The sequence below is a fragment of the Nocardia sp. 348MFTsu5.1 genome, assembly GCF_000383535.1.
In the GTDB taxonomy this organism is placed as follows: Bacteria; Actinomycetota; Actinomycetes; order Mycobacteriales; family Mycobacteriaceae; genus Williamsia; species Williamsia faeni.
Genome location: NZ_KB911510.1, coordinates 458,326 through 515,996 on the forward strand (window position 1 = coordinate 458,326; position 57,671 = coordinate 515,996).

General features: G+C 65.4%; 51 protein-coding genes (2 of these 51 only partly in view). 40 read left to right on the top strand and 11 right to left on the bottom strand.

What is annotated here, in order from left to right:
- A protein-coding gene (locus tag H290_RS31575; protein WP_020105765.1) for an alpha-(1->6)-mannopyranosyltransferase A crosses the window boundary here: on the bottom strand, positions 1–1,109 show its beginning. It extends 2,101 nt beyond the left edge of the window; 1,109 of the gene's 3,210 nt are visible here — the first part of the coding sequence; it begins with the start codon at positions 1,107–1,109; its stop codon lies beyond the left edge, outside the window.
- Positions 1,109–2,194 carry a polyprenyl synthetase family protein gene (locus H290_RS0105470; protein WP_020105766.1) on the bottom strand — a complete coding sequence of 362 codons (1,086 nt, stop codon included), beginning with the start codon at positions 2,192–2,194 and terminating at the stop codon, positions 1,109–1,111. The genes H290_RS31575 and H290_RS0105470 overlap by 1 nt, the downstream gene beginning before the upstream one ends.
- Before the next feature lie 88 nt (positions 2,195–2,282).
- On the opposite strand from H290_RS0105470, the gene H290_RS0105475 reads away from it, so the two are divergent.
- Positions 2,283–3,206 (top strand): methylenetetrahydrofolate reductase, encoded by a 924-nt coding sequence (locus H290_RS0105475; protein WP_051121878.1) that lies wholly within the window; start codon positions 2,283–2,285, stop codon positions 3,204–3,206.
- A 177-nt stretch (positions 3,207–3,383) separates the two neighbouring features.
- Here the strand turns inward: H290_RS0105475 and H290_RS0105485 are convergent, their stop codons facing one another.
- The 5 genes from H290_RS0105485 to H290_RS0105505 all read right to left on the bottom strand — a co-directional run bounded on the left by H290_RS0105485 (position 3,384) and on the right by H290_RS0105505 (position 8,393).
- Positions 3,384–4,511, bottom strand: a complete 1,128-nt coding sequence (locus H290_RS0105485; RefSeq protein ID WP_196809501.1) for a glycosyltransferase — start codon at positions 4,509–4,511, stop codon at positions 3,384–3,386.
- A gap of 26 nt (positions 4,512–4,537) precedes the next feature.
- Complete coding sequence (locus H290_RS30085) at positions 4,538–5,296, bottom strand: hypothetical protein (protein ID WP_020105770.1); 759 nt, start codon at positions 5,294–5,296, stop codon at positions 4,538–4,540.
- A gap of 94 nt (positions 5,297–5,390) precedes the next feature.
- Entirely contained in the window at positions 5,391–6,200 is an 810-nt protein-coding gene (locus H290_RS0105495; RefSeq protein ID WP_020105771.1) for a carotenoid biosynthesis protein, read from the bottom strand.
- Complete coding sequence (locus H290_RS0105500) at positions 6,197–7,792, bottom strand: NAD(P)/FAD-dependent oxidoreductase (protein WP_020105772.1); 1,596 nt, start codon at positions 7,790–7,792, stop codon at positions 6,197–6,199. The genes H290_RS0105495 and H290_RS0105500 overlap by 4 nt, the downstream gene beginning before the upstream one ends.
- Before the next feature lie 22 nt (positions 7,793–7,814).
- Positions 7,815–8,393, bottom strand: coding sequence for an N-acetyltransferase (locus H290_RS0105505; protein ID WP_020105773.1), 579 nt, complete (start codon positions 8,391–8,393; stop codon positions 7,815–7,817).
- A 212-nt stretch (positions 8,394–8,605) separates the two neighbouring features.
- Between H290_RS0105505 and H290_RS27855 the strand changes: the two genes are divergently transcribed.
- From H290_RS27855 to ileS, 22 genes are all read left to right on the top strand, one after another.
- The gene (locus H290_RS27855) at positions 8,606–9,106 is read left to right on the top strand and encodes an SAV_6107 family HEPN domain-containing protein (RefSeq protein ID WP_155976696.1); all 501 of its coding nucleotides are present in this window, start codon (positions 8,606–8,608) and stop codon (positions 9,104–9,106) included.
- A gap of 172 nt (positions 9,107–9,278) precedes the next feature.
- On the top strand, positions 9,279–9,683 hold the full coding sequence (locus tag H290_RS0105515) for a DUF3040 domain-containing protein (RefSeq protein WP_020105775.1): 405 nt from the start codon (positions 9,279–9,281) through the stop codon (positions 9,681–9,683).
- Between the two features lie 381 nt (positions 9,684–10,064).
- Positions 10,065–10,493 (top strand): division/cell wall cluster transcriptional repressor MraZ, encoded by a 429-nt coding sequence (gene mraZ, locus H290_RS0105525; protein ID WP_028462825.1) that lies wholly within the window; start codon positions 10,065–10,067, stop codon positions 10,491–10,493.
- Between the two features lie 200 nt (positions 10,494–10,693).
- A complete protein-coding gene (gene rsmH / locus H290_RS0105530; RefSeq protein WP_020105778.1) occupies positions 10,694–11,677 on the top strand; it encodes a 16S rRNA (cytosine(1402)-N(4))-methyltransferase RsmH in 984 nt (327 codons plus the stop codon).
- The gene (locus tag H290_RS27860) at positions 11,674–12,522 is read left to right on the top strand and encodes a hypothetical protein (RefSeq protein WP_020105779.1); all 849 of its coding nucleotides are present in this window, start codon (positions 11,674–11,676) and stop codon (positions 12,520–12,522) included. Before rsmH ends, H290_RS27860 begins: the two co-directional genes overlap by 4 nt.
- A gap of 83 nt (positions 12,523–12,605) precedes the next feature.
- Positions 12,606–14,621: a penicillin-binding protein 2 gene (locus H290_RS0105540; RefSeq protein WP_020105780.1), complete on the top strand. Its 2,016-nt coding sequence runs from the start codon at positions 12,606–12,608 to the stop codon at positions 14,619–14,621.
- A gap of 23 nt (positions 14,622–14,644) precedes the next feature.
- The gene (locus tag H290_RS0105545; protein ID WP_028462826.1) at positions 14,645–16,258 is read left to right on the top strand and encodes a UDP-N-acetylmuramoyl-L-alanyl-D-glutamate--2,6-diaminopimelate ligase; all 1,614 of its coding nucleotides are present in this window, start codon (positions 14,645–14,647) and stop codon (positions 16,256–16,258) included.
- Entirely contained in the window at positions 16,255–16,734 is a 480-nt protein-coding gene (locus H290_RS0105550) for a hypothetical protein (protein ID WP_020105782.1), read from the top strand. Before H290_RS0105545 ends, H290_RS0105550 begins: the two co-directional genes overlap by 4 nt.
- A 46-nt stretch (positions 16,735–16,780) precedes the next feature.
- Positions 16,781–17,869, top strand: a complete 1,089-nt coding sequence (gene mraY / locus H290_RS0105555; protein WP_020105783.1) for a phospho-N-acetylmuramoyl-pentapeptide-transferase — start codon at positions 16,781–16,783, stop codon at positions 17,867–17,869.
- A gap of 33 nt (positions 17,870–17,902) precedes the next feature.
- Complete coding sequence (gene murD / locus H290_RS0105560; protein WP_020105784.1) at positions 17,903–19,417, top strand: UDP-N-acetylmuramoyl-L-alanine--D-glutamate ligase; 1,515 nt, start codon at positions 17,903–17,905, stop codon at positions 19,415–19,417.
- Positions 19,417–21,207, top strand: a complete 1,791-nt coding sequence (ftsW, locus tag H290_RS27865; RefSeq protein WP_020105785.1) for a putative lipid II flippase FtsW — start codon at positions 19,417–19,419, stop codon at positions 21,205–21,207. Before murD ends, ftsW begins: the two co-directional genes overlap by 1 nt.
- A 54-nt stretch (positions 21,208–21,261) precedes the next feature.
- A complete protein-coding gene (gene murG, locus H290_RS0105570; protein ID WP_020105786.1) occupies positions 21,262–22,389 on the top strand; it encodes an undecaprenyldiphospho-muramoylpentapeptide beta-N-acetylglucosaminyltransferase in 1,128 nt (375 codons plus the stop codon).
- Positions 22,386–23,906 (top strand): UDP-N-acetylmuramate--L-alanine ligase, encoded by a 1,521-nt coding sequence (gene murC, locus H290_RS0105575; RefSeq protein WP_020105787.1) that lies wholly within the window; start codon positions 22,386–22,388, stop codon positions 23,904–23,906. Before murG ends, murC begins: the two co-directional genes overlap by 4 nt.
- The gene (locus tag H290_RS0105580) at positions 23,903–24,715 is read left to right on the top strand and encodes a cell division protein FtsQ/DivIB (protein ID WP_231373505.1); all 813 of its coding nucleotides are present in this window, start codon (positions 23,903–23,905) and stop codon (positions 24,713–24,715) included. Before murC ends, H290_RS0105580 begins: the two co-directional genes overlap by 4 nt.
- A gap of 204 nt (positions 24,716–24,919) precedes the next feature.
- Positions 24,920–26,107, top strand: coding sequence for a cell division protein FtsZ (ftsZ, locus tag H290_RS0105585; protein ID WP_020105788.1), 1,188 nt, complete (start codon positions 24,920–24,922; stop codon positions 26,105–26,107).
- Between the two features lie 8 nt (positions 26,108–26,115).
- Positions 26,116–26,835 (top strand): peptidoglycan editing factor PgeF, encoded by a 720-nt coding sequence (gene pgeF / locus H290_RS0105590; protein WP_020105789.1) that lies wholly within the window; start codon positions 26,116–26,118, stop codon positions 26,833–26,835.
- Positions 26,828–27,583, top strand: a complete 756-nt coding sequence (locus H290_RS0105595; RefSeq protein WP_020105790.1) for a YggS family pyridoxal phosphate-dependent enzyme — start codon at positions 26,828–26,830, stop codon at positions 27,581–27,583. The genes pgeF and H290_RS0105595 overlap by 8 nt, the downstream gene beginning before the upstream one ends.
- An 80-nt stretch (positions 27,584–27,663) precedes the next feature.
- The gene (locus tag H290_RS0105600; protein WP_020105791.1) at positions 27,664–28,413 is read left to right on the top strand and encodes a cell division protein SepF; all 750 of its coding nucleotides are present in this window, start codon (positions 27,664–27,666) and stop codon (positions 28,411–28,413) included.
- A 66-nt stretch (positions 28,414–28,479) separates the two neighbouring features.
- The gene (locus H290_RS27870) at positions 28,480–28,761 is read left to right on the top strand and encodes a YggT family protein (RefSeq protein ID WP_020105792.1); all 282 of its coding nucleotides are present in this window, start codon (positions 28,480–28,482) and stop codon (positions 28,759–28,761) included.
- A gap of 407 nt (positions 28,762–29,168) precedes the next feature.
- The gene (locus tag H290_RS0105610) at positions 29,169–29,990 is read left to right on the top strand and encodes a DivIVA domain-containing protein (RefSeq protein ID WP_020105793.1); all 822 of its coding nucleotides are present in this window, start codon (positions 29,169–29,171) and stop codon (positions 29,988–29,990) included.
- A 26-nt stretch (positions 29,991–30,016) separates the two neighbouring features.
- Positions 30,017–30,475 (top strand): hypothetical protein, encoded by a 459-nt coding sequence (locus H290_RS30090; protein ID WP_020105794.1) that lies wholly within the window; start codon positions 30,017–30,019, stop codon positions 30,473–30,475.
- A 132-nt stretch (positions 30,476–30,607) separates the two neighbouring features.
- Positions 30,608–33,937, top strand: a complete 3,330-nt coding sequence (ileS, locus tag H290_RS0105620) for an isoleucine--tRNA ligase (protein ID WP_020105795.1) — start codon at positions 30,608–30,610, stop codon at positions 33,935–33,937.
- An 8-nt stretch (positions 33,938–33,945) separates the two neighbouring features.
- On the opposite strand, the gene H290_RS0105625 is transcribed toward ileS, so the two are convergent.
- The gene (locus H290_RS0105625; RefSeq protein ID WP_020105796.1) at positions 33,946–34,647 is read right to left on the bottom strand and encodes a TetR/AcrR family transcriptional regulator; all 702 of its coding nucleotides are present in this window, start codon (positions 34,645–34,647) and stop codon (positions 33,946–33,948) included.
- Positions 34,648–34,758: 111 nt separating this feature from the next.
- On the opposite strand from H290_RS0105625, the gene H290_RS0105630 reads away from it, so the two are divergent.
- Positions 34,759–35,220, top strand: coding sequence for a hypothetical protein (locus tag H290_RS0105630; RefSeq protein WP_028462830.1), 462 nt, complete (start codon positions 34,759–34,761; stop codon positions 35,218–35,220).
- Positions 35,221–35,306: 86 nt separating this feature from the next.
- On the top strand, positions 35,307–36,668 hold the full coding sequence (locus tag H290_RS27880; protein WP_036518004.1) for a DNA polymerase IV: 1,362 nt from the start codon (positions 35,307–35,309) through the stop codon (positions 36,666–36,668).
- 215 nt (positions 36,669–36,883) lie between these two features.
- Here the strand turns inward: H290_RS27880 and H290_RS0105640 are convergent, their stop codons facing one another.
- Positions 36,884–37,816: an asparaginase gene (locus tag H290_RS0105640; RefSeq protein WP_020105799.1), complete on the bottom strand. Its 933-nt coding sequence runs from the start codon at positions 37,814–37,816 to the stop codon at positions 36,884–36,886.
- A 143-nt stretch (positions 37,817–37,959) separates the two neighbouring features.
- On the opposite strand from H290_RS0105640, the gene H290_RS0105645 reads away from it, so the two are divergent.
- Positions 37,960–38,481: a hypothetical protein gene (locus tag H290_RS0105645; RefSeq protein WP_028462831.1), complete on the top strand. Its 522-nt coding sequence runs from the start codon at positions 37,960–37,962 to the stop codon at positions 38,479–38,481.
- A gap of 137 nt (positions 38,482–38,618) precedes the next feature.
- Here H290_RS0105645 and H290_RS0105650 read toward each other — a convergent pair whose 3' ends face one another.
- The gene (locus H290_RS0105650) at positions 38,619–39,611 is read right to left on the bottom strand and encodes a hypothetical protein (protein WP_020105801.1); all 993 of its coding nucleotides are present in this window, start codon (positions 39,609–39,611) and stop codon (positions 38,619–38,621) included.
- Between the two features lie 24 nt (positions 39,612–39,635).
- On the opposite strand from H290_RS0105650, the gene lspA reads away from it, so the two are divergent.
- From lspA to ilvA, 7 genes are all read left to right on the top strand, one after another.
- Positions 39,636–40,307: a signal peptidase II gene (gene lspA, locus H290_RS27885; RefSeq protein WP_020105802.1), complete on the top strand. Its 672-nt coding sequence runs from the start codon at positions 39,636–39,638 to the stop codon at positions 40,305–40,307.
- Positions 40,304–41,233 (top strand): RluA family pseudouridine synthase, encoded by a 930-nt coding sequence (locus tag H290_RS0105660; RefSeq protein WP_020105803.1) that lies wholly within the window; start codon positions 40,304–40,306, stop codon positions 41,231–41,233. Before lspA ends, H290_RS0105660 begins: the two co-directional genes overlap by 4 nt.
- 3 nt (positions 41,234–41,236) lie before the next feature.
- Positions 41,237–41,905: a hypothetical protein gene (locus H290_RS0105665; protein WP_028462833.1), complete on the top strand. Its 669-nt coding sequence runs from the start codon at positions 41,237–41,239 to the stop codon at positions 41,903–41,905.
- A gap of 50 nt (positions 41,906–41,955) precedes the next feature.
- Positions 41,956–43,224 carry a serine/threonine protein kinase gene (locus tag H290_RS0105670; RefSeq protein ID WP_020105805.1) on the top strand — a complete coding sequence of 423 codons (1,269 nt, stop codon included), beginning with the start codon at positions 41,956–41,958 and terminating at the stop codon, positions 43,222–43,224.
- Positions 43,225–43,406: 182 nt separating this feature from the next.
- Positions 43,407–46,958 carry a DNA polymerase III subunit alpha gene (dnaE, locus tag H290_RS0105675; protein WP_020105806.1) on the top strand — a complete coding sequence of 1,184 codons (3,552 nt, stop codon included), beginning with the start codon at positions 43,407–43,409 and terminating at the stop codon, positions 46,956–46,958.
- A 101-nt stretch (positions 46,959–47,059) separates the two neighbouring features.
- Entirely contained in the window at positions 47,060–47,494 is a 435-nt protein-coding gene (locus H290_RS0105680) for a nitroreductase family deazaflavin-dependent oxidoreductase (protein WP_020105807.1), read from the top strand.
- 57 nt (positions 47,495–47,551) lie between these two features.
- The gene (gene ilvA / locus H290_RS0105685) at positions 47,552–48,907 is read left to right on the top strand and encodes a threonine ammonia-lyase IlvA (protein WP_020105808.1); all 1,356 of its coding nucleotides are present in this window, start codon (positions 47,552–47,554) and stop codon (positions 48,905–48,907) included.
- A gap of 99 nt (positions 48,908–49,006) precedes the next feature.
- Here ilvA and treZ read toward each other — a convergent pair whose 3' ends face one another.
- Positions 49,007–50,722, bottom strand: coding sequence for a malto-oligosyltrehalose trehalohydrolase (treZ, locus tag H290_RS0105690; protein WP_028462835.1), 1,716 nt, complete (start codon positions 50,720–50,722; stop codon positions 49,007–49,009).
- 308 nt (positions 50,723–51,030) lie between these two features.
- Between treZ and H290_RS0105695 the strand changes: the two genes are divergently transcribed.
- The 7 genes in view from H290_RS0105695 to H290_RS0105725 are tightly spaced (at most 4 nt apart) and all read left to right on the top strand, a layout consistent with a single transcriptional unit that may run on beyond the window.
- Complete coding sequence (locus tag H290_RS0105695) at positions 51,031–51,894, top strand: ABC transporter permease (protein WP_028462836.1); 864 nt, start codon at positions 51,031–51,033, stop codon at positions 51,892–51,894.
- Position 51,895: 1 nt separating this feature from the next.
- Positions 51,896–52,762, top strand: a complete 867-nt coding sequence (locus H290_RS0105700; protein WP_020105811.1) for an ABC transporter permease — start codon at positions 51,896–51,898, stop codon at positions 52,760–52,762.
- A 4-nt stretch (positions 52,763–52,766) separates the two neighbouring features.
- Entirely contained in the window at positions 52,767–54,059 is a 1,293-nt protein-coding gene (locus H290_RS0105705) for an MlaD family protein (protein WP_020105812.1), read from the top strand.
- On the top strand, positions 54,056–55,078 hold the full coding sequence (locus H290_RS0105710) for an MCE family protein (protein ID WP_020105813.1): 1,023 nt from the start codon (positions 54,056–54,058) through the stop codon (positions 55,076–55,078). Before H290_RS0105705 ends, H290_RS0105710 begins: the two co-directional genes overlap by 4 nt.
- Complete coding sequence (locus tag H290_RS0105715) at positions 55,075–56,079, top strand: MCE family protein (protein ID WP_231373506.1); 1,005 nt, start codon at positions 55,075–55,077, stop codon at positions 56,077–56,079. Before H290_RS0105710 ends, H290_RS0105715 begins: the two co-directional genes overlap by 4 nt.
- Positions 56,073–57,182, top strand: coding sequence for an MCE family protein (locus H290_RS0105720; protein WP_020105815.1), 1,110 nt, complete (start codon positions 56,073–56,075; stop codon positions 57,180–57,182). Before H290_RS0105715 ends, H290_RS0105720 begins: the two co-directional genes overlap by 7 nt.
- A protein-coding gene (locus H290_RS0105725) for an MlaD family protein (RefSeq protein ID WP_020105816.1) crosses the window boundary here: on the top strand, positions 57,179–57,671 show its beginning. The gene runs 626 nt beyond the window's last position; only the first 493 of its 1,119 coding nucleotides appear in the window; its start codon is at positions 57,179–57,181; its stop codon lies off the right edge, out of view. The genes H290_RS0105720 and H290_RS0105725 overlap by 4 nt, the downstream gene beginning before the upstream one ends.

The window sequence follows — 57,671 nt, forward strand, 5'->3', positions numbered from 1 at the left end:
ATGAGCAGCGACGGATCACTCATGAGTCGGCCGCGGCCGCCCCGGGCGGTCAGCTCTCGAAAGGTCTGTGACCAGGCCGCGCCGAAGTCCAGCGTGTGATGCCCGCCCGGCCAGTGCGCGGTCACCGACGTCGGGACCACACCATGTGCGACCACTGCGCTCGGTGAGTAGACGATCTTGCGGGATCGTCCGGTCGGTTTGTCCCCGAGCAGTCGCCGGGTGACGGGGGTGTCGGTGGTGAAGACAACCGCGTCGCAGGGCCAGCGCCGGCCGTCGGAGGTCCCGATCGCCTGCACCCGGTTGCCGTCCCATTCGACCCGGTCCGCGGCGGTTCCGAGTTCGCAGCGACCGCCGGCCCCGGTCAGCGCGGTGACCATCTCTTCGGCGACCCGGCCCATCCCGCCGCGCGGGTAATAGACGCCCATGCTGATGTCCATGTGTGCGATGACCGCGTACACGGCACGGGCGCGCTCGGGTGGCACCCCGGCGTAGAGGGCCTGAAAGGTGAAGGCGCGCAACAGTCGTTCGTCGGTGATGTGGCGACCGACCGTCGACGACAGTTTGCCGAGTGCACCGAGACGCACCAATTGTGCTGCCGCCGTGCGGGTTTTCCGGTCCCTGGCGATCGAGATGGCCGAATCGAAATTCCGGTTGATGAACCGGTCGAACTCGGCTTCGTACAACCGGGCCAGCCAGTCGGTGAGGTTGCGGTAGCCGTCGGAGGCATCATTGCCGAAGGTGTCGGCGATGGCGGCGGCCAGGTCGTCGATGTCGCGGTGCAGGTTCAGTGTGGTGCCGTCGGCGTATCGCATGTGATAGGTCGGGTCGACGTCGATCAGGTCCAGTCGCCGCGCCGCCTCGTCGGCGTTGATGCCGACTGCGGACATGGGTGCGTGAACGAGCTCGGGCATCGTGAGAATTGTTGCGCCGGTGTCGAATCGGTTGGTCCCGACGGTCTCGGTGGCGACGCGTCCACCGGGTGTCTCGGCTGCCTCGAGGACGGTCACCTCACGGCCCGCACCGCGCAGATACAGGGCTGCGGTCAGTCCCGACAACCCGCCGCCGACGACAACGATCCGGTTGCTGGGGCCGATGGTGGTGCGTTGCATCAGTATTGCCGGCGGGTCATCGCAGTGGCCAGGTCGGTCAGATCGGCCTTGGCGGACGGGGTCGCGCTGCTCGAGGTCAAGGTGGCCAGCGCACTGGTCACCAGATCGTCGATCTGCTGTTCCACGTCGATGACGGCTCCGCTGTCGGTGATGATCGCCAAGGTGTGTGCGAGTTCGTCGGCTGTGAGTGCACGGCCGACCCGCCCGCGCAGCACGTCGGCCGCGTTCTGGTCGTGGGCATCGAGCTTGCCCAGCGCCGCAGACAGCAGTGCGGTCCGCTTTCCGGCGATGATGTCGTCCCCGGCGGGCTTGCCGGTGATCGACGGATCGCCGAAGACCCCGAGCAGGTCGTCGCGCAGCTGGAAGGCGATCCCGATGTCGGTGCCGAACGAACGCAACGACTCGATGAGGTCGGGTTCGGCGCCGCCGATGGCAGCACCGAGGTGCAGCGGGCGTTCGACTGTATAGGCGGCGGTCTTGAACCGCATCACGCGGTAGGCGGCCGCCGATGTCTCATCACCGGAGGCCTCGGTGGCGATGTCGAGGAACTGCCCACCGAGAACTTCGGTGCGCATACCTCGCCAGATCGCCGACACGCAGCGGTGCATCGCGGGGTCGAATCCGGCTTCGGTCACCAGGTCGTCGGCCCAGGCCAGCGCCAGGTCGCCGAGCAGGATCGCCACGCCTTCGCCGTAGTCGGCGGCGTCACCGCGCCAGCCGGCCTCGCGATGACGGGCCTCGAACTCGCGGTGGATCGTCGGGAATCCGCGCCGGGTGTCGGAGCGATCGATGATGTCGTCGTGGATCAGTGCGCAGGCCTGCACCAGTTCCAGGGCGGCGCAGACCGAGAGCAGCCGATCGGGATCGCTGCGGATCGGCCCGGCGGCCCGATAGCCGGCCCAGGCAAATGTCGGTCTGACCCTTTTGCCGCCGCGGAGGACAAATGCGGACATCGCGCTCACCGCATCTTCGAACCCCGGACCGATGTCGGCAGCCGTGGATGCGCGTTCTGCAAAAACGCTCTGCAACAGGTCGGTGGTCGCGGCGGGAACGTCGGTCAGGGACTGGATTGCCACGTCACCCACCCTACGGCGGGACGCAGCGGCTGCCGGGGGCGGTCAACGGTTATGCACCGCTTCGCCGTCACCCTATAATTGCCGGGTGAGTTCGCAGATGACGCAATCGTCGATCGTGAAGCGGCTGACCGAACCCCACGCGGGTCCGGTGCCGTTCTCGGTCGAGTTCTTTCCGCCCCGAGACGAGCAGGCCGAGGAACGCCTGTGGCGCACCGTGCGGATCTTCGAGCGAATGAACCCGGCGTTTGTCTCCATGACCTACGGTGCCGGCGGCACCACCCGTGATCGCACACTGCGCATCACCGGGCAGCTGGCTCGCGAGACCACGCTGCTGCCGGTGGCGCATCTGACGGCCGTCGGCCACAGCATCGAAGAGTTGCGGTCCATGGCGGGCGGCTATGCCGATCAGGGCATCACCAACATCCTCGCGCTGCGTGGCGACCCTCCGGGCGATCCGTTGGGTGATTGGGTCAAGCATCCCGAGGGGCTGGAGTACGCGGAACAACTCGTGCGTCTCCTGCAGGATCTCGGCGACTTCAACATCGGTGTCGCATCGTTCCCGGAAGGTCATCACCGGGCACCGGACCTCGATCACGACACCAAGTACCTGGTGTCGAAATTGCGTGCCGGAGCACAGTACTCGATCACTCAGATGTTCTTCGACGTCGAACATTTCCTGCGACTGCGGGACCGTGTCAACGCTGCCGATCCGGAACAGGGTGCCAAGCCGCTGATCCCCGGCATCATGCCGATCACCTCACTCGCCTCGGTTCGCCGCATGGTCGAGCTCTCCGGTTCGGTGCTCCCGGCCGATGTCGAGAAGCGACTGTCCGACGCTGCCGGCGACGGCCCGGATGAGAACCGGGAATCGGTGCGCGCCGTGGGTATCGATCTGGCGACCGAGATGGCACAACGTCTGATCGACGAGGGTGTGCCGTGCCTGCACTTCTGCAGCCTCAACTTCGCGAAGGCGACCAGCGAGGTCCTCGAACGACTCGGAATGAACTCGATCGCCGCCTGACTGCCATCGACCGTGCCGAACGGGCCGTCGACCGTGCCAAACGGGCCGCCGACCGAACCGTCGACCGTGCCGAACGGACCGTCGACCGTGCCGAAACTGTAAGTGCGCGAACACTATTGGCACGCTGGGCGGTATTTACGGCACGCTCGGCGGCCCGTTCGGCACGGTCGGCGGTGGTTACTCACCGGTGGTGAGTGTTCGCCCTTTCCAGGCGAGGGTACCGCGGCGACGTGATCGCAGAGAGTCCGCGAGTGCGGTGATGCCCACCGACACCGCGACCGGATGTGCGAGCGCCGACAACACGTCGGCTGCGGTGGTCGTACCGGTCTCGGCCCGCCGGGCCACCAGTCGTGAGGTTGTCGCCGCGGCCACCGCAACGGCCGCTCGCGCGCGGCGACGACCGGTGATCAGTTGCCACCAGGGGAGTAGATAGGCCGTCCCCATCACCGCAGCGACAACCACCGCTCCGGCCGGTCCGCCGAATTCGGTGCCCAGCCAGCGGCGATAGCCCTGCCAGGTGTCGGCGGTGCCCTCGTACATCCGGCAACTCGCAACGTCCGACCCGGCGCGGACCGACGACGACAGTCCGGCATCGCGGTAGCGGCGGGCGAGTGCGAGGTCTTCGGTGATATCGGCACGGACCGCCCGGTGACCGCCGGCGCGGCGGTAGTCGGCGACCGAACTGACCAGGAACTGCCCGTTGGCCACCGCCATCGACCGCGGTCGCAGCTTTTCCGAGACCGCCAGCGGGACCGATCCCAGAAACGACCAGCACAGCAAGGGCTGGACCAGTTGTTCGAGTGGGGATTGCGCGACCTGGGCGGGCCAGACGGTGAGAAGTCCACCTACCCGGCCACTCGTCTGGGCCGCGCGGGCGACGGCGTGCGGTCGCAGCCGGACATCGGCGTCGACAAACATCACCGTTATGTTTTCGGCGGTGGCGTCTGAGCCGGTGTGATCCCCAATGGTGTCGATGTCGGCGGTGAGCAGATCGAGAACGTGGGTTTTGCCGGTCCAACCCGGAGGCGGGGATTGCCGGTTGGTCAACAGCTCGAATCGGGGATCGCCCGCGATCGCGGCCGTGGCCACCGCGCCGGTTCCGTCGGTGGAGTCGTCGTCGCAGATCCGGACCCGCAGGTCGTCGACCCCGATCTGGGCGCGCAGATCTCCGATGATCGCGGCGATGCGGGTCGCCTCGTCACGAGCCGGCACCAGAACCCACACGGGCCGGTCGATGGGACCCGCGGTCTGGAGCAGCGAGCGAAACCGCCGGTAGTTCGCCAGGGCCAGGGCCGTGTTGGTCAACGACACCACCGGCGGCAGCCAGCCGATCAGTGTGGGGTCCCGCTGCCGTCGGTCCCGCTACCCCGGTTGTTCGTCCCACCGACGGATTGCCGCGGGGCGTCATGGGAACGCTTCTGCGGGGCACCAGGGCGAGGTGACTGATCGCGGCTGACCCAGGCCAGGGCGACCACCACGACGGCGACAGCAAGGGCGATGCCGGCCATCAGGCCCGTCCAGCCGGCGAAGGCGGCGGATCCCGGTTCGGGGTAGTGGGCTTCTGCGGTCATCGGGGTGGCCTTGCCGATCTCCGGTTTCCAGGAGGCCGCGTCCTCGCCGTCCTGCTGACCGTTGGTGGCGGTGATCGGTCCGGCGAACTGAATCGAGAACTCGACGTAATCGTTGTCGGGATCCAGCCCTTTCAGGTCGGCGGTTCCGCGGAAGGTCACGGCGTCGCCGCGTCGCTGTGCCAGCAGGTCCATGGTGACCGGTGCATCCGGGTAGGCGTTGTCGACGAGCTCGCCGAGCTGCGCGAACTGGCCGAGGGTGGCTTCGGTGTACGTTGCCCGGGTACCGATCAGTCCGTCGCGCTTGAACTCGGTGGCGCTGACCACCGACTCGAGTGACGGCGGGACCGTGATCTGCGGGCCTTTTTCCTGGCCGATGTCCTTTTCGGCAAGGACGATCGCACCCCACACCCGGTCGCCGTACTGGGCGGGCGCATCAGAACAGGCGGCAAGTGCGGGTCCACAGAACAGAGCCAGCACGAGCAACACCAAACTGACGGGTCCGCGTCCGCGGCGGCTCACGGGTCCGCGTCTGCGGCTATGTCGGGTGATCTCAGGCACGGAGCTATCGTGCCACTAGCCGGGCCGGCGCGTGAGGAGGGCCGTGCTGATCGGGTCAGTTGATACCTGATCGGATCCGGCGAGCCAGTGCCATCGCGGCCGGAACTCCCAGGATCCCCATCCCGAACAACCCGTACGGGACTGCCGCATGCAGGGCCGGATCGTCGAGGAACACCAGAAATGCCAGCGCCGAGCCCAGCCAGGTCCAGGTGAACCAGCCCACCGGTGCCACCGACGTCAACGGTGTCACCGTGACAGGTTTCGGGTCGATGAGGGAGAGCAGCACGAACATGACACACGCGACGCCGGCCCAGCCGATGAAGTTGGTGACCGGGATCTGGTCGATGCCGGGCAGCCCGGCATCCTCGGTGGACCAGGTCCACAATCGCGCACTGACCATCTGGGGATCGAGATAGAGATCCCAGCCGACCATCCCGACGGTGGCCAGCGCGATCCGGATCGGGCGACGGCGACTGACCAGCGCGCTGATCCACCACATGCTGTAACCGCCTGCGGTCCAGGCCAGTCCGATGATCACCGGGACCTCGGCAACCGATGGCCCGATCCGGTCGGTGGCGTAGGCGTAGGCGCCGAACGGAAATCCGGTGGCGACACCGACGATTTCCGCGGTCCATCCGACACCGGCCGTTGCCGCGAAGACCGCGACCGCCCGCGGTGGACCGAGCCGGAATGTGGCATGGGCGAGCATCGCGGCGGCCGCGGCGACAACCACGACCACGGTGGCCCGATCGCGGGCGACCCCGTCGACCAGGGGATAGACGATCTGTGCGGCGATCGATCCGGCCAGCAGGATCGCCGAGGCCCACAGCAATGTGGGCCGCTGGGATGTGAGTGTGGTGGTCATCCCCATCGGCCGCGGGTGATCCTGGCCAAAGGGGATCTCCGGTCGGACAGGACCGCACTTGCCGCGATGCGCCCGCTGGCGCCACTGACACCACCGCCGGGGTGGGTCGAGGCGCCGGCGAGCACGATTCCGGGAGCACCGGGCACCCGGTGCCTGGCCAGTTCGGGATGGGGACGCCACATCAGCATCTGATCCAGCGACATCTCCACGTGCATGATGTTGCCGCCGGTCATCCCGAGTTCGGATTCCAGATCGGCGGGCGTCTGGACGTAGGTGTGTTCGATCGACTCGGCGAATCCCGGTGCATGCCGGTCCAATTCGTTGATGATCTCCTGGCCGGCGGTGGCCGCGAGGTCGGTCCAGCTGCGGCCACCCGAGAGTTGGTAGGGGTGCCATTGCGCCCAGAGGCTGGTCTGGTGCCGTCCGGGTGGTGCCAGGGTCGGGTCGATGGCGGAGAAGCTCATCGCGATCAGTGCCGGACGACGCGGGAGGTCTCCTGCGGTGGCGTCGGCGTACGCCCGGGCCAGATGTCCACGATCGGTCACCAGCAGACCCAGCCCGCCGTGCACCGACGTGTCGTCGGGCAGCCCGGGGTACTGCGGCAATGCGGTGCCCCCGAGGCGGACCGCCATGCCGATACCGCCACCGATCCGGATCTGTGCCCGCCACCGATCGGCGGTGGTGCGATCGAATCCACCCGCCCGCAACAGGTCCAACGTGGTCAGGATGTGGCAGGCGCTGATCACCGATCGGGCGCGATGCACGTCACCGTCGGCGGTCCGGACCAGCCAGCCGTCGCCCTCCTTCTCGATGGCTGTCGCGGCGGCCGACAAAGCGAGTTCACCGCCGTCGTCGTGAAGCTTGCGGATCAGGGCCTCGGTGAGTGCGCCACTGCCGCCGACGGCCCGGCCCGGGGGAATGGTGTGCATCGCCGCGGCGAAGCCGACCATCGGTGCGGTTCCGGGCTCGTTCATCGGTGGACCGGACTGCGCACCGAACCAAGCCAGCGCCGTCTTGAGGTGTTCGGATTCGAACCAGCTGTCGAGGAGCGCATTTCCCGACATCAGGAACTCTTGCGAGAGAGCGGCGCCGGCCGTTGCGCCTTTAGCGGGGACACGTGCGGGAAGCCCCCAGAACGCCTTGCCGAGAGCCAGAGGTGACGGAGAAGAGGTGAAGGCCGACATCATCGCGGCCGACCGCCGCGCCCACACCTCGACAAATCCGCGGTAGGCGTGAGCATCTCCGGCTCCGCAGGCCGCCTCGATCGACGCGCACGTCTTCTCGAGGTCGTGGTGGAAGACGATCGGGGGAGCGTTGTCGGTCGCGGGGCAGAACGCCCAGGGATCGCAGTCGATGTAGCGCAGGCCGTGATCGGCCAGCGATAGTTCTTCGAGGATCGGGGTGTGCCGGATCATCAGGTGGGCCGAGGAGCCACGGTCGACGCGATAGCCCGGGAACCGCTCGACCGTGGACACCGCGCCGCCGGCGACGCTGTCCCGTTCGAGCACCCTCACCCGCTGACCCGCCGCCGCCAGGTAGCAGGCAGCCACCAGGCCGTTGTGTCCGGAACCGATGACAAGTGTGTCGATCATGACGACCTATCTGAGAGGGAGGCTATCTGAGTGGGAGGGCCCGGCCGAGCACCGCAAAGGGCCGGGGGTCACCGGCGAAGCTGAAGCCGCGCAAGACGTCTGCGAAACCCAGTCGTCGGTATAGACGCCAGGCCCGGTTGTTCTCCGCATCCACCTCGGGTGTCGAGAGCAGAACCTGGGGTTCGTCACGGCCGTCGAGCAGACGCGTCAGGATCGCCTCGCCGATCTGCTGACCCTGGGCGGACGGATGCACGTGCAGTTCGGTCAACTCGAAGTAGCTGTCGGTGATGGCACTGACCCGCTCGCGGCTGCTGCCTGCGCGAACCAGTCCGCTGCGCACCTGCTGGTTCCACCACTGGTCGTTCGCGCCGCTGTATCCGTACGCGATCCCCACCAGGGTTTCCCGGCCGGAGGCCGGACCGAGGGAGTCGAACGCGCCGACGGCCTGCCACCCGGGTCGCTGAATGTGTTCGTGCCACAGGGGAGCCCGTTGCACTTCGGTGCCCAGTGGGTAGTTCATCGCGGTCACGTAGACGCTCAACGCGTCGGGCAGCCAGCTCTGTGCATCGTGTGCCGTGAGGTCGGCGATCCGGATGGGCACAGAAGTTTCCGCCTTTTTCGCTTGAGGGTTGTCGGGGTCGTTAGGTATATTGAATCTGTCGAACGGGTGTTCGAGGCTTCAACCTCCGCAAAGGCGCAAGCCGCATCGGTACCCGCTTACGACGTGAGGGCGGCTCGGTGGCCGACGAGGGAAGCGTAGGCCACCGAGCCGACCCCGCACAGACACAGACGATCCGGCGAAGGAGGACCGAGATGGCGCCGATGTCACGAACCCCCACACGTGTCTCTCGAAACGGCGCAGCGGCCTCGACGGGACGGGCCACCCGGGTGGCCAGGCTGCCGGAACCGACTCAGATCATCGCCTCCCATGAGTTGTTGGGTCGCGCGGAATCGCGTCTGCGAGAGTCGGATATCGTCACCGATTCGGCCGAGGCGTTCAGTGCTCTGTATCAATCGGCACTGCGGGCGGCCGGCGCCGTCCTTGCCGTCTCCGAGCATCCCACCCGACGCCGTGGATCGCGCAGTGCATGGGCGCGGCTGCCGCAGGCGATGCCCGATCTCTCGGGGTGGGCCACCTACTTTGCCGGGCTCTCTCGTCTCCGTGCCGACACCGAGGCCGGAATTCGGTCGGTGACCGATGAACAGATCGCCCAGTTGCGGCCCAAGGTCGACGAGTTCTTGCACGTGGTCGAGATGGAAATCCTGCGGATCGAGCGAGGGAAACCGTCGAATATGCCTGCCGGTGCTGCCTGAAGGCTCTGAAATTACTGCTATCGGACCAAATTTCACCAACTTGTCGCAGGGAATGGTGGTTGGAAGTTCCAACACCTCGTATCATCAGAGGTGGGTCCACCGTTGTGGGTCCGGGCAGCCGGAATGTCTCCTCCGGAAGCTCTACCGAAACCATGTGCTGAAGGAGGGGCGGGTGCCACTCTCAGAGCACGAGCAGCGCATGCTCGAACAGATCGAAAACGCTCTGTACGCCGAAGACCCCAAGTTTGCGTCGAACGTACGGTCGCGTCGCTATCGCGGCTCCACTGCGCGCCGTCGACTGCAGGCTGCCGTGTTGTTCCTTGTCGGACTGGTCCTCCTTGTCGGGGGAGTTGTCATCGAGGTACAGATCGGCGGATTCCCCATCGTCAGCCTCATCGGCTTCCTGGTGATGTTCGGTGCCGGGCTGATGGCGTTGTGGGGTACGCGTAGCGGACCGACTCCCGGAGGTTCTTCGGGGTCGTCGCGAGGCGGGTCGTCGGGCCGCGAACACAAGCAAGGCCGCAAGTTTTCTGAGCGCATGGAAGAGCGGTTCAACCGCCGCTTCGAGCAGGAGTAGAACTCCACCGCACGTTTGACATAGAAGGCCGTGTATCGCATCGCGATACACGGCCTTTTTGTGGTGTTCAGGGCAATCGCCCCACATTCCACCCAAATCCCCACTTTCTCCCACAGCCTCGGCTCGATCGCCGAAACGGGGCTGGAGTGACCCCTGAGGCTCCAAAAACCTGTCCAAAACGCCCGTGGACTCGCCGATCCAGGATCTACGCCCCACCGACTACATGGTCTCTACCTGCGGAAGCTGGGCGCACACGGCCGCGGCGGGGTGATTTGGGGTGGAAAGTGGTGGATTGTGGGGTACAGTGGTGCTCGTTGTTGGGAAAGAACCGGATTTTCCCATCAACCATGGGGTTGGAGGTGACGGCACATGGCCAGCGCTATGTTCTTCGGCACCTACACACCCAAGTTGGACGACAAGGGGCGGCTCACGCTTCCCGCAAAGTTCCGAGACGCACTTGCAGGAGGGGTGATGATCACAAAAGGTCAGGACCGCAGCCTTGCAGTGCACATCCGGGATGACTTCCTCGAGTTGGCTCAACGAGTGTTGAGTTCACCCAAGGACGATCCTGCTGCTCGGGCCTTTCGGCGTCAATTGAGCTCGGGTTCCGACGAGCAGCGGCCAGACGGTCAGGGGCGCATAACACTGTCCCCGGATCATCGCCGCTATGCGGGCCTGGCCAAAGAATGTGTGGTTATCGGCAATATCAGCCACTTGGAGATCTGGGACGCGCAGACATGGCGCGATTACCAGGATGAGCACGAGGAGAACTTCTCGAGCGTGGGCTTCGACGTCCTGGACACGGTCTGAGACCGAGGACCAGGAGACCCACGTGGGTGAATCGAGGCCTTTGCCCGATCCGGCCCTGACGCACTTCCCCAGCGCCAGGTTCGACAACCCGCCCCTGACGCACTTCCCCAGCGCCAGGTGCGGAGATCGGGCAGGGACCAGGATCCACCCACACACCTGCCGGCCAATTGGCGCACCCGGACCGCACGAGAGGTAGCACAGTGGAGCTCGCCGATGGCCCCTTCGGGCACGTCCCGGTGATGGCCGAGCGGATGATCGAACTCCTCACGCCGGCGATCACCCGGCAGAGTCCCGACGGATCCGGCGCAATCTATGTCGACGGCACGCTCGGCGCCGGCGGCCACACCGAACTCATCGCCCAGAGGTTTCCCGGAGTCGCGATCATCGGTATCGACCGGGACATCAACGCTTTGGATCTCGCGCGTGAGCGACTGTCTCCGTTCGGCGACAGGATCACCTTTGTCCACACGCGGTACGACGCGGTGGACGACGCCCTCGAGCAGGCCGGTGTCAAGAAGTTCGACGCCGCACTCTACGACCTCGGCGTCTCCTCGATGCAACTCGATCAGCCCGACCGCGGGTTCGCCTATGCGGTTGATGCGCCACTGGACATGCGGATGAATGCCGACGATCCGCTGACCGCCGCTGACGTTCTCAACACCTACGGTCATGGCGAATTGGCCCGTGTCCTATCGGAGTACGGTGACGAACGGTTTGCGGGCAAGATCGCCTCCGCGGTCCTGCGTGAGCGTGAGATCGAGCCGTTCACCACCAGTGGCCGATTGGTCGAACTGCTGTATCGCACCATTCCGGCCGCCACCCGACGTACCGGTGGGCATCCGGCCAAACGCACATTCCAGGCCCTGCGAATAGAGGTCAACGGCGAACTGACCTCGCTCAAGGCCGCTCTGCCCGCGGCGCTTTCGGTGCTGAACGTGGGTGGTCGCCTGGCGATCATGTCCTACCAGTCGTTGGAGGACCGGATCGTCAAGCGTGAGTTCGTCGAACGGACCAAGTCGAGGACCCCGCCGGGCCTCCCGGTCGACCTGCCCGGAACCGCACCGGATTTCGCGCTGGTGACCAGGGGAGCGGAACAGGCTTCGGATGAGGAAATCGAGTACAACCCGCGATCCGCATCGGTGCGGGTCCGGGTCATCGAGCGGATAGCGGGGGGGAAGAAATGACGGTTACCGACGACCAGCTCACCACTGCGCGACGCCGCGATTCCGGTGCGCAAGGGAGCCGTACCCCGGGTGGGACCAGGCAGCGTTCGGCCGCCGCGGAGAAGGCGCTCGAGCGCCGCCGCAAACGCCTTGGTGCCGAGGCTGTCTCGTCCACATCGCGCCACTGGCAACGGACCGACAAGCCGGACGCTCCGGTCGCGAAACCGACGTTGTTGACGCGCGTGCGGACCGCGCCCGCCGCGGCGATGCGCCGGGTCCCGTTCGCGGTTGTCGTCGTCGGCATGTTGCTGGCCGGACTGGCACTCACGCTGTGGCTGTCCACCATGTCTGCCCAGGACTCATATCAGCTCGGGGTGGAACGTGCCTACAACGAACAGTTGTCCGACCGTCGTGACGCTCTCAAGAAGGAATACGAGTCGGGGGACTCCGCGCCTGAATTATCCGAAAAGGCAGGCGAACTGGGAATGATCCCCGGCAATGACAAAGCTCGCCTGGTGGTCGGAGCCGATGGGCGCGCCACGGTTGTCGGGGAGATCAAGCCCGCCGAGGGTGTCAAAGCTCCATCGATGAACAACGGGCCGAAACCGACGGCCGCCAAGCCTGCCGATGATGCCGCAGCCACTCCGACAACACCTGGGGCTCAAGGCATTCCGGTCCAGGGTATTCCCGTTCAGGGAACACCGGTCACCCCCGACGCAGGCACCGCCACGCCCGCACAATCCGCACCGACGACCACAGCACCCACGGCCGCACCGCCGGCCGATGCGACGACGCCGCCGGCATACTCCAATGTTCTTCCGTCAAATGGCGGCGCGCCGGGCGCAAATTCGGGCGAAGAGCGTTAGCGCAGTACAGAATTGACAACCATGGAGGTCTCATTTGCGATAGTCATCGCGGCGAATGGATCTGCTGACGACCGGTGCTGCCGATGACGCGGCAGACACCTGCCGGCGACCGCCGTACTCGGCAGCGCGCCACGGGCCGCGAGCGGGTCGGTCCGTCCCGGCGTCCGCGGGGACGTCAGGGAACGGGACCTACCGGTTACCGCGACGGTGACAATCCGGACACCGCCCCTCGTACGGCCACCGGCCGCACCGGTTTTCCCGCCGGTGGTCCCCACCGCGGAAACGACGACATGATCCGGGCCGGTCGGCAGTTCCTGCGACGTCACCGGGTGGTGACGGTTGTCATCCTGCTGGTGGTCCTGGCGGTCACGGTGAAAATGACGATGCTGCAGGTCGTCGACGGTCCGGCACTGTCGGCAGAAGCGGCGAGTCAGCGCGCGGTCACCGAAGTGCTGCCCGCGAAACGTGGTGCCATCGAAGACCGTAACGGCAAGGCAATCGCATACACCGACGACGCTCGCGCACTGACGTTCCAGCCGGTCAAGGTGCGTAAGGAGATCGAAGAGGCTCATCAGAAGAATCCGGAGCTGCCCGATCTGGACACCCGCATCGACGAGATCGCCGCCGGGATCCGTGCCGAACTCGGCAACGAATTCGACGAGTCATCACTGCGTGAACTATTGAGCAGCGACGAAACTTTCGTGTACCTGGCACGGGCGGTGAGCCCGGAGTCGGCGAACAAGATCATCGAGGAGTTCCCCGAGGTCGGGTCCGAACGGCAAGACGTCCGGCTGTACCCCGGTGGTGAGTTGGCTGCGAACATCGTCGGCGATGTGGACTTCGACGGGAACGGCCTGATCGGGCTGGAATCATCCCTGGATTCAGTGCTTTCGGGAGCCGACGGGTCGCGCACCTACGACCGCGGGTCGGACGGCGCGGTGATCCCGGGAAGTCCTCGCAACCTGCATCCGGCGGTGAACGGCGCCACCGTGGAACTGACCATCGACTCAGACATCCAGTGGTACGTCCAGAACCAGGTTCAGCTCGCCAAGGAGAAGTCCGGTGCGGCGAACGCGTCGGTGGTCGTCATGGACGTCAAGACCGGTGAGGTCCTCGCCATGGCCAACGACGGCACCTTCAATCCGGCCAAACCCCTTGACGAACAAAAGGATGCACAGCTCGGTGACCTCCCGGTCACCTCTCCGTTCGAGCCCGGTTCGGTCAACAAGCTCGTCACCGCGGCGGCCGCCATCGAATACGGCGTCACCACGCCGGACGAGGTGCACCAGGTCCCGGGGTCGATCACCATGTCCGACGCCACCGTGAAAGATGCCTGGGCGCATGACGTTGTGCCCTACACGACCACCGGCATCTTCGGTAAGTCCTCCAACGTCGGAACGCTCATGCTCGCCGAGAAGGTCGGCGAGGACCGATATGCCGACATGCTCAAGCGTTTTGGTCTCGGGCAGAGCACCGATGTGGGTCTGCCCGGCGAGAGCGGTGGGGTTGTCCCGGCCCGCACGCAGTGGTCGGGCGGTACGTTCGCCAACCTCCCGATCGGCCAGGGCCTGACGATGACCCTGCTGCAGATGACCGCCATGTATCAGGCGATCGCCAACGACGGCGTGCGCATCCCACCGCGGATCATCAAGGCGGTCAACGGCGATGGACAGCCAGGTGTGACCGAACCGCCCCCAGGGGTGCGTGTGGTCAGCCCGGCGGCGGCCAAAACGGTCCGTGACATGTTCCGTGCGGTGATCCAGAGCGATCCGATGGGCGTCCAGAACGGCACCGGTACGAAGGCGGCTGTGCCCGGGTACCAGATCAGCGGTAAGACCGGCACCGCGCAGCAGGTGAACCCGAAATGTGGTTGCTACTCCAACGAGGCCTACAACATCACGTTCGCCGGTATCGCGCCCGCGGACAACCCGCGGTACGTGATCGGGATCATGCTGGACAACCCGAAGCGAAGCAGCGACGGCTCCGGTGGGCAGAGTGCCGCTCCGCTGTTCCAGACCATCGCGTCCTGGATGCTGCAGCGTGAGCGGGTACCACTGTCGTCGGGCCCGACGCCACCACTGGTGCTGCAAGCCGGGTGACCCTGCGACGGTATGTTGAGCACGTGTCTGCTCCCGATAGTTCGGTGTTGCGTCCTGCCCTGGTCACCCCGACCTCGGTCGAGGCTCTCGCAGCAACCGGCAACGCCCGGATAGATCTGATCGGCTCGGCCACGGCACAGACAGAAGTCGGTGGTGTCACCCTGCGGGCACAGGACGTGAGGCCCGGGGATCTGTTCGCCGCGCTTCCCGGCAGCCGGTTTCACGGCGCGCAATTCGCTGCCGACGCTCTGGCCGCCGGTGCGTCCGCGGTTCTGACGAATCAGGCCGGACGTGACGTCATCGCCGGCCTGGATCCGACGCCGAACTGTGTGGTGCTGGTGCATCCGGAACCGAGGGCCGTCCTCGGCGACCTCAGTTCACAGGTCTACGGTCACCCATCACGAAGCTTGACCCTGATCGGTATCACCGGGACGTCGGGCAAGACCACCACGAGCTATCTCACCGAGGCGGCGCTGATGGCGGCCGGCCATTCGGTCGGCCTGATCGGCACGGTCGAGACCCGGATCGCCGGGATCCGCCAGCCCAGCGCGCTGACGACCCCCGAGGCCCCCCAACTGCAAGGGTTGCTGGCCGCGATGCTCGAGCAGGGTGTGGACTCGGTGGTGATGGAGGTCTCGAGCCATGCCCTGTATCTCGGCCGGGTCGACGGCACCAGGTTCGCGCTGGGCGCGTTCACCAACCTCTCGCAGGACCACCTGGATTTCCATCCCACGATGCGCGACTACTTCAACACCAAAGCGCTTCTGTTCCAGCCGGATTCGGCGGTTCACGCCGGCGCGTCGGTGATCTGCGTCGATGACGACTGGGGGCGCGAGATGTTCGGCATCGCCGGACCCGGTGCCGTCAGTGTGTCGACGTCCGGGTCGGCAGATGGTGTGGATTGGCATGCCGGTCCGTCCGAGGTCGCCCGGGACGGCGCGCAGCGCGTGACGGTGACCGGTCCGACCGGGCAGTCGTACGAGATGACTGTCCCGATGCCGGGCCGATTCAATGTCGCCAATGCGCTGACCGCCGTTGCCCTCGCGTCCGGCGCGGGTGTGCCGGTCGAGACCGCGATCGCGTCGGTCGGAGACGTCGCGGTACCCGGTCGGGTCGAACGGGTGGTCCGCGGTCAGCCGTTCCTCGCAGTGGTCGACTACGCCCACAAACCCGCCGCGCTCGAGGCCGTCATCGCCACACTTCGGGGCCAGACACAGGGCCGGATCGCCGTGGTTGTCGGGGCCGGCGGTGATCGGGACACCGGAAAGCGTCCCATGATGGGCGAGGCCGCCGCGCGCGGCGCCGAATTCGTTGTCGTCACCGACGACAATCCACGGTCCGAAGTGCCCGCCGACATCCGGGCGCAGGTGATTGCCGGGGCGGCGGCGGTACCGCTCGCCGAGCGACCTTCGGGAGCCGAGCCTGTTCAGCAGATCGGTGACCGCGCCGGCGCGATCGCGGCCGCAGTCCGGTGGGCCCGGGCCGGTGACGTGGTGCTGGTGGCCGGCAAAGGTCACGAGGCCGGACAGGAGATCCACGGCATCAAGCATCCGTTCGACGATCGGGTTGTCTTGGGCCAGGCGATCGATGAGATTGGGACGCAACAGAATCCAACTGACACGGAGTCATCGCAGTGAGCAATCCGGATAGTGACAGGGCCGACGCGGTGGCCTTGGTCGACACCAGGGCGGTACGTGGCGCCTTGCGTGACCTCGCCGACGCGGTGCATGCCGCGCCGCAGCGACGCAGCTGGGCCGTACTGGGGGAGATGGATGTCCCGGCCGATCTCGATGCCGGTGACCGGGCCGCGATGACGGGCTGGGTGGTGTCGCACGACGAACTCGGAAGACTGGCCGTGCGCCTGGACATCGGGCAGGTCGTCTGTGTGGGGACCTCGCGCGCCGTCCACGGACTACACCAAGGTGCTGTCATGGAGGGTTCGTGGGGTTCGGAGGCGGTCCTGGTGTCCACGCCGCAGGCGGCTGCAGAGATACTGGACGCAGAACTCGGCGAGCACGATGTGGTGCTGGTGATGGGTGGGCGTGAGCTCGGTTTGACCGACTTCTTGGAGAGCAGGGTCGGTCACCGGTCTCCGGGTGGCGATCCTGCGTGAGCGCCATCGATCACTGCATTGATACTCGACAGATAGGGATGTTCAGGTGAGGCAGATCCTGATTGCGGGCGTGCTCTCGCTGGCGGTGGCGATCTTGCTGACGCCGGTGCTGATCAAGGTTTTTTCGCGTCAAGGTTTCGGTCAGGAGATCAGGGTCGAGGGGCCGGCGAGTCATCAGACCAAGCGCGGCACGCCCTCGATGGGCGGCGTGGCGATCGTGGCCGCGTTGTGGGCCGGTTACTGGGGATCGCACCTGTTCGGGTTGCTGACAGACGGCAGCGGACCTACCGCCTCGGGCGTTCTGGTGCTGTCGCTCGCGACCACGCTGGCCGTGGTCGGTTTCCTCGATGACTTCATCAAGATCCGCAAGCAGCGCAACCTCGGTCTGAACAAAACCGCGAAGTCGGTGGGTCAGCTGATCGCGGCATTGTTGTTCGGCTTCCTGGTACTGCAATTCCGCAATGAGGCCGGATACCGGCCGGCCAGCTCCCAGTTGTCCTACGTCCGCGAGATCGACGCCATCGCGATGGGTTCGGTGGTGTTCATCATCTTCGTGTGGCTGGTCGTGTCGGCCTGGTCGAACGCGGTCAACTTCACCGACGGACTCGACGGGCTCGCCGCCGGCTCGATGGCGATGGTGCTCGGCTCCTATGTGCTGATCACCTTCTGGCAGTACCGCAACGCCTGCGTCGGTGGGCCCAAGACCGCCGAGCCCGGCTGTTACACCGTGCGGGACCCGCTCGATCTGGCATTGATCGCGGTGGCCGGCGGTGGCGCCTGCCTGGGCTTCCTGTGGTGGAACGCCGCGCCGGCCAAGATATTCATGGGCGATACCGGTTCACTGGCCCTCGGTGGACTCCTCGCCGGCCTGTCGATCACCACCAGCACCGAGTTGCTCGCGGTTGTCGTCGGTGCGCTCTTCGTCGCAGAGATCATCTCGGTTGTCATCCAGATCGCGGTCTTCCGGACCACGGGTCGACGGGTGTTCCGAATGGCACCGTTCCATCACCACTTCGAACTGTCGGGGTGGGCGGAAACAACGGTGATCATCAGGTTCTGGCTGCTCACGGCCATCGCCTGTGCGCTGGGTTTGTCGCTGTTCTACAGCGAGTTCCTCAGTGCCAGTGGGGGATAGACGAGTGGAGAATTGGCCAGTGAGGAATGGTCGATGATGTCGGCGACTTCGGAGCGACCCTGGGGTGAGCGGGTTCTGGTGGCCGGTGCCGGCGTGGCCGGAGCGTCGGCCGCCCGGTTCCTGCTGAACCAGGGTGTCTCGGTCACCGTGTGCGACAACCGCGCAGCGGCGCTCGAACCGCTCGTTGCCGCCGGTGCTGCGAAAGTGTCCCCGGACACGCTGATCGCTAGACCCGGCTGGACCGCAGACTTCGACCTCGTCGTCGCGTCACCGGGTTTTCGGCCCGACAACCCACTGGTGGTCGCTGCGGCGGATGCCGGACTGCCGGTCTGGGGTGAAGTCGAACTGGCGTGGCAGGTGGACCGCTCGGGGGTGACCGGAGCGCCACGCCAATGGCTGGTGGTCACGGGCACCAACGGCAAGACCACCACCACCGGGATGATCGAGTCGATCATGGCCGCAGCGGGGGTGTCGGTTCTGGCCTGCGGCAACATCGGCCTGCCGGTGCTCGACGCGCTGGTCGCCGAGCCGCGTATCGATGTGCTGGCCGTGGAACTGTCGTCCTTCCAGCTCTTCTGGGCGCCGTCGGTACGTCCCACTGCGGGTGTGGTGCTCAACATCGCCGAAGATCACCTCGACTGGCACGGCTCGATGGCCGCCTATGTCGAGGCCAAGGCGATCGCCCTGTCGGGGCCGATTGCAGTGGTCGGTCTCGACGATCCGGTCGCCGCAGGCCTGCGCGGATCCGATCCCGATGGCCGAACCATCGGCTTCCGGCTAGGCGCGCCCGGGCCCGGCGAGCTAGGTGTCGTCGACGGTCGACTGGTCGACCGGGTCGACTGGGAGGCGAGCGAGGACTTGTCCTCCGTCGTGCCGATCGACCCCGTTCCTCTGTTCGATGCAGACCGGGTGCGGCCGCAGGGTCCGTCCGGTGTGCTCGATGCGCTGGCCGCGGCAGCCCTGTGCCGGGCGGTGGGCGTGAGCGCGCCGGCCGTGGCCGAAGGCCTCGACACATTCACCGTCGGCGGGCATCGCAGTGCGCCGGTCGCCATCGTCGGTACCACCACCTTCATCAACGACTCGAAAGCGACCAACCCCCATGCCGCGCAGGCCTCGATCCTGGGACACCGCCGGGTGGTCTGGGTGGCCGGCGGCTTGCTTAAGGGCGCATCGGTCGACGAACTCGTCATCGCCATCCGCGATCGGCTCGCCGGGGTGGTGATCATCGGAGCCGATCGCGACATCATCAAAGATGCAATGACCCGACACGCCCCTTTGGTCCCAACAGTCACACGAGTAACAGGAGAAGATGGGGCGGTGAACATCGCCCCGGCTTCTGCAGATCCGGCGTCCGCCGACGCGGTCATGGACAGCGCGGTGCGGGCCGCCTGGGATCTGTGCACTGCCGACCCCGATACCCCTGATGCAGTGGTGCTGGCTCCGGCCGCAGCATCCCTGGACATGTTCTCCGGTTATGGAGCCCGCGGCGACAGCTTCGCCGCCAGTGCCCGCGCCCTTCCGGGCGCGCAGGTGCTGGGGGCGTCCTGATGCGCAAGAAGCAGATCACCGACACCGACGATTCTGCCTCCGATGTCGACCTCGATACCGACGCCGCGGAAGACACCGGCGAAGACACCGACCTGGACGGAGTCGACGTCGGCCCCGAGTCCGACACGGAAGCCGAAGATTCCGGCGCGGTGGGTGGCCGTGGCAGCGGCACATCCAAACCAGTCGCCGAACGCCGGATCATCACTTTGGGTGAGGGGATCGGGTCGATACTTGCCCGGATCGCGGGGGTACTGAGCCGGCCGTTGGCGTCGTTCCACCTGATCCTGACCCTCGCCGTGCTGCTCACCGCGTTCGGATTGGTCATGGTGCTCTCGGCGTCGTCGGTCGAGGGCTACTCGAAGACCGGTTCGTCGTACGGCATGTTCACCACACAGCTGGTGTTCGCCGCCCTCGGCGTGGTGCTGTTCTTCTTCGCCGTGCGGATGCCGGTGCGGATCATGCGCCGACTTGCCGCGCCCGCGATCATCGTGACCACGATCATGCTCATGCTGGTCCTCGTGCCCGGGATCGGCACGATGGCCCAGGGTGCGCGACGCTGGTTCACGGTTGCCGGTTTCTCGGTGCAGCCCTCCGAGCTGACGAAGGTGGCGCTGTGCGTGTGGGGAGCCCACCTGCTCGCCTCCCGCCGCCGGGACAACGCGCAACTGCGTGAACTACTGGTCCCGCTCATCCCCGTGAGTTTCTTGATCTGTCTGCTGATCATTCTGGAACCCAACCTGAGCACCACCGTCACGATCGCGATCATCGTCGGAGCGTTGCTCTGGTTCGCTGGTCTGCCGATGAAGGTGTTCGGATTCTTCGCGCTCACCGGTGTGGCACTGGCGGCCGTGCTCGCCATGACGGCCGGTTACCGCAGCCAGCGTGTGCTCAGCTTCTTCGGCCAGGTCGATGATCCACAGGGTGCCGGCTACCAGGCGAGACAGGCCCGATATGCACTCGCCAACGGTGGTCCGTTCGGTGAAGGTCTCGGTCAGAGCCGCGCCAAGTGGAACTATCTGCCCAACGCCCACAACGACTTCATCTTCGCCATCATCGGCGAAGAACTCGGACTCGTCGGTGGCGTCATCGTGCTGCTGCTGTTCGGTCTGTTCGCCTTTGTCGGCCTGCGGATCGCGGCCCGCTCGGTGGATCCCTTCCTACGGCTGCTCACCGCGACGATCACGATCCTGGTGACCGCGCAGGCACTGATCAACATCAGCTACGTTGTCGGCCTGCTGCCGGTGACCGGTATCCAGCTGCCGTTGTTGTCGGCCGGTGGCACCTCGACGCTGACCACACTGGTCATGTTCGGCTTGCTGGCAAACGCCGCGCGTCACGAACCGGAAGCGGTGGCGGCACTGGCCTCCGGCGGTGACGGACGCTTCGGCCGGATGCTTCGGCTGCCCCACCCGGTCCCGTATTCACAGACCCGTGCCGAGGTCCTGCGCGACCGCCTGGACCAGCGGCGGGTACACCGCGCACCGAGTCCGGTGGGACGGGCGCGGCGGACGGCGGCCACCGAACCGGTTCGGCGCCCGTCGCAGAAACGGCAGCCACCGCGCAGCTACGCACCGCGCGACGACATCCGCCGGGTGCGGACGGCGCGGCCCCAGGATTGGGGATATGGCGGCACCGCGAGCCCACCGCAGCGGCGACCGCAGCCACTGCGTAACAATGACAGCTATGCCCATGATCGTCAGCCGCGAGATATCCGTCGCGGCAGCAATCCATCCGCCCGGCCGGTCTACGGCGAGGACAACCGATACCGCGATCCGCGGCCGCGTCGGTGACCGTACCGCCCGTTGTGGATCTGGACGGGACGCAAGGGGATGGGGTACGGAGCAATGAGTGATCCGACGCGTCCGCTGTCGATCGTGGTGGCCGGCGGCGGCACGGCCGGTCACATCGAGCCGGCGATGGCCGTCGCGGACGCATTGGTCGAGATCGATCCGACGATCAAGGTCACCGCGCTGGGTACGGCCCGTGGGCTGGAAACCACTCTGGTACCGGAGCGCGGGTATCGGCTGGAGCTGATCCCGCCGGTGCCCCTGCCGCGTAAGCCCAACGCCGATCTGGCCAAACTTCCACTGCGGCTGCGTAAGTCGGTGGCGGAAACCCGTCGGGTCCTCGACGAGGTCGACGCCGACGTGGTCATCGGATTCGGTGGATACGTGGCATTGCCCGCATATCTGGCAGCGCGCCTCCGTCGGCGTTCGGGTGCCCGGATACCCGTGGTCATCCACGAGGCCAACGCGCGTGCCGGTGTGGCGAACAAGGTGGGCGCCCGGCTGGCGCAGCGGGTGCTGGCCGCGGTGCCCGATTCCGGGCTCGACGCGGAAGTTGTCGGGATCCCGGTGCGCGCTGCCATCTCCGACCTCGATCGTGGCGCACTGCGGTCACAGGCTCGTGAGTTCTTCGGACTCGATCCCGATGCCCCGACGTTGTTGGTGTTCGGTGGATCGCAGGGTGCCGGGAGCCTCAACACCGCGGTCCGTGGTGCCGCACAAGCATTGTGCGACAGCGGTATCGGTGTCCTGCACGCCTACGGGAAGAAGAACTCCCTGGAGCCGTTCGATGCGACACCGGCGTATGTCGGCCTGCCGTACATCTCGCGGATGGACCTGGCCTATGCGGCCGCCGACCTGGCCGTCTGTCGTTCGGGTGCGATGACTGTCGCCGAGGTCTCGGCCACCGGGCTGCCCGCGGTCTATGTCCCGCTGCCACACGGCAACGGCGAGCAACGCCTCAACGCCGCCGCACTCGTCGCGGCCGGCGGTGGGCTGCTGGTCGACGATGCCGACCTGACACCGGACTATGTGGCACAGGCCATCCCACCGCTCTTGACCGATCCGCAAAGACTTGCGGCGATGGCTGCCGCTGCCGCCGGATCCGGCGCCAGGGGTGCCGCGCAGGCTGTCGCCGCGGCGGGCATCGAACTCGCGCGGGCCCATCGCACGGCGGCGAGCCGATGAACGAACCGATCGCGGGTGCCATGAAACAGCAGTTGCCGCAACAGCTCTCACGTGTCCACATGGTCGGGATCGGTGGGGCCGGTATGTCCGGTCTCGCCCGTATCCTGTTGGCGCGCGGAGGTCAGGTCTCGGGAAGCGACGCCAAGGAGTCGCGCGGGGTCGTAGATCTGCGCACCCGTGGCGCCCAGATCCACATCGGACACGACAGCGCGGCGCTCGACCTGCTCGACGGCGGCCCGACGGTGGTGGTCACCACCCTGGCCGCCATCCCGAAGACCAACCCCGAACTGGTCGCTGCCCGCGAACGCGGCATCCCGATCCTGCTGCGACCGGGCGTGCTGGCGACGCTGATGGAGGGCCACCGCAATCTGCTGATCGCGGGTACCCACGGCAAGACATCCACCACCTCGATGGCCGTCGTGGCGCTGCAGCACTGTGGTCTCAACCCGTCGTTCGCCGTCGGCGGGGCGCTGAACGAATCCGGGACCAACGCACACCACGGCTCGGGCGAACTGTTTGTGGCCGAGGCCGACGAGAGCGACGGATCGCTCCTCGAATACACGCCGAACGTGGCCGTGGTGACGAACGTCGAATCCGATCACCTCGACTTCTTCGGGACCGAAGCTGCCTACGTGCAGGTCTTCGACGACTTCGCCGACCGCATCGTCGACGGTGGATCCCTGGTGGTCTGCCTCGACGATCCGGGGTCGGCGGCGTTTGCCGGCCGGGTGTCCGACCGGTTGTCGGAGCGTGGGATCTCGGTGCGCGGCTACGGCGAAGGTCTGCACCGCGACCTGGCGCCGGGCGTCGAACCGGCAGCCGAACTGTTGTCCTGGCAGAGCCGGGCCGGCGGCGGACTCGCCCGGGTGCGGTTCACCGATCACGCCGGCGTCGTGACCGAGCGCGAGGTGAAGTTGCCCGTGCCCGGCAAACACATGGCGCTCAACGCGATGGCGGCAGTGCTCGCCGGCGTGGCCGCGGGAGCGGAGATCTCCGACCTGATCGAAGGAGTCGAAGGTTTTGCGGGTGTACACCGCAGATTCCAGCTGCGTGGAACTGTCGGCGGCATCCGGGTATTCGATGACTACGCACACCATCCCACCGAGGTCCGGGCCGTGCTGACCGCGGCGCGCGACATGGTCACCGCGGACGGCGGTCGCGTCGTGGCGATCTTCCAGCCTCATCTGTACTCGCGCACCGAAACGTTCGCGACGGAATTCGCCGGCTCACTCGATCTCGCCGATCAGGTCATCGTGCTCGATGTCTACGGTGCCCGGGAAGAACCGATTCCGGGGATCAGCGGTGTGACGATCGCCGAACAGATCACCAAACCCGTTGCCTTCCAGCCTGATGTCTCGGCGCTCCCGCGTCAGGTGATCGAACTGGCCCGGCCACAGGACGTGATCCTGACCATCGGTGCCGGTGATGTGACCATGCAGGCCGGGGAAATCGTCGAGGCGCTGCGTGATATCGGTCGGGTGAATCAGGGCGACCGCGCCGTACGGGGCGAAAAGTGAGCGACGACGATCTCGACCCAGAGGCGTTCGACGCCGACTTCGATGACGCCGACGCCGGGAAAGAAGATGCCGGGAGCAAAGTCGACAAGAACCGGCGTCGCGGATTCGCGCGGCGCAGCCGTCGTCGCGGGCCGGCCCGTCCGGCGATCAGTGGTATGCGCGTTCTGGTCGGCACCGTCGTCACCACCGTTGTTGTCATCGGACTGTTCCTGGTTGCGTACTTCACCCCGTTGATGTCGGTGCGGACGGTCGACGTGACGGGGAACTCGGTGGTGGCGGCGGAGGAGATCACCTCCGCGGCAGCGATTCCCGAGGGTGAGCCTCTCCTTCAGGTTGATGCTGCGGCAGCGGCACAACGGGTGTCGCGGATCCCGCGCGTCGCATCGGCCCGGGTCAAGCGTGAGTACCCGTCGACCATCAGTATCGCCATCGAGGAACGCGTCCCGGTCGTCTTCACCGAACGTGACGGACAGAAGTATCTGATGGACAAGCTGGGATTTGAGTTCGCGCAACAGGATCCGCCTCCCGGCCTGGCGCAGCTGCGGACCCCGAACCCCGGTTCGGGTGATCCGTCGACGCGGGCCGCGCTCACCGTGATGGCCGAAGTGCCGCCATATGTGGCCGAACAGATCGCGGCCGTCGAGGTCAGTTCTCCGGTCAATATCGTGTTGGTACTCAAGGACAACCGCACCGTCGTATGGGGTGACGACAGTCGTAACGCGGAGAAATCGGAGACCCTGCGCCACGTGCTGACGCAGGAGGGGACCGAATACAATGTGTCCAGTCCGTCGAATCCGACGTTCAAATAGCCGTTCTGGTGCAATTCGCAGAGTTCTTTCCCGACACGCCGCACCGCTTGCTGGCTCCGGTGTCCGAAGGTGCCTAGCGTTTCCATCAGCACACAGCTACTTGACATAACTCTAAGCCTATGGTTTAGGTTGAGGGTTTTCGCGACGGCGGCCGTGCACTAGAACCAACCTGGTTCGAAACAGACCAAAAGGAAGGCGAGCGCTATGACGCCCCCGCACAACTACCTTGCTGTGATCAAGGTCGTCGGTATTGGCGGCGGCGGAGTAAATGCCGTCAACCGCATGATCGAACAAGGCCTCAAAGGCGTCGAGTTCATCGCCATCAACACCGATGCCCAGGCATTGCTGATGAGCGATGCCGACGTCAAGCTCGACGTCGGTCGCGATTCGACCCGTGGTCTCGGTGCCGGTGCCGACCCCGAGGTCGGCCGTCGCGCCGCCGAAGATGCCAAGGACGAGATCGAGGAGCTCATCAAGGGCGCCGACATGGTCTTCGTCACCGCCGGTGAGGGCGGTGGCACCGGTACCGGTGGCGCCCCCGTCGTCGCCAGCATCGCCCGCAAACTCGGCGCGCTGACCGTGGGTGTGGTCACCCGGCCGTTCTCCTTCGAGGGCAAGCGCCGCGGCGGTCAGGCCGAGGTGGGCATCACCGCGCTGCGCGAATCCTGCGACACCCTGATCGTGATCCCCAACGACCGGTTGCTGCAGATGGGCGACGCCGCGGTCAGCCTGATGGACGCGTTCCGCAGTGCCGACGAGGTCCTGCTGAACGGTGTCCAGGGCATCACCGACCTGATCACCACCCCGGGCCTGATCAACGTCGACTTCGCCGACGTCAAAGGGGTGATGAGCAACGCCGGTAGCGCGCTGATGGGTATCGGATCCTCGCGCGGCGAAAACCGCGCGACCAAGGCTGCCGAGTCGGCGATCAACTCACCACTCCTCGAGGCCTCGATGGAGGGTGCCCATGGCGTGCTCATCTCCATCGCCGGTGGCAGCGACCTCGGACTCTTCGAGATCAACGAAGCGGCCACGCTGGTGCAGGAAGCTGCCCACATCGACGCCAACATCATCTTCGGCACGGTCATCGACGACAACCTCGGCGACGAGGTCCGGGTCACGGTGATCGCAGCCGGCTTCGACAGTGGATCACCGGCGCGCAACCCGGTCGAGTCCGCCGCCACGGTCGCGGCTCGTAGCGCCACGGTGGGAGCCGGGCGAGCCGGTGCCGTGTCGAACGGTGTGGCCACCGAACGTCGCGACCCGCTGTTCGCACAGGTCCCCGCCGGTGACCCCTTCGCCGACGATCGTCAGGGGCGTCCGTCGCGTCCTGCCCACGGTATGGATGAGGCCGACGACGAGGTGGACGTTCCGCCGTTCATGAAACGCTGAGCGTCGCAGTGGGTTTTCGCGTCCGGCGGGTAACCACGTCCCGCGCCGGTGGATTCTCCACCGGCCCGTATAGCTCGTTCAATCTCGGCGATCATGTCGGGGATGATCCGGAGGCGGTGTCGCGCAATCGGATCCGGCTCGGTGATGAGCTCGGTGTCGGCGCATCGCGGGTGGTGTGGATGGAACAGATCCACAGTCGCAACGTGACCACCGTCGACGGTCCGGTGTCCGAGCCGGTGCCGGCCACCGACGCATTGGTGACCACCACACCTGATCTCGCGCTCGCGGTGTTGTCGGCCGATTGTGTCCCGTTGTTGCTCAGTGATGAGTCCGCGGGTGTGATCGCTGCGGTCCACGCCGGCCGGGTCGGGGCACGAATCGGGATCGTGCCCCGCGTCCTCGCCGAGATGGAGAAGGCCGGTGCGGTGGTGAGCCGCATCGGTGCGTTCATGGGGCCGGCGGCCAGCGGCCGTCAGTACGAGGTACCCGCTCACATGCAGGCCGATGTCGAGGCGCACCTGCCCGGCAGCGCCACCAGGACCCTCAAGGGCACTCCGGGGCTCGATCTTCGGGCCGGCATCCGGCGCCAGCTGCTCGAGGCGGGGGTCAAAGCGGTGGCCGAGGATCCGCGCTGCACGATCGAGGACCAGTCGCTGTTCAGTCATCGCCGTGGCGCACCGACGGGGCGGATCGCCTCGGTCATCTGGATGGACAGCAGCGGTGCCTGAGGTCTCGGACCTCTCATCCGGTCGCGGCCACGAACTCGCCGCGAATCTTGCGCGTGTTCGAGATCGTGTCGATGCCGCCTGCCGAGCGGCTGGTCGCTCTCCGGCCGATGTGCAGCTGTTGCCCGTCACCAAGTTCTTCCCGGCCACCGATGTCGAGTTGCTCATTGCCGCCGGCGTCCGCGAGTTCGGTGAGTCGCGCGAACCGGAGGCCGGAACCAAGGCGACCGAGGTTCGTGAATCGACCGGTCTCAGTGATCTCCGGTTCCACATGATCGGGCAGTTGCAACGCAACAAGGCCAAGACGGTCGCCCGCTGGGCGGACCGCGTGCATTCGGTGGACAGCGGCAAGCTTGCCCAGGCACTCGATCGGGCCGTGGGGACCGCACGCGAGGACGGTGCCCGCGGGGGAGCGCTGGAGATCCTCATCCAGATCGGTCTCGATGACGACGAGGCCAAGGGGCGCGGCGGCGTGCCCGCCGACGAATTGCCGGCGCTGGCCGACACCATCCTCGAATCGGACAATCTCGAGCTGTGCGGGCTGATGGTCATCCCCCCGCTCGGCGGTTCGCCCGAGCAGTGGCTGGACCAGACGGCCCGCATCCACCAGGGTTTTGTCGTGCAATACCCGTCGGCAACCGAATTGTCGGCGGGGATGTCAGACGATCTCGAGATTGCTGTCAAGTACGGATCGACATGCGTGCGTGTCGGTACCGCGATCATGGGGTCGCGGCCAGTAATCTCGCCCTAACGGTTAGTCACACGAGTAACACAAGCACCACGGCTAACAGGGATTGTCGAGTACAGGCTGCGACTGAAAGAGGAAATGCGATGAGCACAATCCACAAGTTCAAGGCGTACTTCGGCATGGTTCCGCCGGGAGACTACGAGGACGACTACCTCGAGGATCCGGCTCCGTCACGGGCCCGCCGGTATGAGCGGAACTACCGCGACGGAGAGCAGTTCTACGGCGATGAGGAGCCGGCTCGGCCGTTTTATGCCGAGGATGCTCGCCCGTACCGGGATGAGGTCGATGACCGCGACTACCGCGAGGCCGAATACGCCGCCGAGTACGAGCGGGCTCCGGAGTACGCCTACGCCGGATCGCGTCGTCCTCAGTTCGAGTCCGCCGACCGGTATCCGGCAGCGCCGGCCCGGGTCCCCGGACGTCTCGAGCCGCTGAGCAGCGCCCGGCCCGCAGCCTCGCGTCCCACCACTGTCGGTGGTGGCGCCGGCACTCGTGGCGCCTTGGCGCTCGATTCCCGCGCCGAGATGGACCGGGTTTTCGAGGAAGGCAACCCACTCGGCAAGATCACCACGCTGCGTCCCAGCAGCTACGCCGAGGCACGCACCATCGGTGAGCGTTTCCGCGACGGAAGCCCGGTCATCATGGACCTCGTCGACATGAGCAACGCCGACGCCAAGCGCCTCGTGGATTTTGCGGCCGGCCTAGCCTTCGCGCTGCACGGATCATTCGACAAGGTCGCGACCAAGGTCTTCCTCTTGGCTCCCGCGGACATCGACGTGTCGCCCGAGGATCGCAAGAAGATCGCCGAGACCGGTTTCTACAACCACCAGTAGCGACCGCAACAGGCTGCTCGGCCTGCAGTTTTACCAAACTGCGGTGAATTCGGGCAGAGTTATGGCGTGACGATCGCGCGCGAGATTATTTACTACTTCCTCTTCATCTACTGGCTGCTGCTCCTGGGGCGCCTGGTGATCGAATTGGTTCGTACATTTGCCAGGGAGTGGCGCCCGAGCGGCGCCTCGGTTGTGGTCATCGAGGGTGTCTTCACCTCCACCGATCCGCCGATCAAGACGTTGCGGCGCATCCTCCCGCCGATTCCGCTCGGCCCGGTCCGCCTGGATCTGTCTCTGATGATCACAATGATCCTGGTGTTGATCTTGATGACCGTGGTCGCCGGATAGTTTTGCGCGGCCGGATTCTATTGCCCGAACATGCGTGGCCACCACCGCAAATCCGCCACGGGTCTGTGGTCCGTCGGCCCGCGAAACACTCCGCGTGAGCAGGACGATGACCCTCCGGGTCACATCGCCCACAGAGCAACGCATTAGTATCGAGTAGGTTGATAACAAACGGGTCACGGATTCACGGCGCGCCGTTCCAAATGGTTCGTTTTGACCGCCGTTTGATTTCGACATAGCAACCATGGGGTGCAACGAACGGTTCTAGTGTGACAGGATGGACGCCAGTTACAGTCTGAGTGCTTATCGTGAATAATATGAACGACATTCACTGTGTGGTACACACGCTAGGACCTGCACCTGCCCTATAAGTAGACCGAAGCTCGACACACGTATAAGGGGACCGACCAATGCGGCTGACACCAGCTGATGTGCACAACGTCGCGTTCAGCAAACCGCCGATCGGCAAACGCGGCTACAACGAGGACGAGGTTGATCAATTCCTCGACTTCGTCGAAGCCGAGCTGGCGCGTTTGATCGATGAGAACACAGACCTCAAGCAACGGGTTGAAGAGCTCGAGGGTGAGGTCACCTCGGCCAAGAACGCGCCGGGATCGACTGCAGAACCTGCGACGCAGGCGTTCGCGGCACAACCGGCGGCTCCGGCCCCCGAGCCCGCCGCACCCGCGCAGCCGCAGGCCGACGATCACAGCGTGCGGGCCGCCCGAGTTCTGGGTCTGGCCCAGGACACCGCCGATCGACTCACCAACAACGCTCGCAGTGAGTCCGAGTCGATGGTGGCCGACGCCCGCGCCCGCGCTGATGCGATGGTCGGCGACGCCCGCTCGAAGTCGGAGGCGATGCTCAGCGATGCGCGTCAGCGATCCGAGGCCATCCTCGCCGATTCGCAGACCCGCGCCGAGACGCAGACGCGTCAGGCTCAGGAGAAGGCAACTGCCCTCCAGGCCGATGCCGAGCGCAAGCACACCGAGATCATGGGCACCATCAACCAGCAGCGTTCGGTGCTGGAAGGTCGGATCGAGCAGCTCAAGACCTTTGAGCGCGAGTACCGGACCCGCCTCAAGACCTACCTGGAGTCGCAGCTCGAAGAGTTGCAGCAGCGGGGTAGTGCGGCACCGGTGGACAACGCACGCGGTGGTGATGCCTTCTCGTCCGACCCGGGCAACGGTGGTTTCACCAACACGGGCGGATTCTCCAAGCCGAGTAACTGACGCGGCCGGGCAACCAGGGCGCATTCGTGTTGGTTCTGGCGCTGGCGGCCACCCTGGTGGGCTTTGTCCTACTGGCGGCGGCTCTGCTGAGTGGTGTTCTCTGGTTGGCCATCGCATGTGTGGTCGTCTGTGTCATAGGTGTCGGATTTCTCATCGGCGACCTACTCGGACTGGGGCCGAGATCTTCTGCCGCAACCGAATCCGACGCGGACGACGATGACGCGGCCGGCCGTGATGCCGGCACTGATGTAAATGATGACGAGGTCGGGACCTCGGATCAGGAGCAGGATGGGGATTGGTCCGCCGCGGCGGACCAAGAGGAAGATCCCGCATCCGGCGACTCATCCGAGGACCACTCGCAACCCGCGGAAAGCAATGACGACCCGGGATCGGACACCGACACCCGCGAGATCCCGCGGATCTCGGATCACGATCGTCGGGACGATCCGCCCACCGAGGAAATGTTTCCCGGCAAGCCACGTTAGACTTGTAAGCGCGTAGATCCGGCCATCACCGGGGAGCACCCGGAAGAACGGGACCGAAGGTCCTCAGTAGAACCGGGCGGATGAGGTCCGTCAAAGCCTCGGCGATTGCCAACGCAGAGTGTTGGTCAATCGATGGAGTGGCGCCGATCGTGGCGCAAGCGGGGTGGTACCGCGGCCGATGACACCATCGGTTCGTCCCCGTGCCGGCTGAATACGCCAGAGCACGAGGAGACGGTAGTGAGTTCACAGGAATCGGCAGCACAGGAACCGACTGGGCAGCAGGCAACCGGGCGGGTGTACCCGCTGGTTGATCTCACCGGCGGCATCCGCAGCGGTGCGCCCTCGTTCCCGGATGTCGAGCAGCGGGTGCTCGATTACTGGAAGTCCGATGACACCTTCAAGGCATCGATCGACAACCGGGCAGATGCCCCGGAGTTCGTCTTCTACGACGGACCTCCCTTCGCCAATGGTCTGCCGCACTACGGCCATCTGCTGACCGGCTACGTCAAGGATCTCGTCCCGCGTTTCCAGACCATGCGGGGCAAGAAGGTCGACCGCCGGTTCGGTTGGGACACTCACGGTCTGCCGGCCGAACTCGAGGCGGAGCGCCAGCTCGGTATCACCGACAAGGCCCAGATCGAGACGATGGGCGTCGCGAAGTTCAACGACTACTGCCACTCATCGGTGCTGCGGTACACGGATGAATGGCGTGAATACGTCACCCGTCAGGCGCGCTGGGTCGACTTCGACAACGACTACAAGACCCTCGACATCGACTTCATGGAGTCCGTCATGTGGGCATTCAAGACGCTGTTCGACAAGGGCCTGGTGTACCAGGGCTACCGCGTGCTGCCGTACTCCTGGTACGAGCAGACGCCACTGTCGAACCAGGAGAGCAAGCTCGACGACGCCTACCGGATGCGTCAGGACCCCGCTCTGACTGTGCGGATGACACTGAACACGAAGGAGTCCGGGCCTGCCGAACTCGACGGCGTCCATGCCCTGATCTGGACCACCACGCCGTGGACCCTGCCGTCGAACCTGGCGATGGCGGTCCATCCCGACACCGAGTACAGCCATGTTCGTGGTGAGGACGGGCAGCAGTACCTGCTGGCCACTGCCCTCCTCGGCAGCTATTCACGCGAATTGGGCGCTGACGCAGAGGTTCTCGGCACTTATATCGGATCGCAGCTGGAGAACCTCAACTACGCACCACCCTTCGACTTCTTCGTGGGCCACGAAGGTGCGCACCGGATCCTGTTGGGCGACTATGTCACCACCGAGAGTGGAACCGGAATCGTGCATCTGGCACCGGCTTTCGGTGAAGAGGACATGGATCTGGCCACGGCCAACGGCATCGAGGTGGTGCAGCCGCTCGATCCGGGCGGCCGGTTCACCTCGATGGTTCCGCCCTATGAGGGCCAGATGGTCTTCGACGCCAATCCGGTGATCATCAAGGACCTCAAGGCCGACGGCAAGATCGTTCGCCACGAGACGATCGAGCACTCCTACCCGCACTCGTGGCGGTCCGGAAAGCCGTTGATCTACATGGCCGTTCCGTCTTGGTTCGTTGCCGTGACCACCTTCCGCGATCGGATGGTGGAGCTCAACAAGCAGATCGAGTGGTCGCCGGAACACATCCGGGACGGTCAGTTCGGCAAGTGGCTCGAAGGTGCGCGGGACTGGAACATCAGCCGCAACCGGTACTGGGGTGCACCGATCCCGGTGTGGATCTCCGACGACCCGGAGTATCCACGCGTGGACGTCTACGGCAGCCTCGACGAGCTCGAACGCGACTTCGGCGTGCGCCCGGACAACCTGCACCGGCCGTTCATCGACGACCTCACCCGTGCCAATCCCGACGACCCGACCGGGAAGTCGACGATGCGTCGCGTACCCGAGGTTCTGGATTGCTGGTTCGAATCCGGTTCCATGCCGTTCGCCCAGGTGCACTATCCGTTCGAGAACACCGACTGGTTCGAGGGCACCGACACCGAACCGGGCCACAGCCCAGGCGATTTCATCGTCGAGTACAACGGCCAGTCGCGTGGCTGGTTCTACAACCTGCATGTCCTGTCGACCGCACTCTTCGATCGTCCGGCGTTCCGGACCGTGGCCGCACACGGCATCGTGCTGGGCGACGACGGCCAGAAGATGTCGAAGTCCAAGCGCAACTACCCGGATGTGAACGAGGTGTTCGACCGTGACGGCAGCGATGCCATGCGGTGGTTCCTGATGGCCTCACCGATCCTGCGGGGCGGCAACCTGGTCGTCACCGAGCGCGGCATCCGTGAAGGTGTCCGGCAGGCACTGTTGCCGCTGTGGAATTCCTACAGCTTCTTGCAGCTGTATGCCGATCGGCCGGCGGAGTGGAGCACCGAATCCACAAACGTCCTCGACCGGTACATCCTGGCGAAGGCCGCGGCCACCCGCGATGCGATGACCGAACAGATGGAGACATACGACGTCGCCGGTGCCTGCGACGAGTTCCGGAACTTCTGTGAAGCCCTGACCAATTGGTATGTGCGCCGGTCGCGTTCGCGGTTCTGGGCCGGTCAGGACGAGGCTCCGGAGGCCTTCAACACGCTGTACACGGCGCTGGAGGTGGCCTGCCGTCTGGCCGCGCCACTGCTTCCGCTGACAACCGAGGCGATCTGGCGGGGGCTGACCGGCGAGCGGTCGGTCCACCTGACCGATTGGCCCGCCGACGGCGAACTGCCTGCCGATCCCGAGCTCGTCGCCGCGATGGATGACGTGCAGTCGGTCTGTTCGGTGGCATCGAGCCTCCGCAAGGCCAACAAGCTGCGGGTGCGACTGCCGTTGCCGGCGTTGACGATTGCCTCAGCTGACGCCGCGCGCCTGGCTCCGTACACCGATCTCATCGCCGATGAGATGAACGTGAAGTCGGTGAACCTGACCGAGGACGCGGATCAGTATGGGCGAGTGGAACTGTCGGTGAACGCCCGGGTGGCCGGGCCCCGTCTGGGCAAGGACGTCCAGCGGGTCATCAAGGCGGTCAAGTCCGGAAACGTCAGCATCACCGAGCGTGACGGTGCCGAGGTCGTCAGTGCCGACGGCATCGAACTGATCGAGGGCGAGTTCAGCCGCAAGCTTGTTGCGGTCAAACCGGAATCGACCGCGGAGTTGCCGTCGGGCGCCGGGCTCGTCGTGCTCGACACCGCGGTCACCGAAGAACTCGAAGCCGAGGGCTGGGCCAAGGACCGCATCCGCGAACTGCAGGAGGCACGCCGCAGCGCCGGACTGGATGTCTCTGACCGGATCGTGGTGGTCCTGGCCGTACCGGCCGAACACCTCGAGTGGGCTCAGCGGCACGCCGGTCTCATCGCCGGCGAGATCCTGGCCGTGGACCTGAAGGTGGTCGACGGCCGTACCGAACCCGCATCGGGTGAGTGGGTCGAGCTCGGCGACGGTGTGCAGGGGACCGTCACCAAAGCCGGCTAGGGACAGCCCTACGGGGTCAGTCCCATTCGATCGAGGACGCCATCGATCTGTGAGCCGAACAATGCCTGCAGATCGATGGCCGGTTCCGCACCGAACTGACCGAACACCTCGAGGCTTGTCAGTCCGACGACGGTGGCCCACAGGGCGATGGCCCCGTGCAGGTGCTGATCGTCGATGTCGAGGCCGAATTCGGCTCTGATGGAGTCGAAGTCGACGGCGTCAGTTGTTTCGGCGACTGACGCCGGCCCGGTCGGTCGACCTGACGCGGCCGCGTCGGCGATGGTGCGCATCAGCAGTGCAACAACACGGGTTCCGGGTTCGGTGGTCTGGTCTGCCGGTGCCTGGTATCCGGGAACCGGACTGCCGTAGAGCAGCGCATAACGCGATGGCTCGGCGACCGCCCAGTCGTGAAAGGCGTTGCAGCTGCGCCGAACCTGTTCCCGGTGGTCATTCGCGGGTGCGGCACTGTGCGCGGCGCTGACCTGGTCGGCGAGTTCGGTGTAGGCGTCGACCACCAGCATGGTCAGCAGGTCGTCGCGGGAGGCGACGTACCGGTACACGGCCGACGACACCAGGTCGAGATCGCGGGCGATCGCCCGCAGTGATAGGGCTGCCGCGCCGTATTGCGCGAGGTGGTCGCGGCCCACCTCGAGAATGCGCTCATTGGTCCGTATCCGGGCCTGCGCGCGCGGTGTCAGCTGTTGTGGCATGCGGCCATCCTGCCACAAACGAGAGCAGTGCTCTTGCATTTGCGGCGAAGGCGGTGCACACTCGACATCAAGAGAGAGCAGTGCTCTCTAAGCGAAGTGGAGGAGCTGGACATGACCGCAACCACGCACTACAACCGGCCCGGTAAGGGCACGCACGTCTTCAACGGGATCGTCGCCTGGCTGGCCGACCGCGGGATCACACTCGCCGGGGCGCGCACCCTCGAAGTGCGCGGCCGGGTGTCGGGAAACATCCAGCGGATTCCGGTGAATCCCTTGAAGATTGACGGTCGCACGTACCTCGTCGGAGCGCGCGGGCAGACGCAGTGGTCGCGCAATGTTCGCGCGGCGGGTAGCTGCATCCTGCGTGGTGGCCGGACGTCGACCACCTACGCGGTGGCGGAAGTCGATGTCGCGGACCGCCCTGCGATCCTGCGTCCGTATCTGAAGCGCTGGGGATGGGAAGTCGCGTCGTTGATGCCGGTCAAGATCGGCGCGGACTCCACCGATGAGGAATTGCTGGCCGCGGGCGAAATCATCCCGATCTTCGAGCTGACGCCCGAGCCCCTGTCCTGACGACTGGGCCATGCCGGCCGTCGTCGTCGGGGCATACGATTGCCGATGTGCAACAACGTGGCGGGAGCAGCAGTTCCCGGTGGGTGATGCATCTCGACATGGATGCTTTTTTCGCCTCGGTGGAACAGCTCACCCGACCGACATTGCGTGGCCGGCCGGTGATGGTCGGAGGTCTCGGCGGCCGGGGTGTGGTGGCCGGAGCGAGCTACGAGGCCCGAGTCTTCGGTGCACGGTCGGCGATGCCGATGCATCAGGCCCGCCGGCTGGTCGGCGCAGGTGGGGTGGTGTTACCTCCGCGTGGGTCGGTCTACGGCGCGGTGAGTCGGCGGGTGTTCGGCCTGATCCGCGAGATGATCCCGGTGATCGAGATGCTCTCGTTCGATGAGGCGTTCGGGGAGCCCGTCGAACTGGCGGGTGCCACCGCCGATGCTGCGGAGGAGTTCGCGCAGCGGCTTCGGAAGCGGATCAGCGATGAGGTGGGTCTGGCGGCATCCGTGGGCTTCGGCACCGGTAAGCAGATTGCCAAGATCGCGTCCGGTATGGCCAAGCCCGATGGCGTGGTGGTCGTGAAGCCAGACGAGCAGCAGGAGTTCCTGGCTCGCCTACCGGTGCGCAAACTGTGGGGGATCGGTCCTGTCGCCGGAGAACGGTTGCAGCGCTTGGGGATCGACACCATCGGCGATCTTGCGAACATGTCCCCGCTGGAGGTCTCGTCCGTGCTGGGCGGCACGGTGGGTCCGGGGCTGCATCTCCTGGCCCAGGGTGTCGACGACCGGCCTGTCGCCGAGCGGGCGTCGGCGAAACAGATCAGTGCCGAATCGACATTTGCCGAGGACATCACCGATCTGGTCGCACTGCGCGGTGCGGTGGAACGGTCCGCGGCGTCCGCGCATCGCCGGTTGCTCGCCGATGGACGTGGATCACGCACGGTGGTCGTCAAACTCAAGAAGTCCGACATGTCGGTGCTCACCCGGTCGAGCACGTTGCCGGCAGCCACGACTGAGTTGCCGGTGCTCGCCGCGGCCGCACAGCGGCTGGTGCTCGACCCGCAGGAGATCGGGCCGATCCGACTCGTCGGCGTCGGATACTCGGGTCTGAGTGCAGTGCAACAGTTTTCGATGTTCCCTGAATTGGACGAGTTCTCCGGGCCCGAACCTGCCGAAGGTGGTGAAACGTCGGCGGAGGAGTTCTATCCCGGCGGACGCACCCCGGAGGCCGATCGGTTGCGCTGGACCACCGGCGACGACGTCAGGCACCGCGAACACGGATACGGATGGGTGCAGGGCAGCGGTCATGGCCGCGTGTCGATCCGGTTCGAAACCCGCGGCAGCGGTCCAGGTTTCGCCCGGACCTTCTCCCTCGACGATCCTGATCTGGACAGTGCCGATCCGCTCCTCAGCCTCGACTGGCCGGAAGAGTACCTCCGCCAGGCAGCCGACGAAGACTAGGCCGCCCACCCCGCCGCCGAGCGGGCCGAACCAGCCGCCGAGCGTGCCGAAAAAGCCGCCGAGCGGGCCGAAATCGCAACTGAGCGTGCCGAAGTCGTCGAGACACCGACAGCGCGCGTGCAACGTCGGCACGGTCGACGGTGATATCGGCACGCTCGACGGAAGGGGGTGGGGGCAGGAAGGGGTGGGGAGCTCGGCGCCGGGGGCTCGCGGTGCTATTCGGGGGCGAAGAAGGCGGTGATGTCGGTGGGGCCGCCGCCGCCGGCGAGGATCGCCTGGACCGCGATGCGGGCCTGCGACGCGCGAAGCCACGGCGAGATCACGGCGCCACATCTGATCAGGTCGATGGCGCCCCCGCCGCCGCCGTACAGGGGCACCACCTCGCCGCGGGGCACCCGGGAACACACCACAACCGGCAGTCCGCGGTCGATCACGCGGCCGACAGCCGCGACGACATCGGGATGTGTGTTTCCGGAACCACTGGCCGACAACACAATTGCGGCGGCCCCGGCATCGGCCGCCCAGTCGATGAGGTGGGCATCGACACCCGGGTACAGCGCCAGCAGGTCGACTCGGACATCGGCGATCGGAGCCGGGGGCACCAGGCGCCGGGGCAGACCGGGGTGAACCGGGCGGAACGGCGACGGTGCGCCGGTGTCGGATTTGGTGGCTCCGCAAGCCGGAACGAGCTCACCACCCATGGCGATGAGAACCCCGCGCCCACGGCTGGCCGGATCGGCGGCCGCAGCGATCGCCGCTTCGATGTTGGCGGGTCCGTCGGCGTCGGGGGAGTCGGCGGGCAGGCGCGCACCCGTCATCACGACCGCTCGGGGGTCGTGATGCATCAGGTCGAGCAGCATCGCCGTCTCTTCCATCGTGTCGGTGCCGTGCGTCACAACGACACCGGACACGTCCGGATCGGCGAGTTCGGACGCCACCGCCAGCCGGATCGCATCCTGATCGACGGGGAGCAGTGCGCCGGAATCGACCTGAAGAATTTCGCGGACGCGTAGTTCTACGTCCGTCGATGCTGCGCCTGCGATCAGCTCGGTTCCACCGACATCAGGACGTGCTCCGTCGGCGAAGCGGCGACTGGCAATCGTGCCGCCGGTAGTGAGAATGGACACCACTGCCTGCTGTTTTGCCATGCCGGTCAGCTTCGACTGCCTGTCCTCGTGGGTCAAGTTCTGAGGTTTTTGGCATAGTGGGGCGGGACCCATGCCGATTTGGCCCCACGATCAGATTCACCTGTCACTTCTGGTGACCGGTTGTGAAATGAGAAGGACGGATTTTGAAGCTTCGTAAGTTCGTGACCGCCGGAGTCGCCGTATGCGCCTTCCTGTCCATTGCTGCCTGCTCCGATGACAGCGACAGCCCCGCCACCACGACGGCTGCCACCAGTTCGGCTGCCACGAGTTCGGCTGCCGGGGGCGGTCTGACCGATCCCAGCAAGCCGCCGACCGCAGCAGAGCTCAACACCATGCTGCAGAAGGCCCTTGACCCGAACGTTCCGGCCAGCGAGAAGACCGATCTGGTGCAGGACTCGGAAAAGGATCCGAAGATCTTTGACACTCTGGTCGCCGCTGCGGCAGCCAACCCCGACCTCGAGTACCAGATCGTCGCTCCGGTCCGGCCTGCCGGTACGAACCAGGCCAAGGCCAACGTCAAGGTCAAGTTCCCGGACACCCCGGAGCAGCAGGTCGAGGCGTTGATCGTCTTCGACGACGGCACATGGAAGCTGTCCTCGACCACGGTCTGCCTGCTCCTGTCGGCTGCCAACGAGACCAGCCCGATGTGCCCGGCCACCAGCTAGGACCGCATCCGTTGACCTGATGCTCAGGCAACAACAGCCAGACCCAAAACCGGCGCCGATCGCGAACTCTTCGCGATCGGCGCCGGTTTTGTCGTACCCGGGATAGAACAACGGGGCTGAGATCTTCTGGCGCAGATCTATTGGGACCAGTTCGATTCGAAGCCGAGCAGCTGCTGGAACTGGGTGTTGTCGCCACCGACCAGCGTGCGACCGCCGGAGATCTTCATCTGGCCGGAGACGGGAACACCGCGGGTCAGGTCGATGACCACCGTTCCGTTCCCGGTCATCGAGTAGCTGTCGATGGTCAGGGTGCCGCCATCGGGGAGACGGAACACCGAGTTGATCGGTGTTTCGTCGATGGTGAACTCGACCGTCAGCTGGTCGCCGTCCTGTGCGGTCAGGGTGGCGTTGATCGTCTGCCGGACGTTCGCGCCGGCGTTGACCGTGCGGACGGCCTCCCAGGTCGCTCCGACGCCGATCGGTTCGGTGGGCAGGGTGACGGACCGCTGGAACGTGGACACCAGGGCCTCTTCCACCGCTTGTCGCGCGTTGTCGTCCGCGTTCTCGCCCGGCAGGATCCGCAGTGAGATGGGCGCGACCCCCGGGCCGATGCTCATGCCGGCCCGCGACCCGTTCTGGGCCTTGAGAGCTTCGTTCAAAGCGGTGTCCGGGGAGCTCGCGGCACCGATCTGCATATCGATGTCGGTTGGGTCGGTGCAGTTGACGCGGGCGGTTATCGGCAGATCAACCGTTGTCGCCGACTGTGTGGCACTCTCGCCGTCCGGGGAGGCAAAGGTCGACGTCGTGACCAGCGTGGCGGGTTGCGCGGTGGCCCGGTCGAAGGCGCTCAATGCCGCCTGTTGTGGCTCGCTGCCCGCGGTGAGCAGAGTCACCTTCGCCGGCGGCACGGGGAGAAGTGCCGCGCCGGCGTCACCGGCGGTGGTGTCGGTGGCGCACCCGGTCGGCGCCGGTGGCGGTGTGTCGTTGTCGTCCGATCCACATCCGGCCAGGCCGAGGGTCAGGACGGCAACAGCGGCGAGGGCGCCGACCGGTCGCGCCAGGCGGGGGAGCCGGGGAACCGGCAGAAATCGGGCTCGGGTCGATGACCGGAGCGGAGCAGGAGAGGACACGGCCGCCAGCGTATCGAGTCACTCATGGATGATGGACAGGTGACAAGCGAGCCCACACCTCAGTCTGCCGGCGATTCCACCGCTGACGTAGCCCAGCCACCAGCCCGGCCCAAGGTCTGGGTGACCCTGGTTGTGGTCGCCGTCGCGATCATCGTCGCCGACCTGGTCTCCAAGATCATCGCGGTCGCGGTGATCGACCCGGGCGATCCGGTCGAGATCATCGGCGACACGATCACCTTCAAACTGGTCCGCAACAGCGGCGCGGCCTTCTCAATGGCCACCGGATACACGTGGGTCCTGACGATCGTTGCGCTCGCCGTTGTGGTCGGGATCGTCCGGTACAGCAATCGGCTCGGCTCGGTCTGGTGGGCCGTCGGGCTCGGGCTGGTTCTCGGCGGCGCCGTCGGCAACCTGATCGACCGCATGTTCCGGTCGCCCGGCGTACTCCGGGGCCACGTGATCGACTTCGTGTCTGTCGGATGGTGGCCGGTGTTCAACGTCGCCGACTCGGCGGTGGTCTGTGGCGCGATCCTGCTGGTGGGCCTGACCCTCTTCGGATTCGAGTTCGACGGCACCCGCGCCGGTGACCACCGTGATGACGACCACCGTGACGATGCGGACACCCCGACAACAACAAAGGCAGCGACAGACAACGTGACCACAGACGACTCGACAGAGAACGGCCGCGACGCATGACCCGGGAATCACGGTCGATGCCGATACCGGACGGCCTCGACGGGATGCGCGCGGATGCCGGCGTCGCCAGGATGCTCGGACTGTCCCGAACCGTGGCGGCGACACTCGCCGACGACGGTGACATCAGCATCGACGGGACACCGGTCGGCAAGTCCCACAAACTCATCGGTGGTCAGTGGCTCGAAGTGGTGCTTCCGGCACCGGCCCGGGTCCTCACGATCGAGGCACAACCGGTCGAGGGCATGGAGATCATCTACTCCGACGACGACATCGTGGTGGTCGACAAGCCTGTCGGCGTCGCGGCGCATGCGTCGGTGGGGTGGACCGGACCGACCGTCATCGGCGGTCTCGCGGCGGCCGGATTCCGCATCTCGACCTCGGGTTCCCATGAACGTCAGGGCATCGTGCACCGGCTGGACGTGGGTACGTCGGGCGTGATGGTGGTCGCGACATCTGAACGTGCGTACACGTTGCTCAAGCGGGCGTTCAAACAGCGCACCGTCGACAAGCGCTATCACGCCGTGGTCCAGGGACATCCGGATCCGCGCAGTGGCACGATCGATGCCCCGATCGGTCGAAGCCGTGGCAACGACTGGAAGTTCACGGTCTCGGCATCGGGCAAACACAGCATCACCCACTACGACACCGTTGAGATGTTCCGGGCGGCAAGTCTTCTCGACGTGCACCTGGAGACCGGCCGCACGCACCAGATCCGCGTGCACTTCTCGGCGCTACATCATCCCTGCTGCGGCGACCTCACCTACGGCGGCGATCCGGTCCTCGCCGCGAAGCTGGGCCTGGAGCGGCAATGGCTGCACGCCCGGGCGTTGTCGTTCGCCCATCCGGCTGACGGTCGACAAGTCGAGTTCACCAGTCCGTACCCGCCGGATCTGCAGCATGCGCTGGACGTGCTCCGGGCCGGTTAGCCGATGAGTTCTGCCGTTCGAACCGCAGTCGTGCTGCTGGCAGCGGTGTCTGTGCTGGTAGGCGGTCTGTATCTGGTCGGCGTGGTCAATCCGGTCCCGAAGCCGCCGGTCACCGGTGATGTCCTCGGACCCGAGAACTCCGAACCGGTTGCCGACTATTTGGCCCGCGCCGAGAAGTCGTTGTCGGGTCCCGACACCGACCGGTGGGCGCTGATTTCGCTGAGGCAGGCACAATCGCTCGACGACGGCTGGGCGCTGACCGCAACGCAACCGTCGATGTTGCTGTCGCAGAACATCTTCAACGTGCCTATCGAGCGGGTTCAGACGCCGTCGGTCCGGGCCGCGACAGGCAACACCGAGGATTCGTTCCATTGGTCGCAGCAGATCGCCGCGCAGCAGGTGACCAGCCGTTCGGACGCTACCGAGCGGGCGCGGCAGGTCGGTGCGGTGGCCGCCGCGCGACTGCGGGCGGGGTGCGAGTGCCTGATCGGACTGGTGGTCCGGGACCGGCTCTCTGTCTTGCGTCAGATCGCCGCCGAGCCCGGGGTCCGGGCGGTGGAGGCGCTGCCGGATGACGCCGCCGCGGGACTGTTCGCGGTCATCCCGTTGCAGCCGTCGATGGTCACGATTGTCGAACCGCTGCCCGACGATGGACCCGTTCCGGCGGCCTAGCCCGTTATATGGTGTGCCCTAGACATTCGTGAGTTGCGGAGGGGGTCAGCATGTTGCAGCCGGGGTCCTGGATCGCCGGGTACCGGGTGGAGCGTGCTCTCGGTAGCGGCGGCATGGGTGCGGTGTATCTGGCCAAGCATCCCGAACTGCCCCGCAGTGACGCCATCAAGGTGCTCGGTGAGCAGGTCGGTGAGGACGAGCAGTTCCGTAAGCGATTCCTGCGCGAGGCCGAAGTCGCGGCCGGTCTCGACCACCCCAACATCGTCACGATCTACAACCGGGGCAGCAGCGACGGCATGCTCTGGATCTCGATGCAGTACGTCCCCGGCACCGACTGCGCGCAGGAGCTGCAGCGTGCGCAGGAGAAAGCCGGCGCACAGGCCGGGTTGCCACCCGAACGTGTTGTCCGGATTGCGGGGGAGATCGCCCGCGGCCTCGATTACGCGCACCGGCGAGGTCTGCTGCATCGCGACATCAAACCAGCCAACATCCTGCTGTCGGACGAGTCGAGTGAGTTCGGAGACGGGATCGACCGCGGGTACAGGACCGATGCCGACGAGCAGCGGGTGTTGCTGACCGACTTCGGTGTGGCGAAGGCGGCCAACGAGACCGAGTCGCTCACGGTGGTCGGTACGGTGCTCGCGACGTTGTCGTATGCCTCACCCGAGCAGCTCAAGGGCCAGCCGGTCGATGCCCGAACCGATCAGTATTCGTTGGCGGCCACCGCTTTTCACCTGATGGCCGGACGGGTGCCGTTCAAGGGCGACGGAACCGCCGACGTCATCGCAGGACATCTGAGCAAGCCGGTGCCGCGGTTGTCGGAGATGGTGCCCACGGTGCCGCCCGCTGTTGACTCGGTCATCGCCAAGGCCATGGCCAAAGAGGCCGACGACAGGTTCGCCAACTGCCGGCAATTCACCGACGCGCTGCAATCGGCGCTGCACCAGGGTGGCATGACCGCCTACACACCGCCGGTCGCGGCCCGGCCCCAGATGAACCCCCGCCCGGCAGGTCCGGCGACACCGCAGCCGCGGCAGCACACACAGCACACCCCGCCGCCCGGCCAGGCCGCAGGAGCGCAGCCCTTCGGACAGCCGATGGGCCGGCAACCGCTCGGGCAGACTCCGGTTCCGCAGGCGTATCAGCAGCACACCCCGCAGCCTGCGTATCTGTCCTCGGCGCAGTACTCGCAGCCGCAGCATCCGGCGCGGAACCCGTCTGCGGGCCCGTCGGGTTCCAATGCGGTGATGCTCGCCCTGCTGATCGGGTTGATCGTGGTGGCGATCGCGATCGTGGTGGCGATCTTCCTCGTCGCGTGACGCGGTCACGTCCGGCGTCACATCGCGTCACATGAGGCACATACGTCACTACATCCGGAGGTGGCCGCCGCGCCTGCCGGAGCTCGTCGGTACCCCCGCCTAGACTGAAGACCTTGCGTCCGCGACCCGCTCTCGGCGGTGGTGTCCGGTGGCATTCGAGAGTTCGAATTGAGAGGTAGCGCGTGTCGGATTCGTTTGTCCATCTGCACAACCACACTGAGTACTCGATGCTCGACGGGGCGGCCAAGGTCAAACCGATGATCAGTGAGGCCACTCGGTTGGAGATGTCCGCGATCGGCATGACCGACCACGGAAACATGTTCGGCGGCAGTGAGTTCTACAACGTCGCCACCGACATGGGTGTCAAGCCCATCATCGGTATCGAGGCGTACATCGCCCCCGAATCGCGCTTCAACACCAAGCGTGTCCTGTGGGGTAGCCGGGAGCAGAAGGGCGACGACGTCTCGGGTAGCGGTGCCTACACGCACATGACGATGGTCGCCGAGAACGCAACCGGTCTGCGCAACCTTTTCAAGCTGTCGTCGCTGGCGTCCATCGAAGGCCAGCTCGGCAAGTGGGCCCGCATGGATGCCGAGGTCATCGCGGCGCACGCCGACGGCATCATCGCGACCACCGGATGTCCGTCCGGTGAGGTCCAGACCCGGCTGCGGCTCGGTCACGACCGCGAAGCCCTCGAAGCCGCGGCCAAGTGGCAGGACATCTTCGGCAAAGAGAACTTCTTCCTGGAGCTGATGGAGCACGGGCTGGAGATCGAGAGCCGGGTCCGGGACGGGCTGCTCGAGGTGGGGCGCAAGCTGGGGATCCCGCCACTGGTCACCAACGACTGCCACTACGTCACCAAGGGGCACGCGGCCAGCCACGAAGCACTGCTCTGTGTGCAGACCGGCAAGACGCTGTCCGACCCGACCCGATTCAAGTTCGACGGCGACGGCTACTACCTCAAGTCGGCGGCCGAGATGCGCGAGCTGTGGGACAAAGAGGTGCCCGGTGGCTGCGACAACACGTTGCTCATCGGCGAGCGCGTGCAGAGCTACGCCGAGGTCTTCGAGCACCGCGACCGCATGCCGATCTTCCCGGTGCCCGAGGGTGACACGCAGCCGAGCTTCTTGCGCAAAGAGGTCGCGCACGGTCTGAAGACCCGGCGGTTCCCGGACCGCGAGGTCCCGCAGGAATACCTCGACCGCGCGAGCTATGAACTCGACGTGATCATCCAGATGGGTTTCCCCGCTTACTTTCTGGTGGTCGGTGACCTCATCCGGCACGCCAACGAGGTCGGGATCCGGGTGGGTCCGGGCCGTGGTTCGGCGGCCGGCTCACTGGTCGCCTGGGCGCTGGGCATCACCAACATCGACCCGATTCCGTACGGCCTGCTGTTCGAGCGATTCCTCAATCCCGAGCGCGTGTCGATGCCCGATATCGACATCGACTTCGATGACCGCCGCCGCGGTGACATGGTGCGGTACGCGACCGAGCGGTGGGGCAGCGACAAGGTCGCGCAGGTCATCACCTTCGGAACCATCAAGACGAAGGCCGCGATCAAGGACTCGGCCCGCGTCCAGTTCGGCCAGCCCGGCTACGCCATCGCCGACCGCATCACCAAGGCGCTGCCGCCGCCGATCATGGCCAAGGACATCACGATTGCCGGTATCACCGATACCAGCCATGAGCGGTACAAAGAGGCCAGCGAGGTCCGTGCGCTCATCGAGACCGATCCCGATGTCAAGAAGATCTATGACACCGCGCTCGGGCTCGAAGGCCTGATCCGTAACGCCGGTGTCCACGCCTGTGCGGTGATCATGTCGTCCGAGCCGCTGACCGAGGCGATCCCGGTGTGGAAGCGCCCGCAGGACGGCGCCATCATCACCGGCTGGGATTACCCGTCGTGTGAGGCGATCGGCCTGCTGAAGATGGACTTCCTGGGGTTGCGCAACCTCACGGTCATCGGCGACACGATCGACAACATCAAGCTCAACCGCGGCTTCGACCTCGACCTCGATGCCTTACCGCTCGACGACCCGGCGACCTACGAGCTGGTGGCGCGCGGCGACACGCTCGGCGTCTTCCAGCTCGACGGTGGGCCCATGCGTGAGCTCCTCAAACGTATGCAGCCCACCGGGTTCGGTGACATCGTCGCCGTGCTGGCGCTGTACCGGCCGGGTCCGATGGGCATGAACGCCCACAACGACTACGCCGACCGCAAGAACAACAAGCAGCCGGTGAGCCCGATTCATCCCGAGCTCGAAGAGCCCCTCAAGGAGATCCTCGGGGACACCTACGGCCTGATCGTCTACCAAGAGCAGATCATGCAGATCGCTCAGAAGGTCGCCGGATATTCGCTCGGACAGGCCGACCTGTTGCGCCGCGCGATGGGTAAGAAGAAGCTGTCCGTGCTCGAGGAGGCCTACGCCGGCTTCCGGCAAGGCATGCTGGACAACGAATTCTCCGAAGCCGCCATCAAGGCGCTGTGGGACACCATCCTGCCGTTCGCCGGATACGCGTTCAACAAGTCGCACGCTGCCGGCTACGGCCTGGTCTCGTTCTGGACCGCGTACCTGAAGGCACATTACCCGGCCGAGTACATGGCCGGCCTGCTCACCTCGGTGGCCGACGACAAGGACAAGGCCGCCATCTACCTGGCCGATTGCCGTCGCCTCGGGATCACGGTGCTGCCGCCGGACGTCAACGAGTCGCAGCAGAACTTCTCCGCCGTCGGTGAAGACATCCGGTTCGGTATGGCCGCGGTGCGCAACGTCGGAAGTGGCGTGGTCGCGTCGATCATCGAAGCGCGCGAAGAGAAGTCGAAGTTCACGAGCTTCTCGGACTACCTGGCGAAGATCAGCGTGACCGCCTGCAACAAGAAGGTCACCGAGTCGCTCATCAAGGCCGGTGCCTTCGACTCGCTCGATCATCCGCGCAAGGGCCTGTTCCTGGTTCATTCCGATGCCGTCGATGCGGTCCTCGGAACCAAGAAGGCCGAGGCGATCGGACAGTTCGACCTGTTCGGTGACGCCGGTGGCGACAGCGGCGGCGGTGTCACCGACGATGCGTTCGCAGTGAAGGTCCCGGACGAAGAGTGGGATACCAAACACAAACTCGCGCTCGAGCGAGAGATGTTGGGGCTCTATGTCTCCGGGCATCCACTGAACGGTGTCGAGCACGTCATCTCGGCCCAGACCGACACGTCGATCACCTCGCTGCTCGAAGGCAATGCCAAAGACGGCGCGCAGATCGTGATCGGCGGCATCATCTCGGCGGTCACCCGGCGCGTCAACAAGAAGGGCGAGTCGTACGCCGTCGTCCAGATCGAGGACATGGTCGGCGGTGTCGAGGTCTACTTCTTCCCGCGGGCCTACCAGGCATTTGGCATGGACATCGCCCCCGACGCGGTGGTGCTGGTGAAGGCGCGGGTCAACCTGCGCGATGACAGCATGATGATTTCCGCGAATGATCTTGCCGTGCCTGACCTTTCGCATGTGGGCGTCGCCAAGCCGGTGTCGCTGATCATGCCGACGAGGTTGTGTACCGCCGACCGGGTCAGCGCGCTCAAGCAGGTGCTCGTCCGCCATCCCGGAACGTCAGATGTACATGTCCGGCTCACCAGCGGGTCCAAGGAGACCACGCTGAAACTCGACGATCAGCTCCGCGTCAACCCCACGTCGGCGCTGATGGGCGACCTCAAGGCGCTACTGGGTCCGTCCTGCTTGAGTGTCTAGCGCGGCATCAGAACTCACCGGGGCCAGGAATATCGGCCCGGCGTGGGACGTTGCCACTAATTCGTGCACGCGGTTCGTGCACATGAACATTTGGAGGATCGATGCCACTGCAGGGTGAATACGAACCGAGTCCCACCGACTGGGCGCGCAAGCAAGCCGACCAGATCGTGGAGTCCGGCGGTACCGAGGGAACAGTGCTGAACGGTATGCCGGTCGTGGTGCTCACCACGCTGGGCAACAAATCCGGCAAGCTCCGCAAGTCTCCGCTGATGCGGGTGGAGCATGAGGGCAACTATGCGGTTGTCGCGTCGTTGGGTGGGGCGCCGAAGAATCCGGTGTGGTACTACAACGTGGTCGCACACCCGCAGGTCGAGCTGCAGGATGGTCCCAAGGTGCAGGACATGGTCGCCCGTGAGGTGTTCGGCGACGAAAAGGCGATCTGGTGGGAGCGTGCGGTGGAGGCATATCCCCCGTACGCCGACTATCAGAAGAAAACCGATCGCCAGATCCCGGTATTTGTGCTCGAACCCGCCTGAACGCGGGCAGGTGTGGCGGCGGTACCAGGGTTTGGGCGAAGTGAGACGATTGCTGCCGTGACTAGTGGATCTTCGACCGACAACAGCATCGCTCAACCTCTGGATGCCGCCGCCATCGACGCGGCGGCCCAACGCCTCGGTGACGTGGTCGTCGCCACGCCGCTGCAACTCTGCGAGCGGTTGTCGGCGCGCACGGGCGCGACGGTCTACCTCAAGCGTGAAGATCTGCAGTTGGTGCGTTCGTACAAGATTCGCGGCGCCTACAACGTGATGGCACAGCTGACCGAGGCCGAGCGTGCCGCCGGTGTGGTCGCTGCCAGCGCCGGAAACCATGCGCAGGGTGTGGCCTACGCGGCTCGCACCATGGAAATACGGGCCCGGATCTACGTCCCGACCAACACTCCCAAGCAGAAACGCGACCGGATTCGCTGGCACGGTGGGGAATTCGTCGAACTGATCGCCGTCGGAGACACGTACGACGACGCCGCGGCCGCGGGTCTGACCGATGTCGCTGCCACCGGAGCCACCTGGATCCACCCGTTCGACGACACCCGCACCGCCGCCGGGCAGGGAACCATCGCCAAAGAGATCGTTGCCCAGCTCGGTGTGATGCCCGATCTCGTGGTCGTGCCGGTGGGCGGCGGTGGCGCATTGGCTGGAATCACCACCTACCTACGCGCGCACAGTGGGGACGTGCGGATCGTCGGTGTCGAACCGACCGGTGCGATCTCGCTGTCCGCGGCTCTCGTCGAGGGCGGTCCGGTGACCTTGAACAAGATCGATTCGTTTGTCGACGGTGCCGCCGTCAAACGCATCGGGAAAATCGGCCATCAGGTCATGTTCGCCGCCGGCGCGACAGTCGCCTCACATCCGGACCTGCCACCGCTCAGCACGGTTCACCATGATGTCGACAAGTTGCCCGTCGGCGGCTCGCACATCATGCACGTCGACGAGGGTGCGATCTGTTCGGCGATGCTGGAGCTCTACCAGAACGAGGGCATCATCGCCGAGCCCGCCGGTGCCCTGTCGGTGACGTCCCTCGACGACCTCCCGATCGAACCGGGCTGGAATGTGGTGTGCCTGCTCTCGGGAGGCAACAACGACGTCTCGCGGTACGGCGAAGTCATCGAACGGTCCCTGGTACACCGTGGGCTCAAGCACTACTTCCTCGTGGACTTCCCGCAGGAACCCGGCGCACTGCGCCGATTCCTCGACGACGTCCTCGGCCCCGACGACGACATCACGCTGTTCGAGTACGTCAAGCGCAACAACCGGGAGACCGGGGCAGCGCTGGTCGGTGTGGAACTCGGATCGCCGGACGGTCTCGGGCCGCTGCTCGGCCGCATCGACCACTCGCGCCTGACCTGCGAGCGCCTCGAACCCGGGTCCCCGGCGTATCGCTACCTGACCTGACGCACACTCCAACCCCCAGACGAGCCGGAAATACGAGGACGAGCCACAAATATGCGGCTCGTCCTGTTATTCCGGCTCGTTTGCGTTGGTGCCGGTCGGTCAGTCGCGGCGCACGATCACCGCGTTGTGCCCGGACATCGTGTTGTCCGGGGCCGGGGGTTCCCAGGCCAGCAGGACGGTGCCGGCAACCGGTAGCGGTACCGACTTCTCGGTCATCGTCACGACGGTGGTGATCCCGCCGCGATGCAACGCGAACCACGTGCCGTCTGCGGCCCAGTCGGTGGCGACCGAGTCGAAGGTGTCCGCGGCGAGTTCGGGTTCGCGTGCGCGCAGGGCGATCAGGCTGCGGTAGAAGTCGAGGACCCGGGCATGCTCGCCGACTTCGATCTCGTCCCACTGCAGTTTCGACCTTTCGAAGGTCGCCGGGTCCTGCGGATCGGGGACCTCGGCGGCATCCCAGCCGTGTTCGGCGAACTCGGACTTCCGGCCCCGGGCGGTGGCCTCGCCGAGTTCGGGCTCCGGATGGGACGTGAAGAATTGGAAAGGGGAGCTCGCCGCCCATTCCTCGCCCATGAACAGCATCGGGGTGAATGCGGAGGTGAGGACCAGCGCCGCCTTCACCGCGAGCTGACCGGCACTGAGGTATTCGCCGGGTCGATCACCGATCGCGCGGTTGCCGATCTGATCGTGATTGCAGGTGTAGGCGACCAGCGAGGTGGCCGCGACCCGCGCCGGATCGATCGCCGCGCCGTGCCGACGGCGCCGGAAGGACGAGTAGGTACCGGCGTGGAAGAAGCCTTCCCGCAGGACCGTGGACAGACATTCGAGGCTTCCGAAGTCGGCGTAATAGCCCTGGCGTTCACCGGAGACCGCGGTGTGGATCGCGTGGTGGACGTCGTCACTCCATTGCGCGGCAAGACCGTATCCACCGAGCTCACGCGGGGTGATCAGGGTGGGGTCGTTGAGGTCGCTCTCCGCGATCAGCGACAGGGGACGGCCCACCCGGGCCGAGAGTTCGTCGGTGCGGATCTGCAGCTCGTCGAGCAGGTGCAGTGCGGTCCTGTCGACGAGGGCGTGCACCGCGTCGAGGCGGAGACCGTCGACATGGAATACGTCCATCCAGCGCAGCGCCGAGCCGATGATGAACTCACGAACCTCATCGGAGTCGGCTTCGTCCAGATTCACCGACTGACCCCAGGAGTTGGCGCCGGAGGTCAGGTACGGGCCGAAGTTCGGGAGGTAGTTCCCCGACGGGCCCAGGTGGTTGTAGACGGCGTCGACGATGACGCCGAGTCCGCGCAGGTGCGCGGCATTGACGAACCGCGCCAACGCGTCGGGACCGCCGTAGGGCTCGTGGACCGCGTACCAGCCGACGCCGTCGTAGCCCCAGTTGTGGATGCCGTTGACCGCGTTGACCGGCATGAGTTCGACGAACTCCACACCGAGTCCAACCAGGTGGTCGAGTTTGCTGATCGCCGAATCCAGGGTCCCGGCGGGTGTGAACGTGCCGACGTGCAGTTCGTAGATGACGGCCCCGGCGACCCGGCGGCCGGCCCAGTCGACGTCGGTCCAGATCTCGGGCGCGACGTCGTGGACCTGGCTGAGTCCGTGGACGCCGTCGGGCTGACGCTCCGAACGCGGATCGGGGACGGGCTCGGTCGCGCCGTCGATCAGGTATCCGTACCGGGCGCCGGGTGGTGCGTCCACCGGAGAGTCCCACCAGCCGCCGGAGCGCGGCACCATCTGATATCTCGATCCGTCGATCAGTACGTGCATCTGCTGCGCAGCGGGGGCCCACACCGGTAGAAGCGTCACCCCCAAACCGTATGTCCTCGACGCGAAGATCGCTGTTCGTCCAATTGCTCGCATCTGCTGCCGGCAATGCGCTAAGTTAACGGTCAATCGCACCGAATGGCGACTCAGACGAAGACGTGGGCTAGTGTGACTACGCGCAGTGCCGATATTTGGGGGAGCTCACCGGAGTCACGTATTGCATAACTTGCATTACGCCTCCGGCTTTCGCAGAAGGTATGCGTGTTCGACGGTTGGTTTGATATCCATGTGGCAGTATGAGCGAACTCACATGATGCGGTTACGTGTGGCGGGGACAACGAAGGCAGGGTGTGACTACACAATCCGTGACGTCAGGCAGCGGGGGAGCTGCCGTGACGCGCAAGAAGCAGGGACCGCTGAGGCGGTGGTTTCGCGAGCACATAGTTGCCTCGTTCGAGACCTTCGGCCGCCAGATGACGCTGTTTCTCGAAGTCTTCAAAGTTCTCTTTGTCGACATCGTCAAACGGCGGTTCCCGTTCGGTGAGTTCATCCGCCAATGCGCGTTCATGGCGAACACTTCTGTCGTCCCCACATTGCTGGTGGCGATCCCCGTCGGCGTGATCGTCTCGATCCAGGTCGGGAACATCGCCAATCAGATCGGTGCCACATCGTTTTCGGGTGCGGCCACCGGTCTCGGTGTGATCCGGCAGGGCGCGCCGCTGGTGACGTCGCTTCTCCTCGCCGGAGCGGTCGGCTCGGCCATCGCGGCCGATCTCGGTTCCCGCACCATCCGCGATGAGATCGACGCGATGAGGGTGATGGGCGTCAACCCGACCCAGCGACTCATCTCCCCGCGTCTGCTCGCGACGATGGTCGTCAGCTTCCTGCTCTGTGGTTTCGTCTGCTTCATCGGCTTCGTCACCGGTTACGTGTTCAACGTCTACGCGCAGGGAGGTACGCCGGGTAGCTATACCGGCACCTTTGCGTCGTTTGCCAGTCCGGCCGATCTTGCGTTCGCCATTCTCAAAGCGGTGATTTTCGGGGCGATCGTCGCCATCGTGTCGTGCGATCGCGGGCTCAGCACCAAGGGCGGGCCCTCCGGTGTTGCGAACTCCGTCAACGCGGCCGTGGTCAATTCGGTCATCCTGCTGTTCACCGTCAACGTCATCCTGACCCAGATCTTTGCCGTGCTCGTCCCGACGAGGGTGGTCTGACATGGTTGCGTCCAAGTACACGCCCCCGGCGCTCAAACCGGTCGAGTTGGGGAAAAAGGTCTATGAGGGACCTCGCGACGTCCTGGTGCTGATGGGCCACCAGGTCACCTTCCTGGTTCGGTCGGTCGGTGCGGTCCCGATCGCGTTCAAGCACTACAGCAAAGAGATCTGGCGTCTGCTGTCCGACGTCACCTGGGGCAACGGCGCCATCGTGGTCGGCGGCGGCACGATCGGTGTGATCATCCTGCTCGGCATCATGGGTGGCGCCACCGTCGGTATCGAGGGCTACACAGCGCTGAACCTGCTCGGCATGTCACCGGTGACCGGTGCCGTGTCGGCGTTCGCCACGACCCGCGAACTCGGGCCGCTCCTCGCCGCCGTGGCTTTCACGGCGCAATCCGGTTGTCGCTTCACCGCACAACTCGGGTCGATGCGCATCAGTGAGGAGATCGACGCTCTCGAATCGATCGCCATCCGCCCGATGCCGTACCTCGTCACCACCCGGATGATCGCAGCCGTCATCTGCATCATCCCGCTGTACTCGGTCTCCCTCGCCGCGAATTACATCGCGTGCCAGGTGATGTTCCAGTTGCAGAGCGGGCAGGGCAACGGCGTCTATCTGTCGTACTTCTCCCAGTTCATCCTGTCCCGCGACATGGTCTATTCGGTCATCAAGGTTGTCATCTTCGTCATGCTCACGACGTTCATCCAGTGCTATTACGGCTTCTTCGCCTCCGGTGGTCCGGAGGGTGTCGGGGTGGCCGCCGGCCACGCGATCAGGTTGTCGATCATCGTGCTGGTCTTCGCGAACCTTCTGCTGACGCTGGTCTTCTGGGGTCTGTCACCTGGCATCAGGATTTCGGGGTGACGGCATGCAGGTAGACACAACCGGACGAAACCCATCGTCGACGCAGTACCTTCTGCGCGGCGTCGCCTTCGTGATCATCGTGGTGCTGATCCTGGCGGTACTGGCACTGCGATACGACGGGGCCTTCGACGAGAAGGTCGAGGTGACTGCGAGCCTCGAGGACATCGGGGACGGTCTGGTCAGCCAGGCCGATGTGCGGTACAACGGGCTCATCGTCGGTGCGGTCACGTCGATCGACGCCACCGACACCACGTTGTCGAACGTGAACATCAACATCATTCCTGAGCAGGCGCCGGGCATTCCGGCCAACGTGACCGCCCGCACGGTTCCGAGCAACCTGTTCGGAGTGAACTCGGTGGAGCTGATCCCACCGACCGAACCGGCCGGTCATCTGTCGACCGGGAGCAAGATCGTCGCGGACGAGTCCAAGGAGACGATCGCACTGCAGTCGGTGCAGAACGAACTCCGCGAATTGTTCACGGCGGTACCGCCGGAACAGATCGGTCGCGTCCTGGGCACCATCGCCGAAGCGCTGCGGGGTGGCGGCAATGTGTTCAGCGCATTCGTCGGAACTCTCGATCAGTACTGGGAACAGATCAACGCACAGTTCCCCGACGGGGCGCCGCCGGGATTCGACAACTTCAACGAGTCGATGCGGGGGATCGAAGAGTCGACACCCGAACTCCTCGACGCGATGGGACGAGCGGTCGTGCCGTCCCTGACGATCATCGAGCGTCAGCGTGAACTCGTGAGCACCTTGACCGCCGCACAGGGCATGATCGACGGGCTGCAGACGCTGTTCGCGCGCAACGGCGATGGTGGAATCCGCATCGTCAACGACCTCAACATCATGACCGGGGCGATCGCGGTGGACGCCGAGGCACTGCCACAAGGTCTGCGTGCGCTCAACGTTCTCGCCGGCAAGGTGCTGACCGTGTTCACCGGTACCAACGGCAAGCCCATGCTCAACATCGGGGTCAGTTTCAGCCCGTTCCAGATGTACAAGCACCAGAACTGCCCCGTGTACAACGGCGGTGAATACGGCATCACCCGGGGCCCGGGTTGCACCGGACCAGGCACCGGTACCGGGCCCACCAGTTCGGGCCCGCTGGCGATCACCCCGGCCAGTGCGACCACCGACGCGAACGGTACGTCGACCGGACAACCGGGTGTGGTCACGACCGCCAGCGACAACAAGACATTGGAGGCCGCGCTGGAACGCGAGCCGTCCGCGGCCGACACGCTGATGCTCGGTCCGCTGGTGCAATCCGTACAGGTTCAGGAAGGTGGGAGATGAGTTACCGCAAGCCGTTGATCCGCTTCTGTCTGTTCGCGGTCCTCGCACTCGTGCTGACCTGGACGATCTGGTCGACGCTCGAGCGTTCTGTCCCGGGCGACACGGACAAATACACCGCCTACTTCAACGACGTGTCCGGTCTGCACGAAGGTGACGACGTCCGGATGGCCGGTGTCCGCGTCGGGCGGGTGGCGTCGATCAAACTCGACCGCGACCGCGCCGAAGTGAAATTCGAGGTCCAGGACGACCAGACGATCTTCACCAACACCCAGGCCTCGGTCAAATACCAGAACCTCATCGGACAGCGGTATCTCGGACTGGATCTCGTCGAGGACGCACCCGAGCAGCAGAAGATGAAGAAGGGTTCGACGCTGCAGGTACCGTCGCAGGACTCCTTCGACGTGTCGGCCCTGCTGGCCGGATTCCAGCCGGTGTTCGACACCCTCGAACCGGAGCAGGTCAATCAGCTCTCGGAGAGTCTGGTCCAGACATTCCAGGGCAATCAGGTTTCCCTGAGTTACACGATCGCGCAGGTCGGAGAGGTCGCAGCCGATTTTGCCAACCGTGACCAGGTGATCGCGGCCATCATCACGAATCTCAGTGCGGTGATGGGGGATCTGAGTTCGCAAGGCGAACAGATGCAGGGGCTCGTGACCAACTTGGCAGGACTGATCGAGGGCCTCAATTCCAATTCGCCCGCGCTGGGCGCGGCAGTTGACAGCATCGGCAGTGCGACCGATCGCCTGGGTGGACTGATCGGCCAGATCCGTCCGGATATCGACTCCATCGGCACCGGCCTGAGAACCACGACCAGCGAATTGATCGGTGTCGGCGCCAAACTCGACCAGTTGGCCATCGACCTCCCACTGTTCCTCGTGCACTTCCCGATGGTGATGGGTCAGGGCAACTATCTGAACATCTATGCGTGTGACCTGGACGTATCCATCGGTGGGGTGCTGTTCCCGCCGGGGTTGATCAGTTCGATCGGCGGCAGCGAACACTCGGTGGTGTGCCGATGAGCGCGGTGAGTTCGGATCGAATGCGATCGAGCTGGCACAAGAATCGGTACACCTGGCTCGGTGTGATCGGCTCGGTGGCGTTGCTGGTCATCGTTCTGGCGACGTTCGCGTTGTCGGACGCGGGCATCGGCAAACGTGAGTACACCGGGGACTTCGCTCAGGCCGGAGGCATCCGGGCAGGGGACAAGGTCCGGGTCGCCGGCATCGATGTCGGCGAGGTCTCGTCGACCGAGTTGGCCGGCGATCACGTCAAGATCGACATGGAGGTCGAAAACGACGTCGAGGTGATGGTCGACGGTTCGGCGGAGATCAAACTCTCCACGTTGCTGGGACAGCGGTTCATCGACCTCAAGATCGGGGATTCGACCGAGGAACTGAGTGGCTCCCGCATCCCCAACACGCAGGTGCCATATGACCTGCAGAAGACCATCGAGCGTGGCACCCCCATCCTGGCCGAGATCAACGCCGGTGATCTCGCCGACAGCGTCGACGCGCTGAACAAGCAGCTGGCCGATGCGCCAGGTGTCACCCGGCAGACGTTGGATGCGCTGACGCAGATGTCGCAGGTGATCACCGATCGCACCGACCAGGTCAACATGCTGATCCAGGACACTGCGACGGTGACCGACGTGGTCAACAGCACTCAGTACCAACTGGCGGTGATCGTCGGGCAGGGGCAGCTGCTGGCCCAGAAGATCGCCACCAGGCAGGAGATGGTCGTGCGTCTGCTCGACGGGGTTGCCGAACTGTCCAACGAAATGGAAGCCCTCGCGGCGGAGAACAACAACGAGTTCGCTCCGCTTGTCATGAACCTCAACACGATCTCCGAGGGCATGGAGAAGAACCGGGACAACCTGCGTCACCTCCTCGAGGTGCTGCCGTTGACGGTTCGCGCGATCGCGAACACCACCGGCTCGGGCCCGTATGCGATGGGCTATCTCCCGTGGGGTGTGTTCCCCGACAACTGGCTCTGCTTGGCGAATGTGGTGCCAGGATGCTGAATCGAACCACGGCGGAATTGCGCCGGACCACCGTCATCGTTGCGGTTCTGCTCACCACAGCGCTGGTGGGCTCGGGCTGTTCACTGATTCCCGAGGGCTGGAAACACGCTGCGGGACAATCGATCAAGCTGACCGCCTACTTCGACAGTGTCGCCGGCCTGTACGTCGACAACGACGTGTCGGTGCTCGGGATGCCGGTGGGCCGGGTTCTGTCCATCACGCCGCAGGGTCAACATGTGAAAGTCGAGTTCACCGTCGACTCGGACGTCCCGATTCCCGCCGATGCCACCGCAGCGATCATCAACACCTCCCTGGTGACGACCCGACACATCGAGTTGTCGCCGACGTTTGTCGAAGGGGCGAAGCTCTCCGACGGTGACTCATTGGAAAAGGCGAAGTCGCCGGTGGAGATCGGTACCCTGTTCGACTCGATCGACAACCTGGTCCAGGAGTTCCAATCCGATCCCGACGGCAACGGACCGCTCGGCGACATGCTGACGATTTCGGCCGGCATCTTCGACGGCAACGGCCAGCGTATGGAAACGACGATCGAGGAGCTGCACAAGTTTGCGCAGGTCGGTGTCGACAATGGTGACGCCCTGGTCGAGGTGATCAAGGACATGTCGGAGCTGACCACCGCACTCGTGGACAACTACCCGAAGATGACTGCATTCTCGGCGTCGCTCACCGATGTGTCGCGCATGCTGGGGGAGCAGTCGCCCGGTCTGCAGGCGACACTCGAGGCACTCAACCAGACCCTCAACAACACCGCCACATTCCTCGAGGCGAACACCACCACGCTCGGTGGCTCGATGGGCCGGCTGGCCGGACTGATCAGCAACCTGAGCGACTATTCGCGGCAGTTGGTGGACACGATCGATGTTGCGCCGCTGGCGTTCGAGAACCTCGCGAACTCGGTCTCGACCGAACAAGGAGCTTGGCGGGCACAGCTTTTGGTGGACAAGTCGCTGTTCGACAACGAGCTGCTCACGACATTCTGTGAGGCGATCAACCTGCAGAAAGATGGTTGCCGGACCGGCAAATTGAAGGATTTCGGGCCGGACCTCGGAGTGTTCTCGGCGTTGTTGGAGTTGAACAAATGAGGAACGTGAAGCAGACCAGAAACCGGCTGCGGGCGACCGTGATCGCCGCGCTGGCAGCAACGATGTTGTTGTCGGGGTGTGGCGCGATCCCCTCACTGACCATCGAGCAGCTCCCGATGCCGGCACCGGGTGGGGTCGGTGACGGCTACGAGATCAAGGGTTCGTTCGGGAATGCACTCAACCTGCCGTCGCGGGCGAAGGTGAAGCTGAACGGCAACGACGTCGGGCTGGTCGAGTCGATCACCGCCGACAACTACCAGGCTGACGTCACCATGCTCGTGCGCAAGGACATCGAGCTCCCGGTCGGCACCGGCGCTCAGCTCCGCCAGGCCACGCCGCTCGGCGACGTGTTCGTGGCATTGCTACCGCCGGAGGAAGCCCCCTCTGCGGCAGTGATGCAGTCGGGTGACACGCTGACCGGAGACATGACCGAAGCGGCAACTGTGGAGGATCTGCTGGTGACCGCGACCGCGTTTGTCGACGGCGGCG

Coding starts and splice junctions, on each gene's coding strand:
- H290_RS0105475 (WP_051121878.1), top strand. CDS start 2,283: ATGACGCAATCGTCGATCGTGAAGCGGCTGACCGAACCCCACGCGGGT.
- H290_RS0105495 (WP_020105771.1), bottom strand. CDS start 6,200: ATGACCACCACACTCACATCCCAGCGGCCCACATTGCTGTGGGCCTCG.
- H290_RS0105500 (WP_020105772.1), bottom strand. CDS start 7,792: ATGATCGACACACTTGTCATCGGTTCCGGACACAACGGCCTGGTGGCT.
- H290_RS27855 (WP_155976696.1), top strand. CDS start 8,606: ATGGCGCCGATGTCACGAACCCCCACACGTGTCTCTCGAAACGGCGCA.
- mraZ (WP_028462825.1), top strand. CDS start 10,065: ATGTTCTTCGGCACCTACACACCCAAGTTGGACGACAAGGGGCGGCTC.
- H290_RS27860 (WP_020105779.1), top strand. CDS start 11,674: ATGACGGTTACCGACGACCAGCTCACCACTGCGCGACGCCGCGATTCC.
- H290_RS0105540 (WP_020105780.1), top strand. CDS start 12,606: ATGACGCGGCAGACACCTGCCGGCGACCGCCGTACTCGGCAGCGCGCC.
- murD (WP_020105784.1), top strand. CDS start 17,903: ATGATGTCGGCGACTTCGGAGCGACCCTGGGGTGAGCGGGTTCTGGTG.
- ftsW (WP_020105785.1), top strand. CDS start 19,417: ATGCGCAAGAAGCAGATCACCGACACCGACGATTCTGCCTCCGATGTC.
- murG (WP_020105786.1), top strand. CDS start 21,262: ATGAGTGATCCGACGCGTCCGCTGTCGATCGTGGTGGCCGGCGGCGGC.
- murC (WP_020105787.1), top strand. CDS start 22,386: ATGAACGAACCGATCGCGGGTGCCATGAAACAGCAGTTGCCGCAACAG.
- ftsZ (WP_020105788.1), top strand. CDS start 24,920: ATGACGCCCCCGCACAACTACCTTGCTGTGATCAAGGTCGTCGGTATT.
- H290_RS0105600 (WP_020105791.1), top strand. CDS start 27,664: ATGAGCACAATCCACAAGTTCAAGGCGTACTTCGGCATGGTTCCGCCG.
- H290_RS0105610 (WP_020105793.1), top strand. CDS start 29,169: ATGCGGCTGACACCAGCTGATGTGCACAACGTCGCGTTCAGCAAACCG.
- ileS (WP_020105795.1), top strand. CDS start 30,608: ATGGAGTGGCGCCGATCGTGGCGCAAGCGGGGTGGTACCGCGGCCGAT.
- H290_RS0105625 (WP_020105796.1), bottom strand. CDS start 34,647: ATGCCACAACAGCTGACACCGCGCGCGCAGGCCCGGATACGGACCAAT.
- H290_RS0105630 (WP_028462830.1), top strand. CDS start 34,759: ATGACCGCAACCACGCACTACAACCGGCCCGGTAAGGGCACGCACGTC.
- H290_RS27880 (WP_036518004.1), top strand. CDS start 35,307: ATGCATCTCGACATGGATGCTTTTTTCGCCTCGGTGGAACAGCTCACC.
- H290_RS0105640 (WP_020105799.1), bottom strand. CDS start 37,816: ATGGCAAAACAGCAGGCAGTGGTGTCCATTCTCACTACCGGCGGCACG.
- lspA (WP_020105802.1), top strand. CDS start 39,636: ATGGATGATGGACAGGTGACAAGCGAGCCCACACCTCAGTCTGCCGGC.
- H290_RS0105660 (WP_020105803.1), top strand. CDS start 40,304: ATGACCCGGGAATCACGGTCGATGCCGATACCGGACGGCCTCGACGGG.
- H290_RS0105665 (WP_028462833.1), top strand. CDS start 41,237: ATGAGTTCTGCCGTTCGAACCGCAGTCGTGCTGCTGGCAGCGGTGTCT.
- H290_RS0105670 (WP_020105805.1), top strand. CDS start 41,956: ATGTTGCAGCCGGGGTCCTGGATCGCCGGGTACCGGGTGGAGCGTGCT.
- H290_RS0105680 (WP_020105807.1), top strand. CDS start 47,060: ATGCCACTGCAGGGTGAATACGAACCGAGTCCCACCGACTGGGCGCGC.
- H290_RS0105700 (WP_020105811.1), top strand. CDS start 51,896: ATGGTTGCGTCCAAGTACACGCCCCCGGCGCTCAAACCGGTCGAGTTG.
- H290_RS0105705 (WP_020105812.1), top strand. CDS start 52,767: ATGCAGGTAGACACAACCGGACGAAACCCATCGTCGACGCAGTACCTT.
- H290_RS0105710 (WP_020105813.1), top strand. CDS start 54,056: ATGAGTTACCGCAAGCCGTTGATCCGCTTCTGTCTGTTCGCGGTCCTC.
- H290_RS0105715 (WP_231373506.1), top strand. CDS start 55,075: ATGAGCGCGGTGAGTTCGGATCGAATGCGATCGAGCTGGCACAAGAAT.
- H290_RS0105720 (WP_020105815.1), top strand. CDS start 56,073: ATGCTGAATCGAACCACGGCGGAATTGCGCCGGACCACCGTCATCGTT.